Consider the following 54453-nt stretch of genomic DNA (forward strand, 5'->3'; position numbering starts at 1 on the left):
CAACCCGCTGCCGCATGTTCTGATCCTGACCGCGATTGTGGTCGGCATTGCCACGACCTCGCTTGGGCTGGCGCTGATCGTGCGCATCCGCGAAGAGTTCGGCACCATCGAAGAAGACGAAATCCTCAAGATCGAGCGCGAGATGGCGTTTGAGGAAACCCGCCTGCATGGCGAAACCATGGGCGGGCGGGCGTAATGGCGACAAACACCGCTGATCAGGCGCAACACGGAACCGAACAGGCCGCTCATGTGGCGCTAACCCTGATGGATCAACTGCCGATCCTGCTAATCCTGGTGCCCTTCATGGCGGCGCCGTTAGTGGTGTTGCTGGGGTCGCGCAAGCTGGCCTGGCCGATTGCCTATGGCGCCGCAACGGCAAGTTTTGTGATGTCGGTCTTCCTGCTGATGCGGGTCATCGGGGGCGAGGTGATCTCTTATCACATCGGGGGCTGGGTACCGCCGCTCGGGATCGAGTACCGGGTGGACGCGGCCAATGCCTTTGTCCTGTTTCTGATCACCGGGATTGCCACGGTGGTTCTGCCCTATGCCAGGGTCAGCATCCTGGCCGAGGTGGGCAGGCAGCAATTGACCCTTTTCTATTCCTGTTTCCTGTTGGCTTTCACAGGTTTGCTGGGCGTTGTTATCACCGGGGATGCGTTCAACGTCTTTGTTTTCCTCGAGATTTCGTCGCTGTCGACCTACGTGTTGATCGCCGCCGGGGCCAAGCGGGACAAACGGGCGCTGACCGCCGCTTATGATTACCTGATCATGGGCACGATTGGTGCCACCTTCTTCGTTATCGGTCTGGGCCTGCTCTACATGGCGACCGGCACGCTGAACATGGCCGATATTGCCGACCGGATTGCCGATCAGAGCGGCAATCGCACGGTGCGCGCCGCGTTCGCCTTTATCCTTGTGGGGATGGGGCTGAAGGCCGCTGTCTATCCGCTGCACCTGTGGCTGCCCAATGCCTATACCTATGCGCCATCTGCCGTGACCGCGTTTCTGGCGGCGACAGCGACCAAGGTGGCGATCTATGTGCTGATGCGGTTCATGTTCTCGGTGTTCCAGCCGGACTATCTGTTCGCGGTGCACACGCTTGAGGTGGTTCTGCTGCCACTTGCCGTGCTGGCGATGTTTGCCGCCAGTATCATTGCGATTTTTCAGACCGACCTGAAACGGCTGCTGGCCTATTCGTCGCTGGCCCAGATCGGCTACATGCTGCTCGGCATTGGCCTGTTGACCGAGACCGGGCTGACCGCCGCCATCGCGCATCTGTTCAACCACGGGATTACCAAGGCGGCATTGTTCATGGGGCTGGGCGCGATTGTCCTGCGCCATGGCAATTCCTTCTGTGACCGGATTACCGGGGCGGGCAAAACGATGCCTTGGACAAGCGCCGCGATGGTGATCGGCGGGCTGTCCCTGATCGGGGTGCCGGGAACGGCAGGTTTCGTGAGCAAATGGGTGCTGGTACAGGGAACGCTTGAGGCCGGATGGTGGCCGCTGGCGATCCTGATCGTGCTGAGCTCGCTTCTGGCGGTGATCTATGTCTGGAAGATGGTCGAGGCACTGTACCTGGCCGAACCGCCGTCGGATGTGGTTGCCAAGGAAGCACCGCTTAGCATGCTGGTGCCGATCTGGATCATGGCGATTGCCTGCATCTGGTTCGGTCTTAACACCGACGTGACGCTGGGCGCGTCGATCAGCGCGGCGCAGGGCTTCATGAACGGGTCCGCAGGGATGATGGTGCATTGATGGAAACCTGGCTCGCCATAACGCTTTCGATGGCTATCCCGACGCTGGCGATGGTCGGCAATATCGTGCTGCGCAACCGAGCCGATCTGCGTGATGGCATGACGCTGCTGGCAGCGGTGCTGACCTTTGCCTGCGTGCTGGTCGTGCTGGGCAACGAGGGCAGCGGCACCACCGAGAAAATGGTGGTCGGGCAGGTCATGCCGGGGATCGAGCTGGCCTTCCACGTGGAACCTCTGGGGTTGATGTTCGCCTTGATTGCCAGTGGGTTGTGGATCCTGACCCACCTTTATGGCATCGGCTACATGCGCGGAAATAACGAGAGCCACCATGCCCGGTTCTTTGCCGCGTTCAGCCTTGCGATTGCCGCGACCATGGGGCTGGCGTTTTCCGCCAACATGTTCACGCTGTTTTTGTTCTACGAGTTGCTGACGATCAGCACCTATCCGCTGGTTGCACATAAAGGCACGCCCGAGGCCATGCGCGGCGCCCGCACCTATCTGGGCATCCTGATGGGCACGTCGATTGCGCTGTTGTTGGTGGCGGTGATCTGGACCTGGGCGGTGACAGGCACGTTGGATTTCCAGTTGGGCGGTATCCTTGAGGGCAGCGTCAACGGGTTGATGGTGCCGATCCTGCTGGGGCTTTACGCCTTCGGCATTGGCAAGGCAGCGTTGATGCCGTTCCACCGCTGGCTGCCTGCCGCGATGGTTGCCCCGACGCCGGTTTCGGCACTGCTGCACGCGGTGGCGGTGGTGAAGGCCGGTGTTTTCACCATGTTGAAGGTCGGGGTCTACATCTTCGGCATTGATTTTCTTGCCGAGACGGGGGCGAGCGAATGGCTGATGTGGCTGGCGGCGTTTTCGATTGTCGCGGCGTCGGTCGTGGCGCTGACCAAGGACAACCTCAAGGCGCGGCTGGCCTATTCGACCGTTAGCCAGCTGAGCTACATCACACTTGGTATGGCGCTGGCCACCTCGATGGGGGTGATCGGCGGCGGCATGCATATCGCGATGCACGCGATGGGCAAGATCACTTTGTTCATGTGCGCCGGTTCGATTTATGTCGCCACGCACAAGACCAATATCAGCCAGATGAGCGGGCTGGGCCGGGCGATGCCGGTGACCTTCATTGCCTTCTTCGTCGGGGCGTTGAGCATCATCGGTCTGCCGCCGCTGGGTGGATCTTGGAGCAAATGGCTGTTGATCATGGGCGCGGCGTCGGTGGAGCAATGGGTGATGATTGGCGTGCTGATGGCCAGTTCGCTTCTGAACGTGGCCTACCTGTTGCCGCTGGTGGGCAAGGGGTTCTTCCTGAAAGGCGACGAAGCCCATGACGAATGGGCCGAGGCCGGGGTTCTGGTCTGGTTGCCACCGGCGATCACTGCGTTCGGCTGTTTGGTATTGTTCTTCTATGCAGGCAGCATTCGGGACTTCCTGATGCCGTTGGTCGGAGGCGCGCCATGATCTATGCGATTGCGATCCTGTCGGCGTTTTTCCTGTTCGCGGCTTTCCTGAAGATTACCGGAAAACCCGAAAAGGTTTTCGAGATACAGATGGAGATGATCGAGAGCTATGGGGTGAGCCGCGGGCAATTCCGCCTGATCGGTATCGTGGAAGGCATTGGCGCTGTGTTGGTGTGGTTCACCGGGTCCGTGCTCGGTCCAATCGGCGCTGGCATGCTGAGCGCGACGTCGTTGGGGGCGATCTTTTTCCATTTGAAATTCGATACCTGGAAACAAGGTGTTCCAGCGATGATCACGTTTGTGCTGTCGACATTCGTCTGGGTGTCACAAGGTGACAAGCTTTTGGCCTTTTTGGGCGCAGGATAGGGGAGTTGGCATGAGCGGGCATCGTGACGAAGATACCAGCAAGTTTCCCCTCCTGGGGCGCCTGTTCCTGTGGGCGGACAACCCGAAATCGGTGAACAAGATGGTTTACGGGCTGTATACGCTCTGTGCGGCGCTTTTCGCGGCCGATTTCCTCTATCACAAGCACGTCTACCTGGCGGTCGAGGAATTCCCCGGGTTCTATGCGCTCTATGGCTTCTTCATGTGCGCCCTGCTGGTGATTTGTGCCAAGGGGATGCGGGTGTTCCTGAAACGGGACGAGGATTACTACACACCTTACGACGTGGAGAGCGAAGAGTACCCCGAGGACCAGTTGGAAAAGGTGGATCACGATGGTTGAGATGATCCCCCCCGCCTTCCTGTTCTTTGCCGCTGCGGTGATCGTGCCGTTCCTGCCGATGATGCTGCGGCCGTTCTTGCTGATCGCGGTGCCGATCCTGTCCGGGCTGATCGTCTGGTCGCTGCCCGAAGGGATGCTGTGGCAGGTCGGTTTCTTTGGTTTCGAACTGGAGCTGATGCGGGTCGATGCGCTGAGCCGTATCTTTGCTCTGATCTTCTCGCTCGCGGCGTTTCTGGGCAATCTCTACGCGTGGCATGTGCGCGATACGGTGCAGCAGGTGGCGGCATTGCTCTATGCGGGCGCAGCTATAGGGGCGGTGTTTGCCGGGGACCTGATCACGCTCTTCTTCTACTGGGAAGGCACGGCGATTGCGTCCGTCTTCCTGATCTGGGCGCGGCGCACAGAAGGGGCCTATCACACCGGCCTGCGGTATCTGATCATCCAGATTGCCAGCGGTGTGATCCTGTTGGCCGGTGCGGTGCTGTGGCATGCAGAAACCGGCTCGATCACGTTTGAGCGGATGACATTGGGATCGCCCGCCACCTACCTGATTTTCTTCAGCTTTGGCATGAAATGTGCCTTCCCGCTGCTCCATAACTGGCTGCAGGATGCCTATCCGGCGGCGACGGTGACGGGCACGGTGATCCTGTCGGCCTTTACCACGAAATTGGCGGTCTATGCGCTGGCGCGCGGCTTTGCCGGGACCGAGGTGCTGATCTATATCGGCGCGCTGATGACGCTCTTTCCGATCTTTTATGCGGTGATCGAGAACGACCTGCGCCGGGTGCTGGCCTATAGCCTCAACAACCAGTTGGGCTTCATGGTTGTGGGGATCGGCATCGGAACCGAGCTGGCGCTGAATGGCACGGCGGCGCATGCGTTTGCCCATATTCTTTACAAGGCTTTGCTGTTCATGTCGGTTGGTGCGGTGCTGTTCAGGACCGGCACGGCCAAGGGCTCGGAACTTGGCGGGCTTTACAAGACCATGCCGCTTACGATGATCTTCTGCGTCGTTGGCGCGGCGTCGATCTCGGCCTTCCCGCTGTTTTCCGGGTTCGTGACCAAGTCACTAATCCTGTCAGCCTCGGCCAAGGAACACTACAATTACATCTGGGCGATCCTGCTCTTTGCCAGCGCCGGGGTGTTCCACCATTCGGGCATCAAGATCCCCTATTTCGCCTTCTTCGCCCATGACAGCGGGAAGCGGCCGAAAGAGGCACCAGTACACATGCTGTTGGCCATGGGGATCACTGCGTTCCTCTGCGTGGCAATTGGTGTTTATCCCGAGCCGCTCTATGCGTTGCTGCCTTACGAGGTGAAATACGAGAGCTACACCACGACCCACGTGATCACCCAACTGCAGCTGCTGTTCTTCTCTGCGCTGGCGTTTACCGTGTTGATGCGAACCGGGATCTACCCGCCCGAGCTTAAATCGGTGAACCTGGATTTCGATTGGAGCTACCGGCGGGCCGGGCGCGCGGTGCTGGGCTATTTCCATGCGGTGGCCGGGCTGAGCGGGGCCTATTTTACCGCGTTGGTCGGAGGCTGGATCGGCCGGGTCTATGACCGATTCCACCACTCGACCGGGCCTGAAGGCAGGCTGGCACAAAGCTGGCCGACAGGCGCGATGGTGCTGTGGATTGCAATCCTGCTGGGTGTGACAATGGCGGTAAATTTCCTCAATTGAAGCTGGATGCGGCGAAGGTGTCGTGTGCCGCCGTTCTATACGCGTGCGCTGGAATTTCCATTCTCAGACCCAGGCGGCCCAGGCAAAGCCGGCGATCACTGCGCCAATCACGGCGTAGCCGATATAGGCAAAAAATACCCGAGGCTTGACCAGCGCCCAGACCGCGATGGCGGCGGGGATACAGCTGACGCCACCGGCAATGACGAAAGACATTGCCGCGCCGGGGGCCATACCCTGGGCCAACAGCGCGTCAACCAGCGGCACGGCGGCATAGCCGTTGAGATAAGCGGGCGCGCCTACGATCGCGCCGAGAAGGATGGGTTTGAGCCCTTCTCCGCCCAGCACGCCGGCGATCCAGTCGGCCGGGACATAGTGCAGCATCAGCGCTTCGAGCACATAGGCCAGCGCCAGCCATTTGAGCAGGAACACCGCGTTTTCCAGCCCCGTGTCCCGGAACATGATCCGGCGATCCTCGTGCGGCCAGAATTTCCAAACAGGCTGACCCGAGAAGGGTTTCTTAACCCCACAGCAGCCGCCCACTGCTGGCTTTTCGCGCAGGGGATCGGTAAAGACCGGCGAGTATTTCAAGACCATGGTTCCGAAGCCTCCCATGGCGCCGATGATGATGGCGGCAAAGGTTTTGGCCATGGCGAACTCAAAGCCCAGCGTGCCTGAGGTGATGGCAAACATCGCCGGGTCCATCAGCGGCGAGGCCAGCCAGAAGGCCATGACCGCGCTGAGCGGTGCCCCTACGGCCAACAGGGCGGCGATGAACGGGATCACTTCACAGGAGCAGAAAGGCGACAACCCACCCAGGAGGGCGGCCATCACGATCATTCGCATCTCGCGCCCCTCGAACGCCTTGGCCAGCAGGGATTCGGCACCGGTGGCCTTGAGATAGGCGACCGCGAGGACGGCGAAGGCGATGAAGGGGGCGGTGTGTGTCAGCGCGCCTAGGCCAAAGCGGATTGTCGGTAGTAGCTGTGGCGGGTCTAGGACGGCCAGGGTCAATAGGATCAACCCGAGTGCTACCCAAGCCTTGTCGAGATTGCGCAGGCTGAAACGCCGGGGGGATTGGGAGATATCAGTCATCGGCGTGGCCTTCATGGGAGCTTTTGGCGGGGCTGTCGGCACAGCATTCGCGCAGCAGGAATTGTGACAGGCCGTGCAGTTCCTCATAGGCGACGGCGGCGCAGATGATCTGCCGCCCCTTGCGGGCTTGAGTCACCAGACCGGCCTGGGCAAGGATCTTCATATGATGGGTCAGAGTCGAGCCGGTTACGCCGCTGCGCTGACCCAATGCACCAATGGTCAGCCCGTCCGGCCCGGCCCGCACCAGGCTGCGCAGCACGCCGAGGCGTTGTTCGGAGCCAAGCGCGGCAAAGGTCGAGGCGGCGCGAGTCAGATCAAGGTCGGTCGGGTCAGAATGTTTCATGATTCTCGAAATATCGAAATGAGCCGACGGTGTCGAGAGTTATTTCGATAATTCTCGAAGTGTTGGGTTCCCGCAGTGGCTGCGCTAGGGTCGCGCCATGCAGGATCTGGCCAAAAAAATCACCGCTTGCCGTCTCTGTGCGGAGCAGTTTGCCGCGACCCATACGGCCCATAACCCGCGCCCGGTGGCCTGGTTCAAACCCGAGGCGCGCATCCTGGTGGCGGGGCAGGCGCCGGGGATGCGGGTGTACGAGACGGGCCTGCCATTCAATGATCCCTCGGGCGACAGGCTGCGGGAATGGATGGGCATCGAGCGTGACACATTCTATGACCGAAATCGTTTAGCAATTGTTCCGATGGCGTTCTGTTTCCCTGGCTATGACGCCAAGGGCAGCGATCTGCCACCGCCGAAGATCTGCGCCGCGACCTGGCATGATCAGGTGATGGAGGCCTTGGGCGAAGTGCGGTTGACCCTGCTGGTGGGCGGATATGCGCATCGCTGGCACCTGGGAGTCAAAACCGGCGTGACCGAGACCGTGCGGGCGTGGCGCAATCATGGCAGCGGCGTTTTCCCCTTGCCGCACCCGTCCTGGCGCAATACCGCATGGCTGAAGAAAAACCTGTGGTTCGGGGACGAGGTTCTGCCCGCTCTGCGCCACGCAGTGAAAGAGGCCCTGACATCATGAGTGAGACCGCGCTGGATATCGCCCACCGGGAGATGGAGACAAGCGACACCGCGCGTCTGCGGTTCTACGAGGTGTTTGCCGACAGCGAGTTGTTTCTGCTGCTGGCGGGTGAGGCCGTGGGCGATCAAGTGGAGCCGGAGGCGATTGAAGTGGAAGGCCGGCCCTATGTTCTGGCCTTTGACAGCGAAGAGCGCTTGGCGAGCTTTGCCGGGCAAGTGTCGGATTTCGCGATGGTTTCCGGGCGCGGCTTGGTCGAGATGCTGGGCGGGCAGGAGGTTGGCATAGGGCTGAACCTCGAGGCGCCGTCAGCCGTGTTGCTGCCGCCCGAGGCGCTGAGCTGGTTGGCGTCGACCTTGGCCGAAACGCCGGAAGAGGCGCAGGAGGACATCGAGGAAATAATGGTGCCGTCGCTTGCGGAAGACGGGCTTGCGGCGTTGGATGCGAAATTGGCCCGTGCGGGCGGATTGGCGCAGGCCGCTTGGCTGGTCGGCGCACGGTTCAAAGGCGGGCGGCGCGGTCATGTGCTGGCCATTGCCGGGGCGGTGGCGGGAGCAGAGATGGCCCTGGCCAAGTCCATTGGCGAGGCACTGGTGTTTTCCGGCCTCGACGAGGCCGCTGTCGATGTGACGTTCCTGCCCGAGGACAGCGCATCGATCGGGCGGTTTGCGCTGGTAGGGCGGCGTTTTGACCTGCCGGTGCCGGAGCCGGTCGAAGAGGTTCAGGTGCCCGGTCGTGCGCCGGGCATGGATCCCAGCAAACCACCAAAGCTTAAATGACCGGTTAACCGGGCGGTTCAGTAGCCTTGCGTGCGGTCCACAAGATACAGGAACGGTTCGCCAGCCTCACCGCGCCGGACGTTTTCGGCAATCACTTCCGCAGCTGGGCCGGGCCGGGTTTCCGAAGCGATATGGGGGGTTACGGTCACCTTCTCATGTGCCCAATATGGGTGGTCACTAGGCAAAGGTTCGACCCGGAACACATCCAGCGTGGCGTGGGCGATTTGACCACTGTCGAGCGCGGCCAGCAGCGCGTCGTCGTCGATTAGCGTGCCGCGTCCGGGGTTGATGACAAAGGCGCCAGGGGCGGTCAGGCCCAAGGTCTCTGCATTGAGCGTGTTCTCGGTTGCGGGGGTGTTAGGCAGCAGAAGAATAATGATTTCAGCGCCTTTCAGGGCGTCCTTCAAACCATCGGTGCCATGGCAGGTGGTGATCCCGTCAACAGACTTGGGACTGCGTGACCAGCCGGTGACAGGAAATCCAAGCGCCGCCAGCGCGCGGCCGCAGGCCAGCCCCAGTTCTCCAAGCCCAAGGATGGTCACCGGGCGTTCGTTTGCCATCGGAGGAATCCGAACTTGCCATTGATTTGAAGGGTTTACGATATGCGCATCCATGCCGAGATGATGGCGCAGGGTATGGCCGGTAACCCACTCGACCATGCCTTCCGTGAGGCCGCCGCCGACCATGCGGGCAAGCGGAAGTTTGAGCGTTGGATTGGGGGCAACGCTTTCCACACCCGCCCAAAGGTTGAGCACAGCCTTGGCGCGGGTGTAAGGCGTGAAGTCCTGCACATCCGAGTTGGGAGCGTAGACAATGTAGTCTACCTCTTCTGGCGGAAATTCCGTTTTCAGGGAATAGGTTATGCCGGTTTTCTCAAGTGCCTTATGCAGCGGGTTTTCGTATTCGGCCCAGCGTTTGGGATGGGCTGCGAAGAGGATGTTGACGGTCATTGGCGGGTCTTTCTCGGCTGCTGCTTGCACTGTAGCGTCGCCTTTTGCGGCGCAGGTTTCAAGCACCGTACTGCATGGTTAACGGCAAGGATTTTTTGAAAATTAACGGGCTGGAATCCGTCTGGTTCCTGTCGGGTATCTGTCTGGCGTTCGGTGGAACAGGGGTTTGTTCATGAATGTCTTACCTCTGCGCACGGTCAGAAGTCGGTCAGCAATCGCGTGGTTTCAGGGTCGAGAAATCCCGCCACGGTGGCATCGGTTTCCAGCTGCAAGGCGCGGTGGATGTCGGGAATGGCGGCGTGGTTGAGCACGCGTTTCATCGCCCGCACGGAAAGTGTCGGCAAGGCGGCGAGGCGCTCGGCGACCTTGGTGGCTTCGGCCAAGAGCTGATCGTCGGGCGCGACCCGCCAGGCGACGCCGAGATCGCGCAGCTCGGCGGCTGAATAGCGATCGCCCAGCATCATCATCTCGCGCGCCATGTTGAGGCCGACGAGGTTGGGCAGGAGCGTGGTGACAGCCCCGGTGACGAAGAGGTTGAGCGACACCTCGGGGAAAAAGGCGCGGGCGCATTCAGCCCAGATCGGGAAATCACAGTTGATGGCCCATTCGAAACCGCCGCCCACGGCCCAGCCATTGATCGCGCCAACCACCGGCTTGGGGCCGAGCATGATGGCATGGGTGGCGCGTTGGATGGCAGCCACGGCATCGCGGGCCTGGGCCTCGGTCTCGGGGTGGGTGTGTTCACGGCGGTCATCGCCAGCGCAGAATGCCTTGCCCGCGCCGGTAAAAATGATGGCGTTCGTGTCGGGACAGGCATTGGCGTCATCAAAGGCGATGGCGACCTCGTCGATCAGGCGGCGGTTCATCGCGTTCAGGCTGTCGGGACGGTTCAGCGTGATGGTGCGCACCGCGTTGCGCCCGAGGGTTGAAAGGATGGTGTCATAGGTGAAATCGTTCATGTTCGAACCTCAGTAATCGCGGAGGACGCGTTTGGTTTTACCCGCGGTGCGCGGCAAGGTGCCGTGTACGATCAGAGTGACTTGGGCGGTGGCGCCGAGACGGGTCTTGATGGTGGCTGCGACACGGGACGCAAGGTCCGGGGAGCTGTCCACGCCCGGGGCAAGTTCGGCGGTGACGGGCAGGTGATCGTGCGGCGGAGGTGTGGAAAGATGGATACGGTAGTCGCCTGACAGCTCGGGGATCTCGTTCAGAACGGCGGCGACCATGGTCGGGAACATGTTCAGGCCGCGGACGACAACCATGTCATCCGAGCGGCCCACCACGCGAAAACGGAAACCGGTGCAGCCGCATTGGCAGGGGTCGGTGGCGGTTAGGCGGATGATGTCGCCGGTGCGGAAGCGCACCAGCGGCTGGCAGTCGCGGATCAGGTGGGTGAGGACCAGCTCGCCCGATTGACCCTGTTCCAGGGGGATCACGTCACCGGTATCGGGGTTGATCAGCTCGGGCCAGAGGGCGTCGGATGCCATGAAATGCAGCGCGGTGTCGTGCGGGCATTCGGCGGCGAAGTTCGAAAACACGTCCGAGACGCCATAATTGGCGTTGCGTGGCTGCATGCCCCAGGTTTCGCTCAGGCGGGCGCGGAAGGCGGGATCGTCGAGACCGGGTTCACCGCCGAAGAGGCCGAGCCGCAGGCCAAGGTCGCGGGGCGAGAGACCGGGAAAGTCGGCTGCAATGTGCTGCTCCAGCACCGCTGGATATGACGGCGTGCAGGAGATGGCGGTGATGCCGACCTCCTTGATGGTGCGGATCAGCAGGTCGGTGGATCCCACGCCAAAGGGGACGACCAATGCGCCGGTCGCTTCGAGCGTCATGTGATCTGTCAGCCCGCCCATCCACATCTGGTAGTTCAGGCAATGGACCACGGTGTGATCGGGCGTGAGGCCGGCTGAGGCATGACAGCGGCCGCCGACGGTTTCGGTGATCTGGGTGTCGCGGGGCGAGAGGGCGAGGTTCATCGCCTGGCCGGTGGTGCCCGAGGTGCGGTGCAGCCGGTTGACGGTGGCGCGGGGCGTGGCGAGGTAGTCGCCAAAGGGAGGATGGGCGGCTTGGGAAAGGCGGAGCTGGGATTTGTCCGAGAGCGGCAGGGTCGGGAGGTCTTCGAGGCGTTCGGGTGGCGTTTGATCGTCCCAGAGGGTGCGGTAGAAGGGAGAGTTTGCGACGACGTGCTGGCGTTGGGCCTGCCATGCGGATTGGGCGTGGGTTTTGATTGCGCCAAGCGGGGCCTTGTCGCCGTCGGGCAGGAGTTGCATGTCGGTGTTCCCCTCGGGTTCCTTTGGGGCGGAGCGTGGCGGGGATTTTGGCGGGGAGCAAGGGGGAATGGCGAAAGTCTTGTTCTGGCCAAAAGCAGACTTTCGAATTGCATGCGCAATCCGACCGGCCGGGGGGCGCTGCCCCCCGGACCCCCCGGGATATTTCTGGCAAGAGGAAGGGCCGCGGGATTTGGCGAATGGCTGGTTCAGGCCAACCTTTACCGCGGCTTATGCACATGCGCCGATTGCACGAGGCCGAAGGCAGCCATCAGCACCAGCATCGCCGAGCCGCCATAGCTGACCAGCGGCAGCGGGACACCGACGACAGGGATGAGGCCCATGACCATCGACATGTTGACGGCGAAGAACAGGAAAAAGGTGGTGGCGACACCCAGTGTCAAAAGGGCGGCGAAACGGTTGGAGTTACTGAGCGCGGTGATGATGCAGAAGAAAATGATCAGCGCGTAGAGTCCCAAAAGCGAAATGGCACCGAGGAAGCCGAATTCCTCAGCCAGGGTGGTGAAGATGAAGTCGGTATGTTTCTCGGGCAGGAAGTTCAGCCGCGACTGGGTGCCCTGCATGTAGCCCCGCCCGGTCCAGCCACCAGAGCCGAGGGCGATTTTCGACTGGGTGATGTGATAGCCCGCATTGAGCGGATCGGCGGCGGGGTCAAGGAAAGTGTCGATACGGCGGTACTGGTAGTCATTGAGCAACTGCCAGTCGGTTCCGCGGGATTGGAACACCGCCACGACAAGGCCGACACCGGCGGCGATGACGGCGGCAAAATAGGCCCAGTGGACACCGGCGATATACATCACTGTACCGCCGCCCAAGAGCAGCAGGATCGAGGTGCCAAGGTCGGGTTGTTGCAGCACCATGGCGGTAGGGATCAGGATCATCAGCACCGGCAGGCCGACCCAGAGGGGATGCGAGATCTTGGCCATGGGCAACCAGTCGTAATAGGCCGCAAGGAACATAACCAGGGTGATTTTCATCAACTCGGAAGGTTGCAGGCGCATGAATCCGAGATCGATCCAGCGTTGCGCGCCCATGCCGACATCGCCGATGATCGGCACCAGCACCAGCAAAACCAGTGTACCGAGATACGCCACCAGCGCGACGTTGCGCCAGAAATAGATCGGCACCATGGCAACAAAGACCATGAGAAACAGGCCAAGGCCAAATCTTTTCATCTGTGGCTCGGCCCAGGGGCTGTAGGAACCGCCGGCCACCGAATAGAGCATCAGGAAGCCGAGACAGGCCACGGCGATCAACAAAAGTGTGATCGGCCAGTTCAGATAGAACAGCTTGCGCGGGCCCGTGGGCACATATTTGACGGTATGCTCGAGATAGCTCATGCGCGGGTCGGCCTGTCTTTGGGCGGCGGCGGGCGCAACTCGCGCAGGCGTTTCTGCTGGGCGCGGATGCGGCCGTGATCCTTGGCCGGGTAGGCCGAGAGCGGCGGGTCCTCGCCATAGAGCGCCTGAAGCGTGATGTCGCGTGCGATCGGCGCGGCTGCTTTCGACCCTCCGCCACCATGTTCCACCACCACCGCGACGGCGTATTTGGGATTGTCGAAGGGGGCGAAGTCGACATAGAGCGCGTGGTCGCGGCGCTCCCACGGCAGGTCCTCGTTGCGGGTGACGCCGGCGCGACGCTCGGCCTCGGTGATGCGGCGGACCTGCGAGGTACCGGTCTTGCCGGCCATGCGCATTTCGGGCGCGACGATGCGCGAGCCATAGCCGGTGCCGCGCGTGTGGTTGGAGACGTCGAACATCGCCTTGCGCACGACGCGCAGGTGGTTTTCGTTGATCCCGAGCGACGCACCGTGCCCGGTGGGCTGTTCGACCCCGTCGATGGATTTCACCAGCCGCGGCGTGACCGAGCGCCCGGTGGCAATCCGCGCCGACATCACCGCCAGTTCGAGCGGCGAGGCCAGCACGAAGCCCTGGCCGATCGCGGCGTTGACGCTATCGCCGACCACCCATTCCTTGCCCTTGGTCCTGAGCTTCCAGGCCTTGGTCGGGGCGACCCCGGCCTTGACCCCGGACATCGGGATATCAAAGCCAAGGCCAACACCAAGTTTGCGGGCCATGGCCGAGATGTTTTCAATGCCGGTCTTCAAAGCGAGCTCGTAGTAATAGACGTCACAGCTTTCGCGCAGGCTGCGGTTTAGATCGACATTGCCGTGGCCGGCGCGTTTCCAGCAGTGGAATTTCGAGGAATGAACCTCGAGCACCCCTTTGCAGCGGAACGTATCCTCGGTGGTGATGATGTCGTTTTCCAGCGCCGCCAGCGCGGAGACCATCTTGAAGGTCGAGCCGGGCGGGTAGAGGCCCTGAACCGACTTGGCCACCAGCGGACGGTGATCGTTTTCCAGAAGCGCGTTGTAATCGGTGGTTGAGATGCCGTTGACAAACAGGTTCGGGTCAAAGGCGGGGGCCGAGGCCACGGCAAGCAGATCGCCGCTGTCACAGTCGATCACTACGGCGGCGGCGCTTTCCTCTCCCAACCGGGCCTGAACGTAGTTCTGCAGCATGTGATCGAGCGTCAGCTGGATGTCGACGCCGGCATGGCCTTCGCGGCGGTCGAGCTCGCGCATCTCGCGGCCTGCTGCGTTGACCTCGACCCGTTTGACGCCGGCCTTGCCACGCAATGATTCCTCCGCCCGGGCCTCGATACCGACCTTGCCGATCTGGAACCGGGGCAGGCGCAACAGCGGATCGGGGTCTTCGATCTTGGACAGGTCATAGTCCGAGACCGGGCCGACATAGCCCACCACATGGGTGAAGTCGTCGGCCAGCGGATAGATCCGGGACAGGCCGACCTCTGGCGTGACGCCGGGCAGGGCGGGGGCGTTGACGGCGACGCGGGAAAGGTCCTCCCAGGTGATCCTGTCGGCAACCGTCACGGGAATGTCCCCGCGGCGTTTGCGCATTTCTTCCAGCGCGGTTTCGATGGCGTCGGGGTCCATCTCGATGATCTGGGAAAGCCGCGCGATCACCGCCTCGGGGTCGCCGGCATCCTCGCGGGTCATGGTGACGCGGTAGGAGGGCACATTGCGGGCGATAACCCGGCCGGTGCGGTCGAAAATCTCGCCACGGGCCGGGGCGATCAGGCGGATGTTGATACGGTTTTCTTCGGCCAGGAAGCGGAACTGATCCGCCTCGGTCACCTGCAGGAAGTGCATGCGGGTGGCCAGCCCGCCCAGAACGGCGACCTGTACGCCACCGGTGATCAGACCGCGGCGGGTGATGCGGCGTTGCGAGAGGGCGTTATCACGTTCCGATCGGCGCATCTCTCCCTCCTATTGCCGTTGGCCAAGCGCGTTGACCTCGCCCAGACCGGGCGCGCGCAGACCAAAGACGAAGCGGGTGACCAGCACGACCAGCGGATAGCAAAGCACGGTCATCAGCAGTTGCATCAGTTGCAGGCCAAGGGCCGGAAGCGGCACCAGAAGCATCGCCAGGATCAACCGGTAGACCAGGATCACGCCGGTGATGGCCGCAGCCACGGTCAGCCATTCGACCGTGAAGGGCATGGCCCGCAGCCCGGTGGTGCGGGTGCGCAGGTTGTCGAAGGCCAGAAGCGTCAGCGCGGCATAGAGCCCGGGCGGGCGACCGAGGAACAGGTCGGCAATCAGCAACAGCCCGGCGGTCAGCACCAGCGGCGTGTATTCCGGGCGGCGCAGCACCCAGGCGAAGGCGAATCCCATCACCAGATCGGGCCCGGCGAACCTGCGCGGTGTGGTTTCGAGCGGCAGCAATTGATAGAATATCAGGCCGAGGATCAGTGCGGCAAAGCCCGCCCGCATCAGCCAGAGCCGGGTGAGGGTGATGTCATCCATCGGCGCCTCCGGCCTCGGTTTCGGTTGTTTCTGCGGTGGCGCTGTCGGGCGGGGTTTCCGGCAGGATCAGCTTGCCGGGATCAAGAATGCGTTCGGCGCCGTGGTGTCGCAGCACGCGCAGAAATTCGAGCCGTTCGTAATCGGCGGCGAGGCGCACACGCATCCGGCCGCCGGGGTCGGTGGCGACCTCGCCCACCAGCAGGCCCGCCGGGAACACGCCGCCGTCGCCCGAGCTGACCACGCGGTCGCCGGGGCGCACGGCATCGGCATTTTCGAGAAATTCCAACGCCGGGGCCAGGGTGTTGTCGCCCACCAGGAGGCCCTGCTGGCCCGAGGGCTGTACCGTGACCGGTGTGCGCGAGGTGGCATCGGTCAGCAGAAGCACCCGCGAGGTGTTGTTGCCGACCCCGGAAATCCGGCCCACCAGCCCGATCCCGTCCATTGCGGCCCAGCCGTCGAGAATGCCATCGTGCGATCCGATGTTAATCACCACGGATTGGCGGAACGGTGAGCCTGAATCGGCCATGACCACGCCGGTGATAAAGGTCAGGCGCGGGTCAAGCCGGACCTGGTTGAGATCCAAGAGCCGGGCGTTTTCCTGGCCCAGCTGCACCGCGGCCTCTTTCCACTTGCGCATCTTCTGAAGCTCGCGTTTGAGCTCCTGGTTCTGCTCGTGAAGGCTTTGATAGCTTTGGAAATCGCGGATCAGCGTGATGGTTGCCGTGACCGGCGCCATGGCCCATTCGAAATTCGGCAGCACCTTGTCTGTGACCTGCGCGCGGAAGCGTTCGACGCGGGGACTGTCGATGCGCCAAACCAGGAAGATACCCGTCAGGATGAGCACGAGCAGGATCGCCAGCAACCGCTTGAGCGGGCCGGTATAGTCGTCGGAATTTGCGCGGTCACGTGCCATGGGCGGGGGTATAGCATGGGTGATGAGCGGGGTTGAGGGGGAAAACGGTCACGTGTTGGTGGGCGAACGGGTATTCGCGTCGAGCGGCGCGTATTCGCCGAGCTAGCTATCGCTGTGACTTGCGCGGGCCAGGAAAATTGTCATAGGTGGCGTGTGATCCGGAAGGAATGGTGGCATAAAGCGTCACCCAGTGGAACGAGCAAGGCAGGGCAGATGGGCAAGACTCTGATCGACGCGATCACCGGCAGGGGAAAGCAGATGCTTTTTTCGCTCGCCTGTGTCGCGCTTGTCGTCTGGACTGTGGCCCCGTCCTCTTCCCATGTGCCGAGTGTTATCGAGACCTTGCAGGAGCACGCCGAAATGATCGCCTCTCATGGTCATTCGCACGGGCTCGAAGAGGATTTGATCTGGGCAATACACGGTCATAGCCACGACGTTGCAGACCATGATCACACGCAGGCCATATTCATCCAGACCCGAACAGCGCAGATGTTTGTTGCGAGACGGGCCGCGTGGCGTGGTCTCTCTCACGCGCATTGGTCGCCGCCGCTTTACCGCTTGGAACGTCCACCGCGAGCGTGATGACCGGCCCTAACGGGCAGTCACCAACGTAATCACGGACATTCCAAGGAGAAACACATGCAATCCGCCATCGCGGATGGTCCAAACCGGCGCATCTTTCGCGCCGCCACCATCCTACCAATCTTTGCGGCCCTGATGCTCTGGGCATCGACCGCCGCTGCCCATAACGTCACCGAAGGTGACGCGGGTTATATTCAGGAAATCTGGGGGGTGAACCTCATTCCCTTCACCTATCTGGGTGCCAAGCACATGATCACGGGATACGATCATATCCTGTTCCTGCTCGGCGTTGTCTTCTTCCTCTACAAGATGAAGGATGTTGGCATCTATGTCAGCATCTTCGCTCTGGGTCATTCGACGACGATGCTCGCCGGTGTCTGGTTCGGCTGGGGGGTGAACGCCTATATCGTCGACGCCATCATCGGCCTGTCGGTGGTTTACAAGGCGCTCGACAACCTCGGTGCCTATCAACGCTGGTTCGGGTTCCAACCCAATACCAAGGCCGCGACACTGATATTCGGCCTGTTCCACGGAACCGGGCTTGCCACCAAAATCCTCGACTACGACATCGCTTCGGAAGGGCTGTTGCCCAATCTGCTGGCGTTCAATGTCGGTGTCGAGATCGGTCAGATACTGGCGCTCGCCGTGATCCTGATCGTCATGGGACACTGGCGCAGATCGCCTGCGTTCCTACGGCAAGCCTATACCGCGAATGTCGTGATGATGACCCTCGGGTTCATCCTCATGGGCTATCAAATCACCGGATTTTTCGTCGCCTGAGATGCGACAAGGAGACAAGACAATGTTCAATTCCAAAAAACCTTCGCTTGAGGAACTGCCCACATCGGCGCAGCTTCTGAAATCCACAATCATTGCGGCCGTGTCGGCGGTGGTGATCCTCGTGACCGTTGTTCTGCCAGCGGAATACGGGATCGACGCCACGGGCATCGGTCGCGCGCTGGGCCTTGCCGAGATGGGGGAAATCAAGTCTGAACTGGCCGCCGAGGCCGAGGCGGACCGACAGATGGAAACCGCCGATGACAAGCAATCCAGCTTGCTGGGCGACATTCTGGGCGTGTTCGTCGGGTCGGCGCATGCGCAGGAGGCTGAAGCCTGGCGTGATGAAGTCACTTTTACCCTTGAGCCGGGGGCATCCGCCGAATGGAAGCTGGTGATGACCGAGGGGCGGGTCGCCCAATACCGCATGATCGTTGACGGCGGGCGGGTGAATTTCGACCTGCACGGACATGGCTCGGGGCAGTCGGTGACCTATGAAAAAGGGCGCGGGTCCACCGGGTCGGAGGGCGAAATCCTTGCCGGGTTCGACGGTGAACATGGGTGGTTCTGGCGCAACCGTGACAAGGTGAACGTGACCGTGACGGTTCAGGTGCGCGGTGAATACGCGGAGTTCAAGGACGCGAGCTAAAAAGAAGACAGCCATTCGCGGCATCGTCGCGAATGGCTGTCGTTGTCATGTTGTTGGAATAGGATCGCGCTTAGATCTCAACTCTCGTAATCGATCGCGTGCTTGAGCTGTTTCTCGAATTCGAGCGCCTTGCCGGTGCCGAGCGCCACACAGTTGAGGGATTCATCGGCGATGGAGACGGCCAGTCCGGTGCTTTCGCGCAGCGCCAGATCGAGGTCACCCAAGAGCGCGCCGCCACCGGTGAGCATGACGCCACGGTCGACAATGTCGGCGGCGAGGTCGGGCGGGGTGGTTTCGAGCGCGGTCATCACCGCTTCGCAGATCTGCTGCACCGGTTCGGAGAGGGCCTCGGCCACCTGCGCCTGGGAAACCTCGGTTTCCTTGGGCACGCCGGTCAGAAGGTCACGGCCGCGGATCTGCATCGACTGGCCACGGCCATCGTCGGGCATGCGGGCGGTGCCGATCGAAGTCTTGATCCGTTCGGCGGTGCTTTCGCCGACCAGAAGGTTCTGTTGGCGGCGCAGGTAGGAGATGATGGCTTCGTCCATCCGGTCGCCCCCGACCCGGACCGAGCGGGCATAGACGATATCGCCCAGCGACAGGACGGCCACCTCGGTGGTGCCGCCGCCGATGTCGACAACCATGTTGCCGGTGGGATCGGTGATGGGCATGCCGGCGCCGATGGCGGCGGCGATGGGTTCTGCAATCAGGCCGGCGCGGCGGGCACCGGCGGCCAGGACCGAGCTGCGAATGGCGCGTTTTTCGACCGGTGTTGCGCCATGGGGCACACAGACGATGACCTTTGGCTTATAGAAGGTCGAGCGTTTGTGGACCTTGCGGATGAAGTGCTTGATCATCTCTTCGGCGGTGTCGAAGTCGGCGATCACGCCTTCGCGCATCGGGCGGATGGCCTCGATACTGCCCGGGGTCCGGCCCAGCATCAGCTTGGCGTCCTCACCCACGGCCAGCACTTTTTTCACACCGTCCTTGACGTGATAGGCGACCACCGAAGGTTCGCTGAGGATGACGCCCTTGCCCTTGACATAGACCAGCGTGTTGGCCGTGCCGAGGTCGATTGCCATGTCGGCCGAAAACAATCCGGGAAGTTTATCGAAAATCGACATGTATTCGGAATCCCCATGGCCGAGCGTGAATTGGGCGACTCGGGGTGTGCCCGGTCAGCGGCCTCTATATAGGCAGGTGGGCGGCATAGCGAAAGGGGGCAAAAGCGGGCGGGTCGGCGTGAAACTGCCGCAGTTTCTGCCAATTGAGGGTGTGCGGCAACCGACATCCGGGCGTGGTGCGCCGGGCCGTTCCCCCGGATGCTAGCGCAATCTTAGGGCGCGGGCGCGGGTTTGACGGGGTTCTATCGTCAGGCGGGCGGCGAAGTGTGGTGCGGTAGGTGACGTACCGTATTGGTAGAATTTTGAAAAATAAGGGAAAAATGCTATGGTTGGCTGGATTTTCCGGAGTTCAATTCGATTTGCCGTGCACACACATCCATGGAGACAAGGGGGGATGCCTATGGGGGGTTATGTTGCTCGTTTTCAGAAATTCTGGGATCGCAAGTTCGGGAGATGTGCGAAATGCATGCGGTTGGCGTTTCTTTCGGCTGTGTCGGGTTGGGGCGCATTGGGGCTGGCGATGGCGTTGGGGCTGGGTTCGGTCGTTCACGCGGGTTTGCTGGTTCTGAGCCTTGGGCTGACGGTTCTGGTGGTCGCGCATGTTGCTACATTTGCGGCGCGTCAGACCCGGCAGGTGATCCGGACATCAAGAGGCGAGACGGTCAGGATCGGCGCGCATGCCGCGCTGCCCGTGGCCGAAACGGTCGTGAAGACAATGTCGCGGCGGCAGATCATCGGGCTGGCGTTGAGATATGCGGCGGTGGCCGGGGGGGCGACGCTGGGCCTGACACAAAGGGCACAGGCCGCCTGTGGCGATTGCGCCGCCACGTTCGGCGCCGGGTATTACGATTGCATCACGCATTTCTGCAATAATGTCGGCCAGACGTGCTGCCCGCCGGGTTACCCGTATCTGAACCACTGTGACTGTATCTGCTACGACGGCACGGGGTTTGACTGTAACAGCTATTCGAACTGCAACTATTGCGGTTGAGCCCGCGCCGAATTGATCTGGCGGGTGGCGAGGTGTTCGGTGGGGGCCAGCCCCCACACCCCCGGGATATTTCTGGCAAAAGGAAGGGGTGGGTTGGGCTCAGAGCTGGCGTAAAAAGTTCGCACACATGGCCGGTGTGGCACGCAGGCCTTCGAAGAAATCTTCCGGTTTGGCCATGGCATGGGCCTTGTCGGTCATGGCAATGCAGGTGGTGATATCATCGAAAGACCAGTAGATCAGCACGCCGGGATCAGGGGCGTGGAGGGCGCCTATCCAGCCTTTCCATTCGGGGTTTTGTAGCCGGTTGAAGGGGCGATCCTTTGCGAGCGCCCGGACGGCGAGCGGGGCTTTGTCCCAGCGGAACTCGTTATAGGCGGTGACCTGGTCCAGACCGAGCGCCGAGAGAAACGCGCCGATCGCGGATTCCATCACCATGGGCATCTGGTTTTCGTCAGGCAGGAACCAGGCGTTGCGTTCGGTATAATCCAAGATGCGCTGTTGCAGGGTGCGGTATGCGTCCTGAAAACCAAGGACGGAGATCAGCCAAAGGGCGATGGCGAAGTCCTTGAATGGCGCGTCGGGGGCGACGTGGCTGTGAAGATCGGACCAGCGCAGGGTTTCAGATTGTTGCTTTTCCCAGGTGAAGAAGTCGAACGCGTCATAGGCGTTTGCCTCATGGTCTGTCGAGACCCAGAGGGTGCCGTCGTCGTCACTGGTTGTTTTGAGCGATTGACCGGGGGGAACCGGGACACGAAACAGCGGGTTGAAGGCAAAGAAAACGTGGTCAAAGACGCCGCGCCAGTGGTCGAGCAGCGGGGTGTCAAACGGCGCTTCGGCGATCTCTATCGGGGGAGGAGCGGCTTTTCGCATGCTAAGGGAGCCGGCGGGGTTTTGAACCCCGCCGGGGCACTATCAGGTCATGTCGCGGTAACTGATCTCTTTCTCGTCCTGTCCGAGCTTGTCACGGCGCACCAGCAGGCGGTTGAGCGCATGGATATAGGCCTTGGCCGAGGCCACGACCGTATCGGTATCAGCAGATTGGCCGGTGGCGATGTTGCCGCCTTCCTCGAGCCGGACGGACACGGTGGCCTGGGCGTCGGTGCCCTCGGTCACGGCGTGGACCTGGTAAAGTTCCAGATGTGCCGTGTTGGGATGTAATTTGCGGATCGCGCGGAAGGCCGCATCGACCGGGCCGTCGCCCTTTTCGATGGCGGTTTTCTCGTCCCCGTTGATCGACATGACAAGGGTCGCATCCGCAGGGCCGCCGGTGCCGCAGACGACGCGCAGCGTCACCAGCTTGAGCGCATCGTTCTCTTCGCTTTCACCCACCCGCATCAGCGCGACGATATCGTCGTCGAACACCTCTTTCTTGCGATCGGCCAGATCCTTGAACCGGACGAACAGGTCCTTCAACTGGTTGTCGCCGATATCGAATCCCAGATGCTCCAGCTTGTCACGCAGCGCGGCGCGGCCCGAGTGTTTGCCCAGCGGCAGCGAGGTGCCGGAGAGGCCGATATCCTCGGGGCGCATGATCTCGAAGTTCTCGGGGTTCTTCAGCATGCCGTCCTGGTGAATACCGCTTTCGTGGGCAAAGGCGTTCTTGCCAACGATGGCCTTGTTGAACTGCACAGCAAAGCCCGAGACCGTGGCGACACGGCGTGAGATTGCCATGATCTTGGTGGTGTCGATGCCGGTATGCCATGGCATGATGTCATGGCGGGTCTTCATCGCCATGACCACCTCTTCCAGGGCGGTGTTGCCGGCGCGTTCACCCAGCCCGTTGATGGTGCATTCGATCTGACGTGCGCCGCCGGCCACAGCGGCCAGTGAATTGGCCGTGGCCATGCCCAGATCATTGTGACAGTGGGTGGCGAAAATCACCTCGTCCGCGCCGGGCACGGTGTCGATCAGGCGTTTGATCAAGTCGGCAGATTCCACCGGCGCGGTATATCCCACGGTGTCGGGGATGTTGATTGTGCTGGCGCCGGCCTTGATCGCGATCTCGATCACCCGGCAGAGGTAGTCCCATTCAGTACGGGTGGCATCCATCGGCGACCATTGCACATTTTCACAGAGGTTGCGCGCGTGGGTCACGGTTTCATCGATCAGGTCGGCCATCTCATCCATCGTCAGGTTGGGGATCTGACGGTGCAGCGGTGAGGTGCCGATGAAGGTGTGAATGCGCGGGCGCTCGGCATTGCGCACGGCCTCGAAGCAGCGGTCGATATCCTTGGCATTGGCGCGGGCCAGGCCACAGATCACCGAATTCTTCGAGCGTTGGGCAATCTCGCTGACGGCGCGGAAATCGCCCTCAGACGCGATGGGAAAGCCCGCCTCGATGATGTCGACGCCCATGTCGTCGAGCATCTCGGCGATTTCCAGCTTTTCCTCGTGGGTCATGGTGGCGCCGGGGGATTGTTCGCCGTCGCGCAGGGTCGTGTCGAAAATCAAGACGCGGTCTTGGGAAATCTTGTCAGTCATTTTGGGTCTCTTTTCTCTTATCCTTAAGCCTTTGGCGCAAAAGCTATGCATCCTCTGAGCGCCCGCGCCGAAAGAGGCACGCTCAGAGGCGGCTAAGGATTAGAAGCAGCGACGGGCCAGCGGCACGCGGGGTGCGCGGTGTGGCGAAAGGGATATGTCGCTGGGTCATCATGGCAGCAGGTTATAGGCGATGGGCCGGGAAGATAAAGGAAAAAATATGCGGGATGCGGCGGGTCAGCCGGCGCTGCGCCCTTTTGGGCCGCTATAGGCCCGCTCGATCCGGGCGACGCGCAGTTCGTAATGCGCGTACCAGCGTTCGATCCCCATCGCCTGGGCGGCGAGATGTTTGGCGTTAGCCTTCCAGTCGGCAATGCTGGCCTCATCGTCCCAGTAAGACACGGTGATGCCGAACCCCGATTTGTCGCGGGTGGTCTCGGCGCCCAGGCAGCCGGGATGCTCCATCGCAAGCTCGAACATCCGCGCGCCCATCTCGGCATAGCCGGTGTCATCGTCGCTGAGCTGGTTGGAGAAGATCACTGCATAGTAATGCGGTGACGGGGTTTTGGCGAAGCGGTCGTTCATTGTGGTTTCCCGGTGGGTTGCAGTTGGCGTGATGATGCACGCAGGCGCGAAACAGGCAATGGCCGGGCGAATATATTCACAGATAGCAATATGTCGCATACCATTGTGTGCAATTGGGGCGTATCCTTGGCGCAAGCGCCGCGCATGTAGGGCAAGGCTTTGTTTTTGTATAGGGCAAGGCTTTGTTTTTATATCAATTTGCACTTGCAGCGGGCAACCGCTGCATGAAGGAGGATTCCATGGCACATATCGTTGTTCTTGGCGGGGGGCTTGGAGGTACTATCCAAGCTTATGAGCTAAAGGAATCGCTGTCGAAAAACGACACGGTCACGCTGATTTCGAACAAGCCCTATTTCCAGTTCACCCCGTCGAACCCCTGGGCTGGCGTGGGCTGGCGCAAGAAAGACGATATCATCGTTGACCTGGACCCGGTGATGAAGCGCCGCGGCATCGGCTTTATCTGCGATGGCTGTGTCGGGTTGGACCCAGAGGCCAACCAACTGACGCTGGAGAGCGGGCGCACGGTCGACTATGATTATCTGGTGATTGCGACCGGGCCTGACCTCGCCTTTGACGAGATCGAAGGGTTTGGACCCGATGCCCATACCTCGTCGGTGTGCCATGTCGAGCACGCGGAAATCTCGGGCGACAACTGGGAGGATTTCTGCGCCGATCCCGGCCCGATCGTGATTGGCGCGGTGCAGGGGGCGAGCTGCTTTGGTCCGGCCTACGAATACCTGATGACGATCGAGACCGATCTGCGTCGTCGCAAGATCCGCCACAAGGTGCCGATGACCTTTGTCTCATCAGAGCCTTATGTCGGCCACCTGGGCCTGGGCGGCGTGGGCGATACCAAGGGAATGCTGGAATCGATCCTGCGGGACCGCGACATCAACTGGGTGATCAACGCCAAGACCGACAAGTTCACCGAGGACGCGGTGCATATCACCGAGTTCACCGAGGATGGCGAAGAGAAGGCCAAGCACGAGATACCGGCGAAATACAAGATGTTCCTGCCGGCGTTCCGCGGTATTCCCGCGCTGATGGGGATCGAGGGCCTGGTCAATCCGCGCGGCTTTGTCATCACCGACGAATATCAGCGCAACCCGAAATACCCCAATATTTTTGGCATCGGCGTCTGTATCGCTATTGCCCCGCCGGTGGCGACTCCGGTGCCGACGGGCGTGCCGAAGACCGGGTTCATGATTGAATCGATGGTCACCGCGACGGCGCATAACATCCCGCGTATCCTTGCCGGGGGAGAGCCGAACGAGAAACCAACCTGGAACGCGCTGTGCCTGGCCGATTTCGGCGACCGTGGGGCGGCGTTTTTAGCGATGCCGCAGATCCCGCCGCGCAACGTCAACTGGTCCGGTCAGGGCAAGTGGGTGCACTGGGCCAAACTGGCGTTTGAGTGGTATTTCATCCGCAAGGTGAAGAAGGGCGTTTCCGAGCCGTGGTATGAAAAGACCATCATGAAGATGATGAAGGTCAACAAGCTGGAAGGCTGAGTTTGGGTTTGTGCGTGGTGGGCAGATTGCCCACCCAACGAGATGGGCTTCCCGAGTGGGGCGTCCGTTTTGCTGTGTCCCTGCTGATTGGGCGAAAAATGCCCAAGCCCTGAAAAAATCCGGCCACATTTTGGCCCGGTTTTTCGAACAGAGTGTTTCCGAAAAGGCAGCAATTGCGCGCGGGGCAACGCATGAACAGCGAGTTGAGAGACCGTTTGACCTTGTGGGTCGGGATCGCCATGGCGGCGGTTGCCGGTTTGACGCTGTTTTCCTGGGTTGCGCTATCGGCGCTGGTAGAACCCGGAGCCTTTGGTGCATCCGGGCGGCTGGCGTTGAACATGGCGTTCCTGCCGAGCCGGGTGCAGAAGGCCTGGGAAGAGGCGCTCGACAATATCACGGGGGAAGAGGCGATCCGGCATCTGGCGGTGCCGCGCCCCGAGATGGACATGACCGGATTTCGCCCGGTGACCATGGTGGATGGTTCGCAGCTGTCCGGGCTTATGGTGCGCGGCGACCTGGCCCGCGCCGACCGCGGTTGGCGGTTGCTGGGCGGTGCGATGCAGATCGAGGGCCGGGCCGAGAGTGCGGTGGCGCTCCTTGATCCCAACCTGACGGTGCAGCGGCTGTGGGTTCTGGACGAAGACGATGTGCAGGCGCAGGACAAGTCGCTGGCGTCGCGGCGGGTGCTGCACGGTCTGACCATGGAGCCGGAGAGCGGCGCGATCGTGTTCAACCTGGATTTCGGCTCCGCCGTGCAGAAACGCGATATGTGCAATCGCCCGATCTGGATTGCCGAAGGCAAGTACCATCATTCGGTGATGCCGGTGGATGGCGGTATGGCTTATTGGACATTGCGCGACGACGGCTTTGCTACGCAGCACTTGTCCGGAGATCCGGCAACGCCGCACAACACCGGTTTCGTAAAACTGGATGCGGCCACCGGCGAGGTATTGCAGGAGTTCGGGCTGGAAGAGCTGATAGCGGCCAATCCCGGGCTGGGCGTGTTCGAGTTGGGCCGGGTCGACGAAGAAGAGGCACAAAGCAATGCTGCGGGCGTTGTTGGACGTTGGCGGCCGGATCCGATGCACTTCAACGATGCCGATCCGCTGCCGCCGCATCTGGCCGGGGCATTTCCGCAGTTCGAGGTTGGCGATCTTCTGGTGTCGGCCCGTAACATCAACACCGTTTTGGTCATCGACCCTGACACCCTGAAGGTCAAATGGCATCAGACCGGAGGTTTCCTGCGGCAGCACGATCCGGATTGGCAGCCGGACGGCAGCATTTCGGTGTTCGATAATGGCATGGGCGCGGGGCAGAGTCGCATCCTGAAGATCGATGTGAGTTCCCATGGCATTAGCACTACTTATGATGACGGCGATTTTTATACCCGCGTGCGCGGCAAGCACATGCGGACCGGGCGTGGCGACCTTGCCGTTGTCAGCCCGCAGCAGGGCCGGGCGTTCGAGATGGGCACCGGCGGCGCGCCGGTGCTGGAGTTTGTCAACCTGATGCCGGGTTCGGACGACCGGAGTTTCGGCCTGAACGAGTACCAATGGCTGCCCGAGGGCGCCGTGAAAGCAGGAGATACAACATGCACAGGCAGCTAATTCCCGTAACCGCGATATTTGCACTGATCCCGGCGATGGCGCAGGCCTATATCGGGCCAGGCATGGGGCTGGGCGCGGTGGCGTCGCTTCTTGGACTGGTCGCCGTGTTCTTCATGGTGATGGTGGCCTTCATCTGGTTCCCGATCAAGCGACGGATCGCGCAGCGCCGCAAAGCGGCGGACGCAGAGGCGCAATGAGTTTCGATATTGCCTCGGCGGCGGCGCTGACGGCGCTGACGCTTGTGCTGGTGCAGGTGGCCTTGCGGCTGCCGCTGGCGCGGGCGGCGGGGGCAATCGCGGGCCCGAGCCTGCGTTCGGTCGCGGTGATGCGAGCCCGCGGTATATCGGACCATTGGAAAGAGCGCGCCATGAAGCTCTATGCGTGGCGCACCTTGAAGGGCGTGGCGGGGTTTACCGCGCTGCTGGCCCTTTTGGCTTTTTTGGCCGTTGGAGCCGGGTTGCTTATTGCCAGCGCCGTACCAGGATTCGTCGCGTTTTCCCTTGGGTGGCAGGGGCTTGCGGTCACATTGGTGGCTGCGACGCTGTGGCTTTGGGTGAACGGGATGTTGGCTGACGCACGTCCCGAACCGGTGTCGGTCTATTCTCCGGCCGAGCAGATGATGCACCGGTTGGCGCTGGGCAACGGCGCCGTGGCCGAAATGGGGTTTGCGCTGGACCAGGTGATCACACGCCCGAAGGCGGTGGATGCGCGCGACGGCGAACACGTGTTTGTCGCCGGGCTGGCGCGGGCGGGGACCACCGTTCTGACCCGGGCGCTGCATGACGGTGGCACCTTTGGGTCGCTGACCTATCGGGACATGCCGTTTGTCCTTGCGCCGGGCCTGTGGAGCAAGATCAACCGCAAAAGCGGTGTCGAGACCGGGGAACGGGCGCACGGTGACGGGGTTATGGTTGACCTGGACAGTGTCGAGAGCCTGGAAGAACCGTTCTGGCGCGTGTTCGATGGCGAAAGCTATATCAAGGCGGACCGTTTGCTGCCGCATGCGCCGGGTGAAAGGCTGTTGGAAAAGTACCGTCGCTATGTTGCGGCGATCCTGAAGTCGCGCAAAGCAAGCCGCTATCTGGCGAAAAACAACAACAATATCCTGCGGTTGGGCGCGCTGGCCGAGGCGTTTCCCAAGGCGCACCTGCTGGTGCCGTTCCGCGATCCACTGGCACAGGCGCAATCGCTTATGGCACAGCATGACAGGTTTACGGCGGTGCACGCCGAGGATCCTTTCGCGCGCGACTACATGGGCTGGCTGGCGCATCACGAGTTCGGCTCGGACCACCGGTGGTTTGCAGTGGGGGACAGGCCAGCCGGGGATCCCGCGGCGCGGGATTATTGGCTGGACGAATGGTGTGCGGTTTACGATTGGCTGTTGGAGACGGCACCAGAACGGGTGCAGTTCGTATGCTATGAGGACCTGTGCAACGATGCCGATACGTGGCCGCGCCTGGCGGTGCGGTTGGGCCTGCAGGTGGGCGACGTGCCGTTCCGGGCAACGCCGATTGCGGCGCGCGACGGTTTGACCGCGCGCGAGACACGTGCCTATTCGATTTATGATCGATTGCGGATGCGTGGTTAACTTTTTTGCGTCATGGATTGATGCATTAGTATTTCTTCACATCCAGGAAACTGGGGTAGCCCCCAATTCTCTGCGGACGTTGCACAAGTGGAAGCAACGGGTCAATCGCGTGGTTTGTTGCCGCTGCGCAGGGGGACACCAAATTCTGCGTGGCAGATATCGGCCAGTTTTGCGACGCCTTCACGGATGGTCTCAACCGATGGGTGGCCGAAGCAAAGCCGCATGCGGCGGGTATTGGCAGGGCCGTCAATGGTCCATTCGGAGCCGGGATTGATCTCGACCCCCTGGGCCAGGGCGGGGGTAAACAGGCGGTCGGTGTTGACCTCTTCCGGTAATGTGACCCAGAGGTAGATACCGCCAAGCGGCCTCTCGTATTCGGCGGCGGCGCCGAAATGTTCGTCCAGCGCAGCGCAGAGCGTGCCGGCCTTTTCCTTGAGCATTGGAAGCAGACTGTCGACATGTTGGTCGAAATGGTCGGGCAGGTAGTTGGCCAGCACCATCTGTTCCAGAGCGCCGCTGCCCGCGTCGGTTTTCAGGGGCAGGATATGGCCCATCAGCGGCCATGGCGCGATCAGATAGCCGACGCGCAGGGCGGGGGCGATGGTTTTCGAGAAGGTCGCGCAGTAGATCACGCGGTTTTCGGTATCGAGCGCGTGGATGGCGGGGGGGCGTTCTCCCGAGAAGACGAGGTCGGCGTAACAATCATCTTCGAAAATCGGCACGTCATACTTGGCCGACAGGGCCAACATTTCAAGGCGGCGTTCGGTGGGCATGATGCTGCCGGTGGGGTTCTGGACCGTCGGGATCGTGTAGATGAACTTGGGTCGGATTCCATGGGCTGCGTAATGGGCGAGTGCCTGCTCCAGCGCGTCCATCCGCATGCCGCTTTCATCAAGTGCAATGGCGTGGGGGGTGACATCCATGGTGCGCAGCTTGCCGATGGCGCCGGCATAGTTGCCCTCTTCCAGAAGCACGACGTCGCCGGGGTTGCAGAGCGCCCAGTTCACGAGGTCCATGGCCTGAAGCGAGCCGGAGGTGACCAGCACCTCGTCCGGGGTAACGGACATCTCGCAGCGGCGTTTGACGATGTTGCAGATTTCCTCGCGCAGGGGGAGATAGCCCTGCGGGCCCGAGTCCATGCCGTACTTGCCCATAGCGTGGCCCTCTTCTCGCAGCACTTTTGCCATGGCATCGGCGAGAGCTTCGGCAGGGACGGTGGGTTCGTCGATGTTGCCGCCGACGAAGTGGTAGGGTGGCAAGCCTTTGAACGGAGCGGCGTGTTTGGCGGCGGCCTTGTCGGAGAGCAGGTTGTCGTAGGTAAAGGGCATGGGTTTGGTCCGGTTGTGGTTTGCAGCCACGATACAAGGTGGGGGCCGGGGCGCAATTGAAAGTCTGGGGTGCGGAAATCCTTACCACGCGGAACGTTGGTTCGGATGCCGGGCGATCCTACGTTGGTAGAGGCGGGTGGGGCCTGACGATCTGCTGTGGAGCGCGTGATGCTGTTGACAACCAGTTTTGTGGTCCTGTCGATGGCGAGCGCCGGGGCTGCGGCCTGGGACGTTTATGACAGGCCGCGCAGACCAGACGGATTCGAGGTGTCCGTTCACATTTTGGACAAGAACCCCGGCGTTGCATATTACCGTGGGCTGCCGTTGACTGCCGATCATCCCAGCATGAAATACCGGGACGGACCCTTGATGGAGGACCTGACCGAGCGCTTTCCCAATGCGCTGAGTTGCCTGTCGCGCGATGAGGGGGATAAAACTGTCTCGTTGGCGCGACTGGATACGCGGAAATTTGACACCCCCAGAGAATTGGAAACCTGCCTTCAGAGGGTGGGGAACGAATTGGGCGACCTGTCGCGAGTGGTGCCTTGGTTGAGGGCCGTCGGGTTCGCAGGGGTCAGTGAGCGGTCGGCCCGGAACTGGCTGGGATTCAACAGTTCGGGAATGGAGGCCGACGAGGTGGCCGTGTATCGCGGCAGTTGGCGAGGTCGGGATTCGATAATCGGGCGGCGATACCCGGTCAACCGACGAGCCGCTTGGACCGTTGATTACGGCATGTGGATCCCGGCCAAAAGTATGGATTTGACGATTGTTTTTCGGCGCACGGATATGCGCGTGATCAGTATCCACGTCGGTATGATATTTCTTTGAGGGCGTTAACCCATCGTTGCGGGCAACGAAAGAAAAAGGGCGCCCGGGAGGGGGCGCCCAAGGTGGGTTTGCTCCGTGAGAGTGGTTTTTGTTGTTGTTATTACGCGGTTCAGGGTTTGATGTAGGTGTAGCCCTGCTGTTGAAGGTGGCTCAGTTCGGCCACGCCCGAGGGCACGATGTCTTCTTCGAACACGTCGAAAAGGTCGTTGTCATAGTCGATCTTGCGTCCAACAAGCGTGTTGTTGCACACGTGGACGCTGACATTCTGGCCCTTGAGTTCGACGATGCGGGTTTGCAGCGGTTTGTTGGCCATCGCACTTTTGAGGATGCCAACACCATTGCCGTGCAGCACGACCTTGATGTCCATGTTGTCGGCACCCACCGCGTTGATGTGGTTCTGGATGTTGCGCATCGCGCCGATGTATTTCTTGTCATCGGGGCCGCCGGGGTAGTTGATATGATAGACCACCTTCTGCTTGCCATAGCGTTCAGCGTCGGCCTGGCCGGCGACGAGGGTCAGCGACAGCGCTAGGGTGAGCGCGGCAAAGGCGGTAGCCAGTTTGCGGATGAGTTTCATTTGGACCTCCCAGTTTTTCGTGGCCTGTCATTGGTGCAGGCAAGGGAAGTCTGGCATGGCGGGCGGCGCACACATAACTGGCGACATTCCCGGAAAAACCGGCAAAATCCCCTAGGGGATACCCTAGGTTTGCGGATTTTCGGGTAAATTGGCGGTCATGCGGACCAAGTCGACCACTGATTTCGCCTCGTACTTTTTCAACAGGTTGGAGCGGTGAAATTCGACGGTTTTTGGACTAATGCCCAGCTGGCGGGCGATTTCCTTGGAAGACATGCCATCGGTGACCAATGTGAGGATCTCGCTTTCGCGCTGGGTGAGTTGCACCGGGGGCTGCGTGGGCATTGGGTCGTCCGATACCACAAGGTCGGGTGCCGGTTTGCGCCCGCGACGGATTTGCAGCCAGACCAGGAAAGCGGTGAGCAGGGCTGTAGCCGGGATCAGCAGGAACCATGTTGGGTCGATGGTGGTGCTCCCCGTGGTTGGATCGGTGCTGGCGATATAGGCGGCATCAAGTGAACGCGCCGAATGGTAGCTGAGCGGCGCACCCCAACCGTCGCGTAGAGCGTGGGTGGCACGTATTCTGGGCAGCTGGGTTTGCAGGAGGGCAAGGGCGGTGCGGTCGCGCAGCTCGGCCTGGGTGCCCGCCAGAGCCAGGAAGGGCCATTCCGGGTAGAGCCGGGTCGAGACCGCATCGGGGAAGGTGAAATTGGCGTTGGCGTTGAGCACCCGCAGCCTGGCGGGATCAAGACGGCCCTCGGCGGCCATGGTCTCGATCAGGCCCGAGCGGATGATGCCGATGTCGGTCTTGCCCGCCAGCACGTCATCAATGATGCGGTCCTGCGGGAAGCCGACAAAGGCGAGTTCCGCAAAATCGGAGAAAGGATCGACATCCTGGGCGGTGAATTCGCGCCAGGCGACTTGAAACCCGCCAAAGGCGCGGGGATCAACGGCGGTGACATGGCGGCCTGCGCTGTCCTTGAGGGTGGAGATGTCCGAACTGGTGGCGGTGATGATGGTGCTGCCGAACTCGGAGCGTTGCGAGCCATCCGAGAGGCGGCGGTGCAGGGTTGCGATCACGCTCATCGGGAATTGCCGTTCAAGGGCGACGTAATGGCCGGGATTGGTGATCAGGAAGTGCAGCGCGCCGGTCTCGATCAGAGGCCCGGCCGAAGCAAGGGTGACGGGGACGAATTCCACCGGCTGGTCGAGCGTCGCTGAAAGGTAAGTCTGAAGCGGGGTCCAGTAGCGGGCGACACCCGGTGAGCCGCGATGCGCCAGGATGCCGACACGGATGCCGCCGTCGGGTTCGTTATTCTGAGCGTTGGAGTTTAGAGCAGGCAGCACAATGGTGGCGAGCGCCAGCCCGCAAGCCACGATCCATCGCCATGCGAAGCGCATGTGCTGCGTGTCCTCCCTTTGGTCGCGGTGTGGGGTGGCTTGTTAGTCGCTTTGCAGCGCGCCGTTTTCCCATCTGCCGCTGTCTTCCTGGCCATCGGCATAGACCATTTTGCCCGCGCCCTGGCGTTTGCCCTTGAGGAAGGTGCCCTCATAGACGTCGCCATTGGCATAGGTGGCGATACCCCGGCCCGAGATTTCGCCATCCTGCCAGGCACCGGTATAGCGGAAGCCATCGGGCATGGCGATTTCGCCCTGACCGTGGCGCTGCCCGTCGGCAAAACCGCCCTTGTAGACGGTGCCATCAGGGTAGGTGGCTACCCCTTGCCCGTGGCGCTGGCCGTTTGCCCAGTCGCCCTCGTAACGGTAGCCATCGGCATAGGTCATTACACCCTGGCCGTGGTTCCTGGCGTTGAGGAACCCACCCTCGTAGGTGAGGCCGTTGGTATAGGTGGCCTTGCCATTGCCTTCGATCACGCCGGCCTTCCACTGGCCTTCATAGGTCGAGCCGTCGGGATAGGTAATCTTGCCCTCGCCATCGGCCAGGTCGGCGCGGAACTGGCCGACATAGATCGAGCCGTCGGGATAAGTCACCTCGCCAGTACCCTCGATCCGGCCGGCCACCCAGGTGCCGATATAGCGGTAGCCGTCGGCGCCGGTAAAGTTGCCCTGGCCCTCGCGTTTGTCATCTTTGAAGTCGCCCTCGTAGACATCGCCATTGGCATAGGTCACCTTGCCTTCGCCTTCGCGCCGTCCTGCCACCAGCGCACCGGTATAGACGTCGCCATTGGGCTGGGTCAGGGTGCCGGTGCCGTTGATCTGGCCATCCTTCCACAGCCCCTTGTAGATCAGCCCGTCGGGCATGGTGAGCGTGCCTTCGCCCTCGCGCGCGCCCTTGACGATCTGGCCGTCATAGATCGCGCCGTCGGGGTAGGTGATCTTGCCCATGCCGTCCTTGACGCCGTTCACCCAGCTGCCTTCGTAGACATAGCCGTTGGGCGAGCGCATGGTGCCGTGGCCGTGATGCATGGCGTTGCGGAAGCCGCCATCATAGCTGACCCCGTTGGCATAGGCCGCAATGCCTTCGCCCATGATCTTGCCGTCTTCCCACGATCCCTCGTAGGTGCCGCCATCGGAAAACACGATCTTGCCCAACCCGTTGGGCTTGCCCTTGGCAAAGTCGCCCTCGTAGACCGACCCGTTGGGGAAGCGGGCCACGCCCTTGCCCTTGATCTCGCCTTCGACCCATTCGCCGGAATACTCATAGCCATTGGGCAGCCGATAGGTGCCCTGGCCATGCTGCAGCCCATCCTGGAAGGTGCCTTCATAGACGCCGCCATCGTCATATTGCTTGGTCTGGACCTCACCCTGTTGGGCCATTGCGGGCAGGGCAAGCACGACGATCATGGCGGTGCTGGCCAGAAGAGATGTGAGCGGTCTTGGCATTTTTTGGTTCGGCCCCCTGATTGACCCGCGCCGCGTTGTTTTCGATTGGGCACGGGTGCGGGAAATCTAGGGCAGCGGCGGCGGGCAGGCAACGTGTTTTCCCCAAAGCGTTCCCCGGTTTCGTTAAATCAGCGGTTTTTGGCGAGGCAAGCGCAATGCAGACATGTTGCGCGGCGGCCCACCTTTTACCTGCCGGGGACAAGGCGGGAGACTGTGATTCAGCTTTCCCTTGCCGGGTGTTCTGATAAATCTTGGCGCGACAGACGCGTGAACAGGCAAAAGGTGCGGGCGAATGGGTGACAGGTTTCGACTGACTTTGGCTCAGCTCAACCCGACGGTGGGTGATCTGGAGGGCAATGCCGCCAAAGCGCGCAAGGCCTGGGACAAGGCACGCGAGGCGGAAGCCGACATGGTGGCCTTTCCCGAGATGTTCATCACTGGCTACAACACCCAGGACCTGATCATGAAGCCGGTGTTTCACCAGGCGGCGATTGCCACGATCGAGGCATTGGCGGCGGATTGCGCCGATGGGCCGGCGATTGCCATCGGCGGTCCGGCGCTGGAGGGGGCGTCGCTTTACAACGGTTATTACATCTGCCGGGGTGGCAAGATCGTGACCAAAGTGCTGAAACACCACCTGCCCAATGAGACCGTGTTCGACGAGGTCCGCATTTACGACAACGGCCCGATGGGTGGGCCTTACGCGATCGGCAATGTGCGCATCGGTTCGCCGATCTGCGAGGATGCCTGGCACGAAGACGTGGCCGAGACCCTGGCCGAAACCGGGGCCGAGTTCCTGTTGGTCCCGAACGGCTCGCCCTATTACCGCAACAAATTCGACGTGCGCGCCAACATGATGGTGGCGCGGGTGGTCGAGACCGGTTTGCCGCTGGTCTATCTCAACATGGTCGGCGGGCAGGATGACCAGGTGTTTGATGGTGGTACCTTCGTGCTGAACCCGCATGGCGAGTTGGCGGTGCAGATGCCGGTGTTTGATGAATGCGTGTCCCATGTGGATTTCATCCGAGGCGACGAAGGCTGGAAGGCCGTGCCCGGCGACAAGGCGCATCTGCCGGATGAATGGGAGCAGGATTACCGCTGCATGGTCGAGAGCTTGCGCGATTACATGGGCAAGACCGGGTTCAAGAAGGTTCTGCTGGGCCTGTCGGGCGGGATCGATTCGGCCATCGTCGCGACGATTGCCGCCGATGCGCTGGGTCCCGAAAATGTGCGCTGCGTCATGCTGCCGTCGGAATATACCTCCGAGCATTCACTGGAAGACGCCAGGGCGGTGGCCGAGGCGCTGGGCTGTGCCTATGATTTCGTGCCGATTTCGGCCTCGCGCGCGGCGGTGACGGAAACGCTCTCCCCGCTTTTTGCGGGTCTCGCGGCAGATGTGACCGAAGAGAACATTCAGTCGCGCCTGCGGGGGCTTTTGTTGATGGCGATGAGCAACAAGTTCGGAGAAATGCTGCTGACCACCGGCAACAAGTCCGAGGTCGCGGTCGGCTATGCCACGATCTATGGCGACATGGCGGGCGGCTATAACCCGATCAAGGATCTCTACAAAACGCGGGTGTTCGAGACCTGTCGCTGGCGCAATGCCAACCACCGCCCCGAGTGGATGATGGGACCGGCGGGTGAGGTGATCCCGCCGCGGGTGATCGACAAGCCCCCCACGGCCGAACTGCGCGAGGACCAGAAGGACGAGGATTCGCTGCCGCCTTACGAGGTGCTGGATGGTATCCTGACCATGCTGGTGGATGGCGAGGCCAGCGTCAGCGATTGCGTGGCCGCCGGCTATGAGCGCGACGTGGTCAAACGGGTCGAACACCTGATTTACATCAGTGAATACAAGCGCTTCCAATCGGCACCGGGGGCACGTCTGACGCCGCGTGCCTTCTGGTTGGACCGGCGCTATCCGATCGTCAATCGCTGGCGCGACCCAGGGTGACGGGTACTTGACCCTCGGCGTTGCGGCTGCGGTGAGCATCTGGAACGAGTATTTGAGCAAAGAAAGAGATACGGGTTCTTTCTTTGTGAAAATACTCACATCCAACATTTGCTACATGCGCCGCAGTTGCAGGTTTTCCCCAACACGTGCACCGCGCCCAGCCGAACGTGAGCTCGGCGCCCGCCGCGATGGCGTCAGCCAGCGCAAAACCTCCTAGGTGGCGCCATTCTTCAGCAAAAGCCGCGCACCGGGGCCGGAGGCCGCCACTGCATCATCGGGATTGTAGAGGCGACACCTGTCCAGGCTCAAACAGCCGCAGCCGATACAGCCGTCAAGATCGTCTCGCAGGCGTTCGAGTGTCGCGATCCGATCATCCAGCGCCGCGCGGAAACGGCGCGATATCCGCGCCCAGTCGCGAGCGGTGGGGGTGCGGGCGTCGGGCAGGGAGGCGAGGGTGTCGCGGATCTGCGGCAGAGTGAACCCCAGCCCCTGGGCGATCTTGATAAAGCTAAGGCGGCGGATGTCGGCGCGGGCAAACCGTCGCTGACCCGAAGCTGCTCGGACAGAGCGGATGAGGCCCTTGTCCTCGTAAAATCGGATTGCCGAGACGGCGAGGCCGGTGCGCTTCGCAATGAACCCGATGGGTAGCATATCCTCAGGAGACGGGGGCAGGCGGGCGGATTTTCGAGTCATGAAAAAACCTCTTGACCTCAAGTTAGGTTGAGAAATTAGCGTGGCCGCGAACAACATGCAAAGGAGACGTGAAATGGCAACGATATTGGAACATGTGAACGTGACGGTCAGCGATCTGAACCGCTCGGTGGCGCTGGTCGAGGACTTGTTTGGCTGGCGCGTCCGCTGGCGTGGCGGGGCAATCCATGGCGGCGAAAGCGCCCATGTCGGTGATGATGGCACCTATGTGGCGCTCTATCAGCATGCCAACCAGGTCGGGGAGAAGGTGGATACCTATCGCACCACGGGTGGGCTGAACCATATCGGCGTGGTGGTTGAGGACCTGGATGCTGTCGAGGCCAAGGTGAAGGCAGCGGGGCTGGAGACCCACAGCCATGCGGATTACGAACCGGGACGGCGGTTCTATTTCAACGATCATGATGGCACCGAGTGGGAGGTGGTCAGCTATGGGTAACATGGCTTGCGAAACGTCGGCCCGGCCGGGAGTGGTTTCCGGCCTGCTGGCCCGCCTTCACCAACACGACATGCGGGTGCGCCGCCTGTTGGGCATTCGAGGCCGGTCTCGCAACGTGATTGCGTCGAGCAACATCGGAAATGGTGTTTCCGGTGACGATCCGCCGGGTTCGTTTGCTGAAAGAAAGCGGCCGGATGCGCGGGCCACGCTCCGTTTCGCGCCGCCCCCCTTTGGCGCTATGTGATATTTCGGAAAAGGGATAGGCTGCCCCAATGTCTGAGAACAAGACCGAGCCCACGGATGCGGATGTGGCCGCGTACCTGGCGCAAGTGGAGCCCCAGCGGCGCCGCGAGGATGCGGAGCAGCTGGACGAGGTTTTCCGCCGTGTTACCGGGTTCCTACCGCGGTTGTGGGGGCCGTCGATCATTGGCTATGGGCGCTATCACTACCGCTATGATAGCGGGCGCGAGGGCGATTTCCTGGCCACGGGATTTGCGCCGAGAAAGGCCAGCCTGGTGATCTATATCATGCCGGGATACGCGGATTTCAGCGAAATCCTGGGCCGGTTGGGCAAGCACCGGCTGGGAAAATCCTGCCTTTATATCAACAAGATGTCAGATATTAATAAAGCGATACTGGAAGAGTTGATCCGGGCCGGGTTGGAGGATCTGGGGCGGCGTTGGGATGTCTTGCCGGAATAGATGCGTAGCGACAGGTGCGCAAGAGGCGCACTCTACTTCCACCATTCGTCGATGCTGGCGATGTCATCGTCGGACCAGCCGAAATGGTGGGCAAACTCGTGCACGGTGACATGGGCGACAAGCTCGGCCAGGGTGATGTTGCCCCGCGCCCGCCATTCATCGAGGACCGGTTCGCGGAACAGCCACACTGTGTCCGGGCCGATCGGTTGGTGGAACACAGATTTCTCGGTCAGCGGGATGCCGGAATACAGCCCGGTCAACTCGTAAGGGTCGGTGATGTCGAGATCGCGCAGGATGTCCGCGGGTGGCCAGTCGACGACGCAGATCGCCACCTCGCGGGCAAGATCACCGAAAGGCGCGGGGAAGCGGGCAACGGTGTCGCGGGCGATCTGCTCGAATTCGGCCAAGCTGGGTGTTTGTGTGGTCATGTGTCCAGATATGGGCCGGGGCGGCGGGAAAGAAAAGCTGCTGAAACCTTGCACGCTTCGGCCCGTTGCGCTTCGATGGCGTGATGTTGGGAGGAATCGAGATGTTTTTAAGACAGGCAATGATTGGTTTTGGTGTTTTTGCGGTCATGTCCGGGGCGGCCTGGGCAGGTGAATTGGCGCCGCGCTATTCGCAGATGGGGCAGATGCAGGTCGAAATGGGCGATGAGGTTCTGGACCTAGTGATTGCCTATGACAAGGAAAAGCAGCGCGGTTATGCCACGCAGAAGATGATCATGGGATCGCATCTGACCATTAACTCCGCGGCGAGAGCGGTAGATGACAGCGGTCAGTTCATATCGCCCATGGTGCAGGTGACGCTGCAGCAGCAGAGTGGCAAGTTCAAGATGCTGTCGGCGGAGCTGTACGACGAGCAGGGCTATGACGCACCGATGGCGATGGGAGCTGATGGCGGGAAGGGTGCGGTGACCGAGCTCACCTTTGAAAATAACCGGCTGGACGCGGTGGTTGAGGGCGAGTTTATACGGCTGGTTGGTTACATGAAGGGGGACGCCAAGCCTGCAGACGGGGTTGCGCCGGTGCCGGTTACGATCCGGTGGAGTGTGGAGCTTGCACCGCTGAAGTGAGCGGCGAGGGGTAAGCCGGGCTGAAGCCCGGCCTACGATTGTTTTAGCCGTCCATCATCATTTGGTAGCTGGCGGCCACATAGTGGAACCCGTCGCCGCGAGTTTCGACATAGCCCATGGCGGGCCAGGGCATGTGGTAGCCGATGAAGGGGATATTGTCGGCGGCGAGCATGCCGAGAACCTTGCGCCGTGTCTGGGCAGCCATTGCCTTGTCACGGTCGAACTTGACCTCCCAATCGGGATAAGCGAGCGACCAGACATAGTGGTTGGCGAAATCGGCGGCGATCAGCAGTTGCTGACCTTCGCTTTCCAGCATGTAGGTCATGTGGCCCGGCGTGTGGCCGAAGGCGGCCATGGCGGTTATGCCCGAGGTGACCGAGCCCCCATCATCAAGCATGGCCATGTTGTCGGCGACGGGGCGGACATTTGCCTCGAACTTCTCGTTACCGGCCATATCCCAGGCATCGAACTCGGCTGCGCCGGTGACGTAGGCGGCATTGTTAAAGGTCGGGGAGCCTTGGTTCATCATGCCACCGATATGGTCGCCATGCATGTGGGTGAGCACCACCTTGTCGATCTGGTCTGGCATGTAGCCAGCGGCCTTGAGCGCGCCCGAGATGCCGCCGGCGTTGAGTCCTGTATCGAACAGGATCAGTTCGGACCCGGTATTGACCACGGTGGGGGTGAAGAAGAACTGTGCCTTGTTGGTGGGAATGTTGGCGGCGGCCGAGGCGGCGGCAAAGTCTTCGGCCGAGACATTCATGCCGAAAATGTTCTGCGGGCCGGGTACGGTTCGGGTACCAGCCAGAAGCGCGGTGACCTCGAAGCTGCCCAGTTTGAAGCGATTGAACCGGGTGGTGGCAATGCCAAGCATCTCGGCGGCAGCGAAGGCGGGGGACGCCGCGACCGTTGCGAGCGGCAGGGCGGCGGCACCCATCAGGGTGGCACGGCGGGTGATGGAAAAGGCAGGGTTTTCTTTGGTCATGGCGGCCTCGTGTTCAATGTCTTCGCAGGAATTGTTTGCAAGCTTAGCGCGAAATGCTGCAACCGAGGGATCACGACAGCGTGACCTCCCGTGTCACTGCGCAGGCCGATCTGTGCAGGAATGCGCAGTTGGCGAGAGCGCCTAGGGCAGGAAGAAGGTGGCTGTGGCGGTTGCGACCGGTTTGTCCGACGGTTCGGCGACCATTGTGGCACGGGCAAACATCAGGGCCTTGCCGGCGCGGACGATCTCGGCCTCGCAGCGCACGCTGTCACCGGTGCCAGGGCGCAGGAAGACGGTGTCGAGATTGGTGGTGGCGACGGGTCGAAACTCGCCCATGTGTCCGGCGCAGGCAAAGACCATCGAAGTATCTGCCATGGCCGCCAGCGCTTGGCCGGAGAGAATGCCGCCGACACGCGCCAGCGCTGGGGTGATCGGCATCCGCAGGGTGGCCCCGGAGGGTCCGATTTCGGCGATGGTCAGGTCGAGCGCCTGGACCCAGTCGGCGAAGTTGTCGGCAAGAAATTGCTGGGCTGTGTCGGTGGTCAAACTCATGGGTGTCCTTTCGGCCTGTTCGTCGTGATGCGTCGCGCGAGTGTGGCATGATGGGCGTGATGGTTCCAGCGCCGCGACGGGTTGCGCCTCACCGGGACGTGAGGGCTGGCGGCGATCCAGGTCATTGATTTTCCATGCCAAAGGGGCCATGATTCCCGAAAAGCGCAGGCATAAGAAAGGCGCGGTGGAGATGAGCAGGACATTTTTTTCGCTTGCAGGAGCGATGATGACCGTGGGCCTGATCGGGGCCTGTACCGATATGGCGCCCAGCCCGGGGCGCGAAACCTACACGCATTATTGTGCCAGTTGTCATGGCAACAGCGCCGTGGGCGACGGGCCGATCGCCGACAGTCTGCCGGTGCCGCCAGCGGATCTGACGGTGCTGAGGCTTGCCAATGACGGGGCATTTCCGACCGAACACGTGATGGCGACCGTTTATGGTTATCCTGGCAAACATGCGTTTTCGGCCATGCCCGAATTCGGCCCGCTCCTGGAAGGACCCAAGCAGATCTGGGTCTCGCCCAAGGGCGAGGAGATCATGACGCCAGTGGCGCTGCTGGAACTGGTCAGTTACCTGGGAACTTTGCAGCGCTAGGAGTTGCGGTGGGCCGCGTGATGCGGATCATGGGGTGCAACGCGGGAATCGGTTATACTTGAGCGCGAGGGGCTCAGGGTGCGAAAGGATGAGGTTATGAAGATATTCAGCTATGTTCTGGGGGCAATTGTGCTGATCTCTGCCTCCGGAGCTGCGTCGGCGCAGGACGCGATGGAAGGAGCGGTGCTTTATGAGCGCCACTGTGCGACGTGCCATGGGCTTGATGCCAAGGGGGGTGGCCCAATGGCCGGGGTGCTGCTTGTACCGCCGGCGGACCTGACGCGATTGGCAGCCAGTGAAGAAGGGGGCAACTTCCCTCTGCTCCGGGTGGTGCGACGGATTGACGGGCGCGACCCGCTGGTGGCGCATGGCTCGCCCATGCCGGTCTATGGCGATTTCTTCGAAGGCGATGACACGGCAATGAAAACCGCTAGTGGACAGCCGTTGTTGACCAGCAGGCCGGTGGCCGATCTGGTGACCTATCTGAAGGAGATACAGCAATGAGACGCCTGGCGGTTGCGGGTCTGTTCGGGGTGGGGGTTGCTGCGGCCTGTGCCCTGGCGGAAATGCCCGGACCGGACGAGGGGGCGGCTCTGTTTGCCGAGAATTGCGCCATGTGCCACGGCCCCGATGCGCGCGGAACCGGCGAGCTGGCTGAGGAAATTCGCGTCGAGCTGGGCCGCAAGCCCGCCGATCTGACCCGGCTGGCACAGGCCAACAAGGGGGTGTTCCCGCGGGCCGAGGTTCTGTCCTATATCGATGGCTATACACGAGGCCGGTTGCCGGATCAGAATATGCCGGAATTCGGCCTTCTGCTGGAAGGGCCGAGTGTGCCGGTGGACAGCGGCGACGGGGTGATGAGCCCGGCGCCAAGACCCCTGGTGGCCTTGATGGTTTATCTTGAAAGCATCCAGCGCTGATCCAAATGCGCGCCTGACGGCGCAAGATTTTCCTCGACCCCTCCTCCTGACCTCCTCCCTTGTGGGAGGAGGAACATGGGCGTGCGCGGCCCCTTGGCTTGCAGGGATTTGGGCCTGTTGAGGGGGAGGATTTGAGTATTTGGACAAAGCAAGAGACTAGGCGGTTTGGCGCGTGATGTCACGGGCGGCGGCCATGGCCGAGGACCAGGCCCATTGGAAATTGTAGCCGCCGAGCCATCCCGTGACATCAAGGCATTCGCCGATGAAATAGAGCCCGGGCCGGGCGGCGGCCATCATGGTTTTCGAGCTGATCTGGTCGGTGGCGATGCCACCGGCGGTGACCTCGGCGGTGCGGTAGCCTTCGGTGCCCGACGGGGTGAGCTGCCAGTTGTGCAGACTGTCGGCAAGCGCGCGCAGCGCAGCGTCAGATTGATCCGCCAGGTTGCCAGAGAGATCTAGGGTCTCGGCAAGGTATTGAGCAAGCCGCGCGGGCAGGTGGGCGGAGAGCGCGGTTCCCATCTGTCTGCGCCCCTCATACTGGCGTTGCGATTTCAAGGCGTCGAACAGCGGCGCCGCGGGGGAGAGGTCGAGCGAGATCGGTGTGCCGGGTTGCCAGAAGGACGAAATTTGCAGGATTGCAGGGCCGGAGAGACCGCGATGGGTGAAAAGCAGGGCTTCGTCGAAGGAGACGTCACTGGTCGAAGCGCGGACGGGCAGCGCCGTGCCGGATAACGAGACAAAGCGGCCGTCGGGAAAAGTGAACGGCACCAGCGCCGGGCGGGTCTGGGTCAGTGAAAGGCCGAACTGCCTGGCGATGTCATAGGCCAGCCCAGTGGCGCCCATCTTGGGGATCGATTTGCCCCCTGTGGCGATGACAAGGTTGCGGGCTTTGACGGTTCGTCGGGTGTTGCCACGCGCCAGAGTGGCGGTGAAATGGCTGCCATCATGGCCGAGTTCGGTGAGTGAGGTTTCCAGTTGTAGCGTTGCCCCGGCCCGGGCAACAAGACCGGTCAGCATGTCGACAATTTGTGTGGCCTTGTCGTCGCAGAAGAGCTGTCCAAGGGTTTTTTCGTGCCATGTGATGCCATGGTCCGAGATCAAAGAGATGAAATCCCACTGGCTATAGCGTGCCAGGGCGGATTTGCAGAAATGCGGGTTCGATCCGTGAAAATTGGCTGCCGTGACATCGAGATTCGTGAAATTGCAGCGCCCGCCACCGGAGATCCGGATCTTCTCGCCCGGGCGTTTGGCGTGATCGATGATCAACGTTGACGGCCCTGCATGGGCCGCGCACATCAGGCCGGCCGCACCCGCGCCGAGGATGAGGGTTTCGATCTCCATGTCCCCGGTTGGCAAAGCGCAGCGGGCGGGTCAAGGGGCATTGGGCCCGGTCAGGGACAATGGACCCGTTTATGGGCCCGCAGAGCGGCGCGCAGGGCATCGGCGCGTGCAAGCGCGACTGGCAGAACGTGCAGTTTGGGAGCGGAGACGGACAAGGTGGTAAACGCGTCCCGGGTTGGATCGCGCCGTGTCATGAAGAGGGTGAAGTTGCGGCTGGCGAATGGGCCATGGGTGCCGGACATCATGCCGGCATGGAGCCGGGTGAGCGCGACGGCGCTTTCGGCGATCCGGTTTTGCGAATAGGCACCTTGGCGGAGTTTGAGAGGTGACAGGCGAGCGGCCTGATTTCGGTTGCGGATTGCCTTTTGCTGCGCTTGTGACGGGGCCGCGTCAGACAGCACCCGAAGCGTCAGCCCGTTGCGCGAGCTGAATTTCGGACGGGCTGCGAGGGGCAGGGCCCGCGGCCCCACGTCATAGTCGGCAAGGTTCAGGCGGATGAGCCAATGGTTACGGATCTGACGCTTGGTGGAATGGTGTTTGAAGGCCAGATCACAGCCGTTGATGGCGACAAGCTCGGTGATATCGGTGTTCTGGTCGTCCTCGTGGATCGGGATCGAGGGGAAGAAGGCCGAGAGTGCCTCTTGCGCCGCAAGGGGGGTGGGCAGGAGCAGTGCGGCGAGGAGTAAGGGGCGCAGGAACATGGAGTTGAAAAAACGCATGGGCTGAATGTAGGAGGCACGCCCCGGATTTGAAAGAGTCGGGGCTGTGCCGACCCGTCATCTGGTCGGAAACAGGGGTGATGCGGTGAATTGGGGCCAACCAAGGAAAGGACCGCGAGATGAGGCTGCCGCGTTTTGGGGATCGGGACGGGCAAAGTTGCCGTGCTATCCGGATGGGGAAGGGCGCGCGCGATGTCTCGGGCCCTTTGCGGATTCCGGGCCGGAGACGCTGTCGCCCGATCTGTTGGCGCGTCTGGGCGTCGTGGTGGCCGAGGACCTGCCGCTGGCGGATGTGGCGGCCAAAACGCCCGACGGCTGTGTGTCACTATCAGAGTGGGTGTGACGCCCGGCAAGTCATGTGTTCCATGCCGGATGGATGCGGGGGTGGGCAGAGAGGAGTGAAACGAATCACGTCCTTCCCTAAAACGAATCACCGTGCTAGACTGCGCCAAACGACCCCGAGAACGGGGCTTTTGAGGCAGATTTGTTGGCGGTGTTCCCATGACGGAAATGGTCTATGGCGCGGTGCCGGTGCGCGAGGGCGAACCGGTTTTGCCGAAATGGTGGCGGACGTTGGACAAGTGGACCTTGTCCTGCATCATGATCCTTTTTGGGGTTGGGCTGTTGTTGGGGCTGGCGGCGAGCGTGCCGCTGGCAGAGAAGAACGATTTTGGCGCCTTCCACTACGTGGCGCGCCAGGCAGTCTTTGGCGGCGCGGCGCTGGTGGCGATGCTGATCACCTCGATGATGAGCCCAAACCTGGTACGCCGCCTGGCGGTGATCGGGTTCGTGGTGGCGTTTGTCGCGCTGGCGGGGTTGCCGTTTTTCGGGACCGATTTTGGCAAGGGGGCAACCCGTTGGTATTCCTTGGGTTTTGCCTCGTTGCAACCAAGTGAATTCCTCAAACCCGGGTTCATCGTGGTGGCGGCGTGGATGATGGCGGCCAGCCAGGAAATCAATGGTCCGCCAGGCAAGATGCTGTCGCTGATGCTGGCGGTGGTGATCGTGATCATGCTGGCACTGCAGCCCGATTTCGGCCAGGCCAGCCTGATCCTGTTTGGCTGGGGCGTGATGTATTTCGTCGCCGGGGCACCGATGCTGGTGCTGGTCGGGTTGGCCGGGATCGTGGTGCTGGCCGGGTCGTTTGCCTATGGCGCCTCCGAGCACTTTGCCCGCCGCATTGACGGCTTCCTCAACCCCGAGGTCGATCCGCGCACCCAGCTGGGATATGCCGAAAACGCGATCCGCGAAGGCGGATTTTTCGGCGTCGGCGTGGGTGAGGGGCAGGTCAAATGGAGCCTGCCGGATGCACATACCGATTTCATCATTGCCGTGGCGGCCGAGGAATACGGACTGGTGCTTGTGCTCTTCATCATCGCGCTTTATGCGAGCGTCGTGGTACGCTCGCTCTTGCGGCTTATTCGCGAACGCGATCCGTTCATTCGCCTGGCCGGTGCCGGTCTTGCGGCAATGTTCGGGGTGCAGGCGATGATCAACATGGGCGTTGCCGTGCGGCTGTTGCCGGCCAAGGGGATGACTCTTCCGTTCGTCAGCTATGGCGGATCGTCGCTGATTGCCGGGGGGATCGCCGTGGGCATGCTTTTGGCCTTTACGCGGACGCGGCCGCAGGGTGGTATTGACGAGATTTTCCGCGGACGCGGGCGGTAAACGGATGGTGGGATGAAATCCCACCCTACGGGGGACAGGGATGGCAGAGCGGCAGAGGCTTCTGGTAATCGCGGCGGGGGGCACCGGCGGGCACATGTTCCCGGCCCAGGCCCTGGCCGAGGTGATGCTGCGCAAGGGCTGGCGGGTGAAGCTCAGCACAGATGCGCGCGGCGCGCGCTATACCGGCGGGTTCCCGCATTCCGTTGAAATCGAGCAAGTGAGCAGCGCCACCACAGCGCGCGGCGGCATCGTTGGTAAGCTGGCGGCGCCGTTGCGGATTCTGGGCGGGGTGCTGTCGGCGACATGGCGGACGAAGCGGGACCGGCCCGACGTGGTGGTGGGCTTTGGCGGTTATCCGGCGATCCCGGCCATGGGGGCTGCGTGGCTCTTGAAGCTGCCGCGCATGTTGCATGAGCAGAACGGAGTGCTGGGCCGGGTCAACCAGATCTTTTCGAAGCGGGTCGACGTGGTGGCCTGCGGCACCTGGCCGACCGAGCTGCCCGAAGGAGTGGAAGGCGTGCATACCGGCAACCCGGTACGTGGCGCCGTGTTGGAGCGCGCCGGGTCAGGCTATATCGCGCCGGGGGAGTATCCGATGTCGGTTCTGGTCATCGGCGGCAGCCAGGGCGCGCGGGTCCTGAGCGACGTGGTCCCGGCGGCGATCGCCGAATTGCCGGTCGACATGCTGCAATATGTCCGGGTCAGCCACCAGGCACGGGACGAGGATGGCGAGCGGGTCGCAAAGTTCTATGCCGAGCATGGCATCGCGGCCGATGTGCAGCCGTTCTTTCACGATGTGCCGCGCCGGATGAGCGAGGCGCAGCTGGTTATCAGTCGTTCAGGTGCCTCGAGCGTGGCCGATATCAGCGTGATTGGCCGGCCGGCGATCTTGATTCCATATCCGCATGCCGCAGGCGATCATCAAAGTGCCAATGCGCGTGGACTGGCCGAGGCGGGGGGCGCGATCGTGATTCCCGAAAGCCAGTTGTCTGTCGAGGTCATGGTCGAGCAGATCGTCAGCGTATTGGGCAACCCGCAAGGCGCGAATCTGATGGCGCAGGCGGCGTTGTCGGTAGGTAAACCCGAGGCGACGGAAGAATTGGTGACACTGGTCGAGCAATTGGCCGGTGTAGAACAACAAGAGCCGGGCTGACCCCCGGACTACGCAGATTTCGATGAGGCGGAACAGGCAATGAATGCAGCAGCAACCAAACTCCCCGGGGACGTGGGACCGATCCATTTTGTCGGCATAGGCGGGATCGGCATGTCGGGAATTGCCGAGGTCCTGCTCAACCATGGCTACGTGGTGCAAGGGTCCGACCTGAAACGCTCGAAAATCACGGCGCGGCTGGAAGACAACGGCGCAACGGTTTTCGAAGGCCAGCGGGCGGAGAACCTGGAAGGGGCCGAGGTCGTGGTGATTTCCTCGGCGATCAAGCCAGGCAATCCGGAACTGGACGAAGCGCGCGCCAAGGGGCTGCCGGTGGTGCGCCGGGCCGAGATGCTGGCCGAGCTGATGCGGTTGAAATCGAACATCGCGGTGGGCGGGACCCATGGCAAGACAACCACCACGACGATGGTGGCGGCGTTGCTGGATCACGGGCATTTCGACCCGACGGTGATCAATGGCGGCATCATCCACGCGTATGGCTCGAACGCGCGTGTGGGCGGCGGCGAATGGATGGTGGTCGAGGCCGATGAGAGCGATGGCACTTTTAACCGGCTGCCCGCGACCATTGCCATCGTCACCAATATCGACCCCGAGCATATGGAGCACTGGGGCACCGAGGAGAACCTGCACCGCGGGTTCGAGGAGTTTGTCAGCAACATCCCGTTCTATGGGCTGGCGGTGTGCTGCACCGACGATCCGGACGTGCAGACCTTGGTGGGCAAGATCACCGACCGGCGGGTGGTGACATTCGGCTTTAACACGCAGGCCGATGTGCGGGCGGTGAACCTGACCTATGCCAAGGGCGTGGCGCATTTCGATATCGCGTTGCAGAACGAGGATATGGTGATCGAGGGCTGCACCTTGCCGATGCCGGGGGATCATAACGTCTCGAACGCATTGTCGGCGGTTGCCGTGGCGCGGCATCTGGGCATGAAGGGCGACGAAATCCGCGAGGCGCTGGCCGGGTTTGGCGGCGTGAACCGGCGCTTTACCCGGGTGGGTGAGGTGAACGGGGTTACAATCATCGACGATTACGGCCATCACCCGACCGAGATTGCCGCCGTGCTGAAAGCTGCACGTCAGGCGACCGAAGGGCGGATCGTGGCGGTGCACCAGCCACACAGATACACCCGCCTGCATCACCATTTCGAGGAGTTCTGCTCCTGCTTCAACGAGGCCGACGTGGTGGCGATTGCCGAGGTTTATGCTGCCGGGGAGGAGCCGATCGAGGGGGCGGATCGGGACAGCCTGGTGTCCGGTTTGATTGCCCATGGCCACCGGCATGCGCAGGGGATCGACGATCTGGACGACCTGGTGAGTCTGGTCAAGGAACAGTCACGGCCCGGCGACATGGTTGTGTGCCTTGGGGCCGGGACGATCTCGACCTGGGCGCATGCCTTGCCGGGGCAGTTGGAAGGGTAGATCGTGGAAGCGGCTGGGTTACTTGTCGTCCTGGTCTGGGGCTTCTGTTTCCTGCTTGGTTTGGGATTGGTTTTGCGACCCCACGTTATTATTGGATCGATTGTGTTCAAACCGACCTTTCTGGCGCTGTTCATGTTTCTTGTCGTGACGGTCATGGCAATGATGCGCGATTTGACGTCTCAAAACATGTTGGCCATTGCGGTGGGTCTTGGGGCTGCGGTTCTGGGCGGTGCCTTGGGCAGCGTTCTGCGCCGTTGGGAGAAAGCCGACGGGAAATGAGCGGTTCTGTCGCGCGGAAAGTACCGAATTTGATCTAGACCTTGGTCATGAGCCCTAGACTTGGTTAAGCTTTCTCCGAAGCGCGAATGCTATTCGAGGGGTGTTGTGGCGTGACCGAACATCTGAAGCGCAGGATCGGGTTAGGGCTTTTGACCGCCTATGGCGTGGGCGTCATGGTTGGGGCCGGGATATACGTGCTGGTTGGCGCAGTGGCGGGCGCTTCGGGCCTGTGGGCGCCGCTGGCGTTTATGTGCGCCGGAGTCATCGCGGCGCCGACGGCTTTGTCATACGCCGAGTTTTCCACCCGCATTCCCGAGGCAGCCGGTGAGGCGGCCTATGTCGGCAAGGGGCTGAACAGCCAAGCTTTGGCCGTGTTGGTGGGGTTGGCGATCGTGACCGCCGGGACAGTTTCCGCCGGTGCGGTGCTGCGCGGCGGGGTGGGATACCTGACCGCGATTGTCGATATGCCCGCCGAGTGGGCAATGGTGGGTGTGGGACTGGCATTGGTGACGGTGGCGGTGATCGGGGTGCTGGAGAGCCTCTGGCTGGCCGCCATCTTTACCGTGATCGAGATTGTCGGCCTGGCTCTGGTGATCTGGGCCGGGATGGGGGCGGAACCTGTGGCCGAGTTTGCCGCACTCGACTGGTTCGAGCCGCCCAGCGACCTGGCGCTGGCCGGGATCGGAGCGGGCGCGGTGCTGGCCTTTTTTGCCTTTATCGGCTTCGAGGACATCGTCAACATGGCCGAAGAGGTCAAACGCCCCGAGCGTAACATGCCGCTGGCGATCCTGCTGGCGCTGGGCATCACCACGGTCATCTACGGGCTGGTGAGTTATGCCGCCGTGCGGGCGGTGGGGATCGACGCGTTGAGTGGCAGTGAAAAGCCGCTGGCGCTGGTCTGGCAGGCCGGGCGCGGGGGCGAGGCCGAGTTCATGTCGGCGATTGCGGTGTTTGCGGCCCTCAATGGCGTGCTGGCACAGATCGTCATGGCGAGCCGGGTTCTCTATGGGTTGGGGCGGCGCACGGCGGTGCTTGGCGTGTTCACCCATGCCCATGCGCGGTTCGGCACGCCGGTTCTGGCAACGGTGCTGATCGGTGCGGTGGTGATCAGCGCAGCGCTGGCGCTGCCGGTGGCGGTGCTGGCCGAGGTGACCAGTTCGATCTTGCTGGGCGTTTTCGTCTTGGTCAATCTGGCGTTGATCGTTATGAAACGACGGGAGCCGGAGGCGCCGTTCCGGGTGTGGATGGTGGTGCCGGTTGTTGGTCTTGTGCTGGCGGCAGGGGCGCTGGCGGTGAATTTGGGAGTTGGTATATGAGCGCATCGCTGCTCTTGGGATGTTTCTGGGTGCTGGCGGCCACCGGGGTGGCGATGCTGCCGATGCGGCGGCAGTATGTACCGGGCGTGTTGCTCTTGTTGAGCGCGCCGGTGCTGATCGGGTTTGTCGGCTATCAGCATGGCTGGATCTGGGCGCTGCCCTGTGTGCTGGCGTTCCTGTCGATGATGCGCAACCCGCTGCGGTATCTGCTCAAGCGCGCGACGGGGCAGCCGGTGGAGCTGCCGAAAGAGTTCCGCATATGAACGGGTCGCTGATTGCGCTCTTTGTCTGGCTGGTGGCGGCGAATGTGCTGGCGATGATCCCGTCGAAGGACAATCACTGGCGTCGGGCGTATTTCCTGATGGGTTGTGCCGTGCCGCTGGTGGTGTGGCTCTTTGTGCAGAACCCGTGGTGGGTTGGGGTGCTGGCGATCTTTGCCGGGATGAGCGTTTTGCGCTGGCCGGTGATTTACCTGGGGCGGTGGCTGCGGCGGAAGGTGGGTGGTGCGTGAAATCACGCGCTCTACGGGAGTGACGCCCGCGGAAATTCCCCCTTGTGGTGTGGGCATTGTCCGACACGGCGGGCGATATTGTCGATTTCGATGACAGCGTGGCCGAGGCGCACGCCAAGCGCAGACAGGGTGCGATTTCCGAGGGTGCGCGGGCCGAGGTAGCGAAGTTTGCCGAGGCGGTGGCAGAGCATGCAGAGGGCGAACTGGCCGAGGAGTTGCGCGAGGATGCCGCGGAGTTGCGCGAGGTACGCGAGGGCGAGGAGGCCGGGCGCTATCGGCTCGGAAGCCGGTTGGTGAAGGTTGTGGCGCTGGGCGGGGTTGGTTTGCCCACGGTGCTGGAGACGTTGGGCTATGCCGAGCAGGGTTGGGGATACGTGGTCTATGTCTGGCAGATCATCAAGGCGTTGATCGGGGTTTGAAGAAACCGGATGAGATTTTGATCGCGGTAACATAAAACGCACCCCGGCGCGTATGCGCTAAGTCCGACCTCCCCCACGGGAGGGCTTTCTTCCAATATCTTTCGCTCTTGATGTCGCTGGCAATTCTTCGTTGCCGTTGCTGCATCCGGTTTCGAGGCCCTCCCGAGGCCGGGTTTGGCGCATACGCGCCTAAATGCCGTGTTGTGGCCGTTGGCAGCGGATACCGGTTTCGCCAGTGGTCGCCGTGGTGTATGACGCCGAAAACCAACAAACGAGCGGTGCGTGATGACCAATTTGCCGGAGGTGCGGGGCAAGCTGATCCCGGGGAAAGTACTGAGCGAACTGACGTGGCTGCGTGTAGGCGGGCCGGCGGATGTGCTGTTCATGCCCGAAGATGTCGACGATCTGGCAAGCTTTCTGGCGGCGCTTGATCCAGGTGTTGAGGTGTTCCCGATGGGGGTGGGCAGCAACCTGATCGTGCGGGACGGAGGGCTGAGGGCCGTGGTGATCCGCATGGGACGCGGGTTCAACGGGATCGAGATCGAGGGCAACCGGGTGATCGCCGGGGCGGCAGCGCTGGATGCGCATGTGGCCCGGAAGGCGGCCGAGGCGGGGTTGGACCTGACATTTCTCAGGACCATTCCGGGCAGCATCGGTGGAGCGGTGCGGATGAATGCGGGCTGTTACGGCTCTTACACCAAGGATGTGTTTGTCGAGGCCAAGGCGGTGACGCGGCAGGGCGAGATCGTGCGGATTACCGCCGATGATCTGCGGTTCCAGTACCGCCAGACGGAATTGCCCGAGGGCTGGGTAATTGTCGAGGCGACTTTTGAAGCGCCGGAGGGCGATCCCGATGAACTGAAAGTGCGGATGGAGGCGCAGCTGGCCAAGCGTGACGCGACCCAGCCGACCAAGGAACGCAGCGCAGGCAGCACGTTTCGCAACCCTGCAGGCTTTTCCAGCACCGGGCGCGACGATGATACGCACGAGCTCAAAGCGTGGAAGGTGATTGATGACGCGGGCATGCGCGGGGCGCGTGTCGGTGGGGCGCAGATGAGCGAGAAACACTCGAATTTCATGATCAACGCCGGCGGAGCGACGGCCAGCGACCTTGAAGAACTGGGCGAAGAAGTGCGAAAAAAGGTTTACGATTCAAGCGGTATCACGCTAGAATGGGAAATCATGAGGGTCGGCGAACCGGCCCCTGAGTGACTACAGGCAAGACCAAGAACAATTGAAACGAAGGGCTGCAAGAACGGCCCGTGGATTCTGAGGCGGTGAAATTGGGTATGTCGGGCAGGACAAATCCCAAAGTGGCAATGATTCTGGGTGGCTTTTCGGCCGAGCGAGAGGTGTCTCTTGTGACCGGCGAAGAGTGCGCATCGGCGTTGCGCGGTGAGGGGTTTGAAGTCATTGAAATTGATCCGGGGCGTGATGACCTGGCAGCCAGGCTGCTGGAGGTGAAACCGGATGTTGTCTTCAACGGGCTGCATGGCCGTTGGGGCGAGGACGGCTGCATTCAGGGCGTTCTGGAGTGGATGGGCATCCCCTATACCCATTCCGGCGTCTATGCGAGCGCGCTGGCGATGGACAAGGAGCGGGCCAAGGCGGCCTACGTCGCGGCCGGGCTGCCGGTGGCGAACAGCATCCTGGCGCCCAAGGTCGAGGTCGAAGCCGGTCACGTGATGGCGCCGCCTTATGTCGTGAAGCCCTACAATGAGGGCTCGTCTGTCGGGATATACCTGGTTAACGAAGACGCAAATGGGCCACCGAAGCTGGCCAAAGGCACGCCGGATATCATGATGGTCGAAGAGTTCGTGCCAGGGCGCGAGCTGACCACAGGGGTGATGGGCGACCGGGCGCTGACCGTGACCGATATTCTGACTGATGGTTGGTATGACTACGACGCCAAATATGTCGAGGGCGGGTCGCGTCATGTCTGCCCCGCCGATCTGCCGCAAGAGATTTTTGATGCCTGCATGGATTATGCCTTGCGGGCGCATGAGGCGCTGGGCTGCAAAGGGGTGAGCCGAACAGATTTCCGCTGGGACGAGAGCCGCGGCGTTGACGGGCTGATCCTTTTGGAAACTAACACGCAACCAGGCATGACGCCCACGTCGTTGGTGCCGGAACAGGCCGAGGCCTGTGGCATGACGTTCGGCCAACTTTGCGCCTGGATGGTGGAGGATGCCTCATGCAATCGCTGAGCGCGCCGAAACGCAGCGTGGCCAAGGCTGACCCGGCGCCAAGCCGCTGGGCCTATCGCCTGCAGCGGTTGTGGCTGACGCCGGTGTTTCGCAAGCTGTTGCGCGTGGGTGTGCCGTTTACCGTGTCGCTGGCGGCGGGTATGGTCTATTTCGCAGATGAAGGTCGGCGCGACGGGGTGGTGCTGGCGATTGCCGACATGCGCGCGGAAATCTATTCGCGTCCTGAATTCATGGTGCAGCTGATGGCGGTGGATGGCGCCAGCGAGGGCACCAATGAAGATATTCGCGAGATCGTCCCCGTGGACTTCCCGATCTCGTCTTTCGATCTGGACCTTGAGCGCATCCGTCAGGACATTGCCGGGCTGGCCCCGGTCAAGGATGTCAACGTGCGCATCCGCAATGGCGGCGTGTTGCAGATCGACGTGAGTGAACGGGTGCCGGTGGCGCTGTGGCGCCATCACGAGGGGCTGGAGTTGATCGACAGCGAAGGTGTTCGACTGGGTCCGGTGGCCGGGGGGCGTGGCGAACATGGCGATTTGCCGCTGGTGGCCGGGAAGGGGGCCGAACAGGCCATTGACGAGGCACGCAGACTTTATGCGGCGGCGCGCCCGCTGAACGAGCGGATGCGCGGGTTGGTGCGCATGGGCGAGCGGCGCTGGGACGTGGTGCTGGACCGCGGTCAGCGGATCATGTTGCCCGAGAGTGACCCGGTGCAGGCACTGGAACGGGTGATCGTGCTGAGCGGCGCGCAGGACATGCTGGCCCGCGACCTGGTGGCGGTGGACATGCGGCTGGCGCAGCGACCGACCATTCGCATGAACAAGGGTGCAGTGGAAAATTGGTGGAAAATCCGCGAAATCGCGGTGGCGACGGAATAAGAAAAAAATGATCGAGCTATATGAATCACAGCGCGCAATGCGCAACCTTCGCAAGGCGGCAATGCAACGGGGCGTGGTGGCCATTCTGGACGTGGGATCGTCCAAGATCGCCTGCCTTGTCCTGCGGTTTGACGGGGCCGAGCCGGAAAACGGCGAGGTGGGATCGCTTGCGGGGCAGGCCGGGTTCCGGGTGATCGGTGCGGCGACGACGCGCTCGCGTGGGGTGAAATTCGGCGAGATCGACGCCATGGGCGAGACCGAACGCGCCATACGCACCGCCGTTCAGGCAGCCCAGAAAATGGCGCAGGTGCGGGTGGATCACGTGATCGCCTGTTTCTCGGGCGCCGAGCCGCGCAGCTACGGTTTGGCCGGCGAGGTCGAGTTGGACGGTCACGTGGTGACCGAGCAGGATGTTAGCCGGGTGCTGAGCGCCTGTGACGTGCCGGATTATGGGGCAGGGCGCGAGGTGATGCATGCCCAGCCGGTGAATTTCGCGCTGGACCACCGCTCCGGCCTGAGCGATCCGCGCGGCCAGATGGGCCAGCGGCTGGCGACCGATATGCATATGGTGACGGTGAATGCACATGCGATCCAGAACCTGGTGCACTGCGTGCGGCGTTGCG

General features: G+C 61.9%; 60 protein-coding genes (2 of these 60 only partly in view). 37 read left to right on the top strand and 23 right to left on the bottom strand.

The window, feature by feature from the left end:
* The 6 genes in view from RXV86_RS15710 to RXV86_RS15735 are tightly spaced (at most 10 nt apart) and all read left to right on the top strand, a layout consistent with a single transcriptional unit that may run on beyond the window.
* Positions 1–196, top strand: the 3' portion of a protein-coding gene (locus RXV86_RS15710; RefSeq protein WP_316301202.1) for a cation:proton antiporter subunit C. The gene continues 239 nt to the left of window position 1, outside the view; the window shows 196 of its 435 coding nt (coding positions 240–435); its start codon lies beyond the left edge, outside the window; its stop codon occupies positions 194–196.
* Positions 196–1758, top strand: coding sequence for a monovalent cation/H+ antiporter subunit D family protein (locus RXV86_RS15715; protein WP_316301203.1), 1563 nt, complete (start codon positions 196–198; stop codon positions 1756–1758). The genes RXV86_RS15710 and RXV86_RS15715 overlap by 1 nt, the downstream gene beginning before the upstream one ends.
* Positions 1758–3221 (top strand): proton-conducting transporter membrane subunit, encoded by a 1464-nt coding sequence (locus tag RXV86_RS15720; RefSeq protein WP_316301204.1) that lies wholly within the window; start codon positions 1758–1760, stop codon positions 3219–3221. The genes RXV86_RS15715 and RXV86_RS15720 overlap by 1 nt, the downstream gene beginning before the upstream one ends.
* Positions 3218–3586, top strand: a complete 369-nt coding sequence (locus RXV86_RS15725) for a DoxX family protein (protein ID WP_316301205.1) — start codon at positions 3218–3220, stop codon at positions 3584–3586. The genes RXV86_RS15720 and RXV86_RS15725 overlap by 4 nt, the downstream gene beginning before the upstream one ends.
* Positions 3587–3596: 10 nt before the next feature.
* Complete coding sequence (locus RXV86_RS15730) at positions 3597–3944, top strand: hypothetical protein (RefSeq protein ID WP_316301206.1); 348 nt, start codon at positions 3597–3599, stop codon at positions 3942–3944.
* Positions 3937–5631 (top strand): Na(+)/H(+) antiporter subunit D, encoded by a 1695-nt coding sequence (locus tag RXV86_RS15735; protein ID WP_316301207.1) that lies wholly within the window; start codon positions 3937–3939, stop codon positions 5629–5631. Before RXV86_RS15730 ends, RXV86_RS15735 begins: the two co-directional genes overlap by 8 nt.
* Before the next feature lie 63 nt (positions 5632–5694).
* On the opposite strand, the gene RXV86_RS15740 is transcribed toward RXV86_RS15735, so the two are convergent.
* Complete coding sequence (locus tag RXV86_RS15740) at positions 5695–6723, bottom strand: permease (RefSeq protein ID WP_316301208.1); 1029 nt, start codon at positions 6721–6723, stop codon at positions 5695–5697.
* Positions 6716–7066, bottom strand: a complete 351-nt coding sequence (locus tag RXV86_RS15745) for a metalloregulator ArsR/SmtB family transcription factor (RefSeq protein ID WP_316301209.1) — start codon at positions 7064–7066, stop codon at positions 6716–6718. The genes RXV86_RS15740 and RXV86_RS15745 overlap by 8 nt, the downstream gene beginning before the upstream one ends.
* A 97-nt stretch (positions 7067–7163) precedes the next feature.
* Between RXV86_RS15745 and RXV86_RS15750 the strand changes: the two genes are divergently transcribed.
* Both RXV86_RS15750 and RXV86_RS15755 read left to right on the top strand, forming a co-directional pair.
* Positions 7164–7751: a uracil-DNA glycosylase family protein gene (locus tag RXV86_RS15750; RefSeq protein ID WP_316301210.1), complete on the top strand. Its 588-nt coding sequence runs from the start codon at positions 7164–7166 to the stop codon at positions 7749–7751.
* Complete coding sequence (locus RXV86_RS15755) at positions 7748–8527, top strand: SseB family protein (protein WP_316301211.1); 780 nt, start codon at positions 7748–7750, stop codon at positions 8525–8527. The genes RXV86_RS15750 and RXV86_RS15755 overlap by 4 nt, the downstream gene beginning before the upstream one ends.
* 17 nt (positions 8528–8544) lie before the next feature.
* On the opposite strand, the gene RXV86_RS15760 is transcribed toward RXV86_RS15755, so the two are convergent.
* From RXV86_RS15760 to mreC, 7 genes are all read right to left on the bottom strand, one after another.
* The gene (locus tag RXV86_RS15760) at positions 8545–9477 is read right to left on the bottom strand and encodes a glyoxylate/hydroxypyruvate reductase A (RefSeq protein WP_316301212.1); all 933 of its coding nucleotides are present in this window, start codon (positions 9475–9477) and stop codon (positions 8545–8547) included.
* Between the two features lie 197 nt (positions 9478–9674).
* Entirely contained in the window at positions 9675–10436 is a 762-nt protein-coding gene (locus RXV86_RS15765) for an enoyl-CoA hydratase/isomerase family protein (RefSeq protein WP_316301213.1), read from the bottom strand.
* Between the two features lie 9 nt (positions 10437–10445).
* The gene (locus RXV86_RS15770) at positions 10446–11747 is read right to left on the bottom strand and encodes a phenylacetate--CoA ligase family protein (RefSeq protein ID WP_316301214.1); all 1302 of its coding nucleotides are present in this window, start codon (positions 11745–11747) and stop codon (positions 10446–10448) included.
* Positions 11748–11965: 218 nt separating this feature from the next.
* Positions 11966–13105 carry a rod shape-determining protein RodA gene (rodA, locus tag RXV86_RS15775; protein WP_316301215.1) on the bottom strand — a complete coding sequence of 380 codons (1140 nt, stop codon included), beginning with the start codon at positions 13103–13105 and terminating at the stop codon, positions 11966–11968.
* Entirely contained in the window at positions 13102–15045 is a 1944-nt protein-coding gene (gene mrdA, locus RXV86_RS15780) for a penicillin-binding protein 2 (protein ID WP_316301216.1), read from the bottom strand. Before mrdA ends, rodA begins: the two co-directional genes overlap by 4 nt.
* 9 nt (positions 15046–15054) lie before the next feature.
* Positions 15055–15594, bottom strand: coding sequence for a rod shape-determining protein MreD (locus RXV86_RS15785; RefSeq protein ID WP_316301217.1), 540 nt, complete (start codon positions 15592–15594; stop codon positions 15055–15057).
* A complete protein-coding gene (gene mreC / locus RXV86_RS15790; protein ID WP_316301218.1) occupies positions 15587–16507 on the bottom strand; it encodes a rod shape-determining protein MreC in 921 nt (306 codons plus the stop codon). Before mreC ends, RXV86_RS15785 begins: the two co-directional genes overlap by 8 nt.
* A gap of 213 nt (positions 16508–16720) precedes the next feature.
* Here mreC and RXV86_RS15795 point away from each other — a divergent pair, with 213 nt between their 5' ends.
* The 3 genes from RXV86_RS15795 (at position 16721) to RXV86_RS15805 (ending at position 18515) form a co-directional block, all read left to right on the top strand.
* Entirely contained in the window at positions 16721–17089 is a 369-nt protein-coding gene (locus tag RXV86_RS15795) for a hypothetical protein (RefSeq protein WP_316301219.1), read from the top strand.
* A 135-nt stretch (positions 17090–17224) separates the two neighbouring features.
* Positions 17225–17869: a HupE/UreJ family protein gene (locus RXV86_RS15800; protein WP_316301577.1), complete on the top strand. Its 645-nt coding sequence runs from the start codon at positions 17225–17227 to the stop codon at positions 17867–17869.
* A gap of 22 nt (positions 17870–17891) precedes the next feature.
* Entirely contained in the window at positions 17892–18515 is a 624-nt protein-coding gene (locus RXV86_RS15805) for a transmembrane anchor protein (RefSeq protein ID WP_316301220.1), read from the top strand.
* 77 nt (positions 18516–18592) lie between these two features.
* On the opposite strand, the gene RXV86_RS15810 is transcribed toward RXV86_RS15805, so the two are convergent.
* Complete coding sequence (locus RXV86_RS15810) at positions 18593–19639, bottom strand: rod shape-determining protein (RefSeq protein WP_316301221.1); 1047 nt, start codon at positions 19637–19639, stop codon at positions 18593–18595.
* A gap of 400 nt (positions 19640–20039) precedes the next feature.
* Here RXV86_RS15810 and RXV86_RS15815 point away from each other — a divergent pair, with 400 nt between their 5' ends.
* Entirely contained in the window at positions 20040–20630 is a 591-nt protein-coding gene (locus RXV86_RS15815; protein WP_316301222.1) for a DUF3624 family protein, read from the top strand.
* Between the two features lie 99 nt (positions 20631–20729).
* Here the strand turns inward: RXV86_RS15815 and RXV86_RS15820 are convergent, their stop codons facing one another.
* The 3 genes from RXV86_RS15820 to RXV86_RS15830 form a co-directional block, all read right to left on the bottom strand.
* Entirely contained in the window at positions 20730–21500 is a 771-nt protein-coding gene (locus RXV86_RS15820) for a hypothetical protein (protein ID WP_316301223.1), read from the bottom strand.
* A gap of 42 nt (positions 21501–21542) precedes the next feature.
* The gene (locus RXV86_RS15825; protein ID WP_316301224.1) at positions 21543–23111 is read right to left on the bottom strand and encodes a 2-isopropylmalate synthase; all 1569 of its coding nucleotides are present in this window, start codon (positions 23109–23111) and stop codon (positions 21543–21545) included.
* A 234-nt stretch (positions 23112–23345) separates the two neighbouring features.
* The gene (locus tag RXV86_RS15830; RefSeq protein WP_316301225.1) at positions 23346–23693 is read right to left on the bottom strand and encodes an antibiotic biosynthesis monooxygenase; all 348 of its coding nucleotides are present in this window, start codon (positions 23691–23693) and stop codon (positions 23346–23348) included.
* Between the two features lie 239 nt (positions 23694–23932).
* Between RXV86_RS15830 and RXV86_RS15835 the strand changes: the two genes are divergently transcribed.
* From RXV86_RS15835 to RXV86_RS15850, 4 genes are all read left to right on the top strand, one after another.
* Entirely contained in the window at positions 23933–25204 is a 1272-nt protein-coding gene (locus RXV86_RS15835) for an FAD-dependent oxidoreductase (protein WP_316301226.1), read from the top strand.
* 191 nt (positions 25205–25395) lie between these two features.
* A complete protein-coding gene (locus RXV86_RS15840; protein WP_316301227.1) occupies positions 25396–26811 on the top strand; it encodes an arylsulfotransferase family protein in 1416 nt (471 codons plus the stop codon).
* A complete protein-coding gene (locus RXV86_RS15845) occupies positions 26796–27008 on the top strand; it encodes a hypothetical protein (RefSeq protein ID WP_316301228.1) in 213 nt (70 codons plus the stop codon). The genes RXV86_RS15840 and RXV86_RS15845 overlap by 16 nt, the downstream gene beginning before the upstream one ends.
* Positions 27005–28399 (top strand): sulfotransferase, encoded by a 1395-nt coding sequence (locus tag RXV86_RS15850; protein WP_316301229.1) that lies wholly within the window; start codon positions 27005–27007, stop codon positions 28397–28399. The genes RXV86_RS15845 and RXV86_RS15850 overlap by 4 nt, the downstream gene beginning before the upstream one ends.
* 101 nt (positions 28400–28500) lie before the next feature.
* Here the strand turns inward: RXV86_RS15850 and RXV86_RS15855 are convergent, their stop codons facing one another.
* Entirely contained in the window at positions 28501–29727 is a 1227-nt protein-coding gene (locus RXV86_RS15855) for a PLP-dependent aminotransferase family protein (protein WP_316301230.1), read from the bottom strand.
* 168 nt (positions 29728–29895) lie between these two features.
* Here RXV86_RS15855 and RXV86_RS15860 point away from each other — a divergent pair, with 168 nt between their 5' ends.
* A complete protein-coding gene (locus RXV86_RS15860) occupies positions 29896–30555 on the top strand; it encodes a hypothetical protein (RefSeq protein WP_316301231.1) in 660 nt (219 codons plus the stop codon).
* Between the two features lie 109 nt (positions 30556–30664).
* Here RXV86_RS15860 and RXV86_RS15865 read toward each other — a convergent pair whose 3' ends face one another.
* From RXV86_RS15865 to RXV86_RS15875, 3 genes are all read right to left on the bottom strand, one after another.
* Positions 30665–31132 (bottom strand): DsrE family protein, encoded by a 468-nt coding sequence (locus RXV86_RS15865; RefSeq protein WP_316301232.1) that lies wholly within the window; start codon positions 31130–31132, stop codon positions 30665–30667.
* Positions 31133–31255: 123 nt separating this feature from the next.
* Entirely contained in the window at positions 31256–32530 is a 1275-nt protein-coding gene (locus RXV86_RS15870; protein WP_316301233.1) for a PhnD/SsuA/transferrin family substrate-binding protein, read from the bottom strand.
* A gap of 42 nt (positions 32531–32572) precedes the next feature.
* Complete coding sequence (locus tag RXV86_RS15875) at positions 32573–33973, bottom strand: 2-isopropylmalate synthase (protein ID WP_316301234.1); 1401 nt, start codon at positions 33971–33973, stop codon at positions 32573–32575.
* A 292-nt stretch (positions 33974–34265) separates the two neighbouring features.
* Between RXV86_RS15875 and RXV86_RS15880 the strand changes: the two genes are divergently transcribed.
* On the top strand, positions 34266–35927 hold the full coding sequence (locus tag RXV86_RS15880) for an NAD+ synthase (RefSeq protein WP_316301235.1): 1662 nt from the start codon (positions 34266–34268) through the stop codon (positions 35925–35927).
* A 213-nt stretch (positions 35928–36140) separates the two neighbouring features.
* On the opposite strand, the gene soxR is transcribed toward RXV86_RS15880, so the two are convergent.
* On the bottom strand, positions 36141–36620 hold the full coding sequence (gene soxR / locus RXV86_RS15885; protein ID WP_316301236.1) for a redox-sensitive transcriptional activator SoxR: 480 nt from the start codon (positions 36618–36620) through the stop codon (positions 36141–36143).
* A 73-nt stretch (positions 36621–36693) separates the two neighbouring features.
* Here soxR and RXV86_RS15890 point away from each other — a divergent pair, with 73 nt between their 5' ends.
* The gene (locus RXV86_RS15890) at positions 36694–37074 is read left to right on the top strand and encodes a VOC family protein (protein WP_316301237.1); all 381 of its coding nucleotides are present in this window, start codon (positions 36694–36696) and stop codon (positions 37072–37074) included.
* Between the two features lie 272 nt (positions 37075–37346).
* Entirely contained in the window at positions 37347–37775 is a 429-nt protein-coding gene (locus RXV86_RS15895; RefSeq protein ID WP_316301239.1) for a DUF1801 domain-containing protein, read from the top strand.
* Between the two features lie 32 nt (positions 37776–37807).
* On the opposite strand, the gene RXV86_RS15900 is transcribed toward RXV86_RS15895, so the two are convergent.
* On the bottom strand, positions 37808–38203 hold the full coding sequence (locus RXV86_RS15900; protein WP_316301241.1) for a metallopeptidase family protein: 396 nt from the start codon (positions 38201–38203) through the stop codon (positions 37808–37810).
* 83 nt (positions 38204–38286) lie between these two features.
* Here RXV86_RS15900 and RXV86_RS15905 point away from each other — a divergent pair, with 83 nt between their 5' ends.
* Positions 38287–38847 carry a hypothetical protein gene (locus tag RXV86_RS15905; RefSeq protein ID WP_316301243.1) on the top strand — a complete coding sequence of 187 codons (561 nt, stop codon included), beginning with the start codon at positions 38287–38289 and terminating at the stop codon, positions 38845–38847.
* 43 nt (positions 38848–38890) lie between these two features.
* Here RXV86_RS15905 and RXV86_RS15910 read toward each other — a convergent pair whose 3' ends face one another.
* On the bottom strand, positions 38891–39832 hold the full coding sequence (locus tag RXV86_RS15910) for an MBL fold metallo-hydrolase (protein WP_316301244.1): 942 nt from the start codon (positions 39830–39832) through the stop codon (positions 38891–38893).
* A 141-nt stretch (positions 39833–39973) separates the two neighbouring features.
* Complete coding sequence (locus RXV86_RS15915) at positions 39974–40384, bottom strand: PaaI family thioesterase (RefSeq protein WP_316301245.1); 411 nt, start codon at positions 40382–40384, stop codon at positions 39974–39976.
* A gap of 190 nt (positions 40385–40574) precedes the next feature.
* Here RXV86_RS15915 and RXV86_RS15920 point away from each other — a divergent pair, with 190 nt between their 5' ends.
* From RXV86_RS15920 to RXV86_RS15930, 3 genes are all read left to right on the top strand, one after another.
* Positions 40575–40979 carry a cytochrome c gene (locus RXV86_RS15920; RefSeq protein ID WP_316301246.1) on the top strand — a complete coding sequence of 135 codons (405 nt, stop codon included), beginning with the start codon at positions 40575–40577 and terminating at the stop codon, positions 40977–40979.
* 96 nt (positions 40980–41075) lie between these two features.
* Positions 41076–41483, top strand: a complete 408-nt coding sequence (locus RXV86_RS15925; protein ID WP_316301248.1) for a cytochrome c — start codon at positions 41076–41078, stop codon at positions 41481–41483.
* Positions 41480–41899: a c-type cytochrome gene (locus RXV86_RS15930; RefSeq protein ID WP_316301249.1), complete on the top strand. Its 420-nt coding sequence runs from the start codon at positions 41480–41482 to the stop codon at positions 41897–41899. Before RXV86_RS15925 ends, RXV86_RS15930 begins: the two co-directional genes overlap by 4 nt.
* A 156-nt stretch (positions 41900–42055) precedes the next feature.
* Here RXV86_RS15930 and RXV86_RS15935 read toward each other — a convergent pair whose 3' ends face one another.
* Together RXV86_RS15935 and RXV86_RS15940 are read right to left on the bottom strand one after the other, a co-directional pair.
* Positions 42056–43240 carry an NAD(P)/FAD-dependent oxidoreductase gene (locus RXV86_RS15935; protein ID WP_316301250.1) on the bottom strand — a complete coding sequence of 395 codons (1185 nt, stop codon included), beginning with the start codon at positions 43238–43240 and terminating at the stop codon, positions 42056–42058.
* Between the two features lie 50 nt (positions 43241–43290).
* Positions 43291–43959, bottom strand: coding sequence for a hypothetical protein (locus RXV86_RS15940; RefSeq protein ID WP_316301251.1), 669 nt, complete (start codon positions 43957–43959; stop codon positions 43291–43293).
* A 157-nt stretch (positions 43960–44116) separates the two neighbouring features.
* Between RXV86_RS15940 and RXV86_RS15945 the strand changes: the two genes are divergently transcribed.
* From RXV86_RS15945 to ftsA, 13 genes are all read left to right on the top strand, one after another.
* Positions 44117–44302, top strand: a complete 186-nt coding sequence (locus RXV86_RS15945) for a hypothetical protein (protein ID WP_316301252.1) — start codon at positions 44117–44119, stop codon at positions 44300–44302.
* A gap of 158 nt (positions 44303–44460) precedes the next feature.
* Complete coding sequence (gene ftsW / locus RXV86_RS15950) at positions 44461–45627, top strand: putative lipid II flippase FtsW (protein ID WP_316301253.1); 1167 nt, start codon at positions 44461–44463, stop codon at positions 45625–45627.
* 40 nt (positions 45628–45667) lie between these two features.
* Positions 45668–46780: an undecaprenyldiphospho-muramoylpentapeptide beta-N-acetylglucosaminyltransferase gene (gene murG / locus RXV86_RS15955; RefSeq protein ID WP_316301254.1), complete on the top strand. Its 1113-nt coding sequence runs from the start codon at positions 45668–45670 to the stop codon at positions 46778–46780.
* 39 nt (positions 46781–46819) lie between these two features.
* Positions 46820–48220 carry a UDP-N-acetylmuramate--L-alanine ligase gene (gene murC, locus RXV86_RS15960; protein ID WP_316301255.1) on the top strand — a complete coding sequence of 467 codons (1401 nt, stop codon included), beginning with the start codon at positions 46820–46822 and terminating at the stop codon, positions 48218–48220.
* 102 nt (positions 48221–48322) lie between these two features.
* Positions 48323–48499: a hypothetical protein gene (locus RXV86_RS15965; protein WP_316301256.1), complete on the top strand. Its 177-nt coding sequence runs from the start codon at positions 48323–48325 to the stop codon at positions 48497–48499.
* A 110-nt stretch (positions 48500–48609) separates the two neighbouring features.
* On the top strand, positions 48610–49815 hold the full coding sequence (locus RXV86_RS15970) for an amino acid permease (protein WP_316301257.1): 1206 nt from the start codon (positions 48610–48612) through the stop codon (positions 49813–49815).
* The gene (locus RXV86_RS15975; protein WP_316301258.1) at positions 49812–50078 is read left to right on the top strand and encodes a DUF2484 family protein; all 267 of its coding nucleotides are present in this window, start codon (positions 49812–49814) and stop codon (positions 50076–50078) included. Before RXV86_RS15970 ends, RXV86_RS15975 begins: the two co-directional genes overlap by 4 nt.
* On the top strand, positions 50075–50326 hold the full coding sequence (locus RXV86_RS15980; RefSeq protein ID WP_316301259.1) for a DUF2484 family protein: 252 nt from the start codon (positions 50075–50077) through the stop codon (positions 50324–50326). The genes RXV86_RS15975 and RXV86_RS15980 overlap by 4 nt, the downstream gene beginning before the upstream one ends.
* Before the next feature lie 56 nt (positions 50327–50382).
* Positions 50383–50745 (top strand): hypothetical protein, encoded by a 363-nt coding sequence (locus RXV86_RS15985; protein WP_316301260.1) that lies wholly within the window; start codon positions 50383–50385, stop codon positions 50743–50745.
* A 285-nt stretch (positions 50746–51030) separates the two neighbouring features.
* Positions 51031–51957, top strand: a complete 927-nt coding sequence (gene murB / locus RXV86_RS15990; protein WP_316301261.1) for a UDP-N-acetylmuramate dehydrogenase — start codon at positions 51031–51033, stop codon at positions 51955–51957.
* A gap of 107 nt (positions 51958–52064) precedes the next feature.
* Entirely contained in the window at positions 52065–52952 is an 888-nt protein-coding gene (locus RXV86_RS15995; RefSeq protein WP_316301578.1) for a D-alanine--D-alanine ligase, read from the top strand.
* Complete coding sequence (locus RXV86_RS16000; protein WP_316301262.1) at positions 52940–53830, top strand: cell division protein FtsQ/DivIB; 891 nt, start codon at positions 52940–52942, stop codon at positions 53828–53830. The genes RXV86_RS15995 and RXV86_RS16000 overlap by 13 nt, the downstream gene beginning before the upstream one ends.
* A gap of 7 nt (positions 53831–53837) precedes the next feature.
* A protein-coding gene (gene ftsA, locus RXV86_RS16005) for a cell division protein FtsA (RefSeq protein WP_316301263.1) crosses the window boundary here: on the top strand, positions 53838–54453 show its 5' portion. 713 nt of this gene lie beyond the right edge of the window; the window shows 616 of its 1329 coding nt (coding positions 1–616); its start codon is at positions 53838–53840; its stop codon lies beyond the right edge, outside the window.

The sequence above is a fragment of the Aliisedimentitalea sp. MJ-SS2 genome (genome assembly GCF_032586155.1).
Lineage (GTDB): Bacteria > Pseudomonadota > Alphaproteobacteria > Rhodobacterales > Rhodobacteraceae > JAWHTC01.

Excerpts from the sequence above, each read along its gene's own strand:
- RXV86_RS15870 (WP_316301233.1), bottom strand. The coding sequence starts at position 32,530 with ATGCGCTTCGCATGGCGATGGATCGTGGCTTGCGGGCTGGCGCTCGCC.
- murC (WP_316301255.1), top strand. The coding sequence starts at position 46,820 with ATGAATGCAGCAGCAACCAAACTCCCCGGGGACGTGGGACCGATCCAT.
- murG (WP_316301254.1), top strand. The coding sequence starts at position 45,668 with ATGGCAGAGCGGCAGAGGCTTCTGGTAATCGCGGCGGGGGGCACCGGC.
- RXV86_RS15795 (WP_316301219.1), top strand. The coding sequence starts at position 16,721 with ATGGGCAAGACTCTGATCGACGCGATCACCGGCAGGGGAAAGCAGATG.
- RXV86_RS15930 (WP_316301249.1), top strand. The coding sequence starts at position 41,480 with ATGAGACGCCTGGCGGTTGCGGGTCTGTTCGGGGTGGGGGTTGCTGCG.
- RXV86_RS15820 (WP_316301223.1), bottom strand. The coding sequence starts at position 21,500 with ATGCGAAAAGCCGCTCCTCCCCCGATAGAGATCGCCGAAGCGCCGTTT.
- RXV86_RS15995 (WP_316301578.1), top strand. The coding sequence starts at position 52,065 with ATGATTCTGGGTGGCTTTTCGGCCGAGCGAGAGGTGTCTCTTGTGACC.
- RXV86_RS15850 (WP_316301229.1), top strand. The coding sequence starts at position 27,005 with ATGAGTTTCGATATTGCCTCGGCGGCGGCGCTGACGGCGCTGACGCTT.
- RXV86_RS15720 (WP_316301204.1), top strand. The coding sequence starts at position 1,758 with ATGGAAACCTGGCTCGCCATAACGCTTTCGATGGCTATCCCGACGCTG.
- RXV86_RS15770 (WP_316301214.1), bottom strand. The coding sequence starts at position 11,747 with ATGCAACTCCTGCCCGACGGCGACAAGGCCCCGCTTGGCGCAATCAAA.
- RXV86_RS15750 (WP_316301210.1), top strand. The coding sequence starts at position 7,164 with ATGCAGGATCTGGCCAAAAAAATCACCGCTTGCCGTCTCTGTGCGGAG.
- RXV86_RS15915 (WP_316301245.1), bottom strand. The coding sequence starts at position 40,384 with ATGAGTTTGACCACCGACACAGCCCAGCAATTTCTTGCCGACAACTTC.
- RXV86_RS16000 (WP_316301262.1), top strand. The coding sequence starts at position 52,940 with ATGCAATCGCTGAGCGCGCCGAAACGCAGCGTGGCCAAGGCTGACCCG.
- soxR (WP_316301236.1), bottom strand. The coding sequence starts at position 36,620 with ATGACTCGAAAATCCGCCCGCCTGCCCCCGTCTCCTGAGGATATGCTA.
- RXV86_RS15920 (WP_316301246.1), top strand. The coding sequence starts at position 40,575 with ATGAGCAGGACATTTTTTTCGCTTGCAGGAGCGATGATGACCGTGGGC.
- RXV86_RS15875 (WP_316301234.1), bottom strand. The coding sequence starts at position 33,973 with ATGCCAAGACCGCTCACATCTCTTCTGGCCAGCACCGCCATGATCGTC.
- RXV86_RS15745 (WP_316301209.1), bottom strand. The coding sequence starts at position 7,066 with ATGAAACATTCTGACCCGACCGACCTTGATCTGACTCGCGCCGCCTCG.
- RXV86_RS15760 (WP_316301212.1), bottom strand. The coding sequence starts at position 9,477 with ATGACCGTCAACATCCTCTTCGCAGCCCATCCCAAACGCTGGGCCGAA.
- RXV86_RS15765 (WP_316301213.1), bottom strand. The coding sequence starts at position 10,436 with ATGAACGATTTCACCTATGACACCATCCTTTCAACCCTCGGGCGCAAC.
- RXV86_RS15805 (WP_316301220.1), top strand. The coding sequence starts at position 17,892 with ATGTTCAATTCCAAAAAACCTTCGCTTGAGGAACTGCCCACATCGGCG.
- RXV86_RS15715 (WP_316301203.1), top strand. The coding sequence starts at position 196 with ATGGCGACAAACACCGCTGATCAGGCGCAACACGGAACCGAACAGGCC.
- RXV86_RS15815 (WP_316301222.1), top strand. The coding sequence starts at position 20,040 with ATGGGGGGTTATGTTGCTCGTTTTCAGAAATTCTGGGATCGCAAGTTC.
- ftsW (WP_316301253.1), top strand. The coding sequence starts at position 44,461 with ATGACGGAAATGGTCTATGGCGCGGTGCCGGTGCGCGAGGGCGAACCG.
- rodA (WP_316301215.1), bottom strand. The coding sequence starts at position 13,105 with ATGAGCTATCTCGAGCATACCGTCAAATATGTGCCCACGGGCCCGCGC.
- RXV86_RS15910 (WP_316301244.1), bottom strand. The coding sequence starts at position 39,832 with ATGACCAAAGAAAACCCTGCCTTTTCCATCACCCGCCGTGCCACCCTG.
- RXV86_RS15975 (WP_316301258.1), top strand. The coding sequence starts at position 49,812 with ATGAGCGCATCGCTGCTCTTGGGATGTTTCTGGGTGCTGGCGGCCACC.
- RXV86_RS15865 (WP_316301232.1), bottom strand. The coding sequence starts at position 31,132 with ATGAAACTCATCCGCAAACTGGCTACCGCCTTTGCCGCGCTCACCCTA.
- RXV86_RS15860 (WP_316301231.1), top strand. The coding sequence starts at position 29,896 with ATGCTGTTGACAACCAGTTTTGTGGTCCTGTCGATGGCGAGCGCCGGG.
- RXV86_RS15800 (WP_316301577.1), top strand. The coding sequence starts at position 17,225 with ATGCTCTGGGCATCGACCGCCGCTGCCCATAACGTCACCGAAGGTGAC.
- RXV86_RS15890 (WP_316301237.1), top strand. The coding sequence starts at position 36,694 with ATGGCAACGATATTGGAACATGTGAACGTGACGGTCAGCGATCTGAAC.
- RXV86_RS15935 (WP_316301250.1), bottom strand. The coding sequence starts at position 43,240 with ATGGAGATCGAAACCCTCATCCTCGGCGCGGGTGCGGCCGGCCTGATG.
- RXV86_RS15825 (WP_316301224.1), bottom strand. The coding sequence starts at position 23,111 with ATGACTGACAAGATTTCCCAAGACCGCGTCTTGATTTTCGACACGACC.
- RXV86_RS15845 (WP_316301228.1), top strand. The coding sequence starts at position 26,796 with ATGCACAGGCAGCTAATTCCCGTAACCGCGATATTTGCACTGATCCCG.
- RXV86_RS15810 (WP_316301221.1), bottom strand. The coding sequence starts at position 19,639 with ATGTCGATTTTCGATAAACTTCCCGGATTGTTTTCGGCCGACATGGCA.
- RXV86_RS15725 (WP_316301205.1), top strand. The coding sequence starts at position 3,218 with ATGATCTATGCGATTGCGATCCTGTCGGCGTTTTTCCTGTTCGCGGCT.
- RXV86_RS15940 (WP_316301251.1), bottom strand. The coding sequence starts at position 43,959 with ATGCGTTTTTTCAACTCCATGTTCCTGCGCCCCTTACTCCTCGCCGCA.
- RXV86_RS15925 (WP_316301248.1), top strand. The coding sequence starts at position 41,076 with ATGAAGATATTCAGCTATGTTCTGGGGGCAATTGTGCTGATCTCTGCC.
- RXV86_RS15740 (WP_316301208.1), bottom strand. The coding sequence starts at position 6,723 with ATGACTGATATCTCCCAATCCCCCCGGCGTTTCAGCCTGCGCAATCTC.
- RXV86_RS15755 (WP_316301211.1), top strand. The coding sequence starts at position 7,748 with ATGAGTGAGACCGCGCTGGATATCGCCCACCGGGAGATGGAGACAAGC.
- RXV86_RS15830 (WP_316301225.1), bottom strand. The coding sequence starts at position 23,693 with ATGAACGACCGCTTCGCCAAAACCCCGTCACCGCATTACTATGCAGTG.
- RXV86_RS15895 (WP_316301239.1), top strand. The coding sequence starts at position 37,347 with ATGTCTGAGAACAAGACCGAGCCCACGGATGCGGATGTGGCCGCGTAC.
- RXV86_RS15905 (WP_316301243.1), top strand. The coding sequence starts at position 38,287 with ATGTTGGGAGGAATCGAGATGTTTTTAAGACAGGCAATGATTGGTTTT.
- RXV86_RS15855 (WP_316301230.1), bottom strand. The coding sequence starts at position 29,727 with ATGCCCTTTACCTACGACAACCTGCTCTCCGACAAGGCCGCCGCCAAA.
- RXV86_RS15735 (WP_316301207.1), top strand. The coding sequence starts at position 3,937 with ATGGTTGAGATGATCCCCCCCGCCTTCCTGTTCTTTGCCGCTGCGGTG.
- mrdA (WP_316301216.1), bottom strand. The coding sequence starts at position 15,045 with ATGCGCCGATCGGAACGTGATAACGCCCTCTCGCAACGCCGCATCACC.
- RXV86_RS15840 (WP_316301227.1), top strand. The coding sequence starts at position 25,396 with ATGAACAGCGAGTTGAGAGACCGTTTGACCTTGTGGGTCGGGATCGCC.
- RXV86_RS15880 (WP_316301235.1), top strand. The coding sequence starts at position 34,266 with ATGGGTGACAGGTTTCGACTGACTTTGGCTCAGCTCAACCCGACGGTG.
- RXV86_RS15785 (WP_316301217.1), bottom strand. The coding sequence starts at position 15,594 with ATGGATGACATCACCCTCACCCGGCTCTGGCTGATGCGGGCGGGCTTT.
- mreC (WP_316301218.1), bottom strand. The coding sequence starts at position 16,507 with ATGGCACGTGACCGCGCAAATTCCGACGACTATACCGGCCCGCTCAAG.
- RXV86_RS15980 (WP_316301259.1), top strand. The coding sequence starts at position 50,075 with ATGAACGGGTCGCTGATTGCGCTCTTTGTCTGGCTGGTGGCGGCGAAT.
- RXV86_RS15835 (WP_316301226.1), top strand. The coding sequence starts at position 23,933 with ATGGCACATATCGTTGTTCTTGGCGGGGGGCTTGGAGGTACTATCCAA.
- RXV86_RS15900 (WP_316301241.1), bottom strand. The coding sequence starts at position 38,203 with ATGACCACACAAACACCCAGCTTGGCCGAATTCGAGCAGATCGCCCGC.
- murB (WP_316301261.1), top strand. The coding sequence starts at position 51,031 with ATGACCAATTTGCCGGAGGTGCGGGGCAAGCTGATCCCGGGGAAAGTA.
- RXV86_RS15730 (WP_316301206.1), top strand. The coding sequence starts at position 3,597 with ATGAGCGGGCATCGTGACGAAGATACCAGCAAGTTTCCCCTCCTGGGG.